The following is a 54190-nucleotide window of genomic DNA, read 5'->3' on the forward strand; positions in this document are numbered from 1 at the left end:
GCTGCTGCGGTATGTCCGGCACCTACGGCCATGAAACCCGTAATGTCGCAACCTCGAAAACCATTTATGCCCAATCCTGGCAGCCCCAGGTGGAAGCCGACGAAAACACGGGCAAGCTGCTCGCCACCGGCTACTCCTGCCGTAGCCAGGTGAAACGCTACTCAGCGCAAACTTTGCACCACCCGCTTCAGGCGCTACTTACGTGCCTCAAGCGGGCAAGTTAATCAACGTTTTAACACCCTCGATTAAAAGAACAGCTGCTTGAGGGCTTGGCCAGGGTCCTCTTCACGCATAAAGGCTTCACCAACCAAGAAACCGTTCACCTCATGGTCGCGCATTAGCTCCACGTCATCGCGGGTGTGGATTCCGGATTCAGTGATGACCGTGACGCCTTCAGGAATGCGCGGCAGCAGGTCTAATGTGGTGTTCAGGCTAGTCTCGAAGGTATGCAAATTACGGTTGTTGATGCCCACCAGTTTTAGATCCAGCGCTAGAGCACGCTCTAACTCAACAGCGTCATGCACTTCTACCAGTACATCCATGCCTAACGCATTGGCTTGTTGGTGCAGATCGCGCAGTTGGGTGTCGTCTAGGGCAGCGACAATCAGCAAGATGCAGTCTGCACCGATGGCACGCGCCTCGGTTACCTGATAGCTATGGGTAATAAAATCTTTACGAATAACGGGAAGGTCACTGGCATCGCGGGCAGCGATCAGAAAGTCTTCATGCCCCTGGAAGAAATCGGCATCCGTCAATACCGACAAACAGGCTGCGCCGCCCTCTGCATAACGTTTGGCAATGTCGTCAGGATGAAAATCCTCGCGCATCACGCCCTTGGAAGGCGAAGCTTTTTTCACCTCAGCGATAACCGCTGCGTCACCAGCGGCAATACGCGCATTCAGTGCAGCAATAAAGCCACGGGGGGCGCTTTGTTTGTCAGCCAACGCCAGCAGATCTGCTTCAGAAACCGCCTGTCGGCGCTCGGCTACCTCTTCGTCTTTACGAGCCAAAATACGCGTTAAAATTGTTGGCGTTGCCTGATCAGTCATTAGATTTTTTACCTTTTAAAGACGCTAGTGAAGTGTGAAAGCTCTCGAAGCTTCTCTAGCGGTAACTTTGAGGCCTGCGCATCCTGGGCCACCATCACCCCTTCTTTTAAGCTGTCGGCCACACCAGAGCAGTAAAGTGCGGCACCCGCATTAAGGGCCACTATATCTGCCGCCGCACCCTCGCCACTCAATGCGGCTTTTACCAGTCGTAAGCTGTCTTCAGCGCTGGCTGCTTTAAGCGTAGCTAAGCTTTGTCGCTCAATACCCAACTCTTCTGGAGTGATGGTGTACTCAGTAATTTCGCCATCTTTTAGTTCAGCTACGCGCGTGGGTGCTGCCAAGGAAATTTCATCCAAGCCATCTTCAGAGCACACCACTAACACGTGGCGACTGCCGAGCTTGCGCAGCACTTCAGCCATCAACGGCACTAGCTCCGGCGAGTAAACCCCCAGCACCTGGTTAAGTGCACTTGCGGGGTTAGTCAACGGGCCAAGGATGTTAAACAGCGTGCGCACGCCCATCTCCCGACGCGGCCCAATAGCGTAGCGCATAGCCGGGTGATGATTGGGGGCAAACATAAAGCCCACGCCAACCTGTTCGATACAGCGTGCTACCTGTTCAGGCTTAAGATCAAGGTAAATGCCAGCGATATCAAAAAGGTCTGCACTGCCCGACGAAGAAGAGACGCTGCGGTTACCATGCTTGGCGACATGAGCGCCCCCAGCAGCCGCAACAAAGCTAGCCGCCGTAGAAACATTAAACAGATTTGCACCATCACCACCGGTGCCGACAATATCCACTACGTTATCGGTGTGCAGTTCAACACGCTTCATGAGTTCGCGCATAACCTGTGCCGCCGCGCTAATTTCCTCGGCGCTCTCGCCTTTCATGGCAAGTCCCACTAGCAGGCCACCAATTTGCGCATCGGAGGCTTCGCCGGTCATGATCTGGCGCATTAGCGCGTGCATCGCATTGAAAGAGAGGTCTTCGCGGCGCATCACCGCGTTAATTGCATCTCGCATTTGCATGAACAGAAAAGCCCCTAAAGCGTATAAATTTGGCAATCAGCCGCGTTTTAAAAAGTTAGCCAATAGCGCATGGCCTTGGCGCGTGAGTATTGACTCAGGGTGAAACTGTACCCCTTCAACATCCAGGCTGCGATGACGAAAGCCCATTATCAGCCCTGGCGTAACGTCATCGTCTGCGGTCCAGGCAGTGATTTCAAAACACTCCGGTAAGCTTGTTTTGTCTACCACGAGTGAATGATAACGGGTCACTTCTAACGGGTTTTCAAGCCCGCTAAAAACACCCTGCCCACTATGTACAACGGCAGATGTTTTACCATGCATCACCTGGGGCGCTCGCACCACTTTACCACCGTAGACTTGTCCAATCGCCTGATGCCCAAGACAAACCCCCAAAATAGGCAGTTTACCCGCAAAGTGGTCAATCGCCGCCAACGATATGCCCGCCTCATTAGGGGTACACGGCCCCGGTGAAATGACTAGATGAGTAGGCGCTAAGGCGTCAATCTGTTCAAGGGTAAGCTCATCGTTGCGATAGGTCATGACCTCGGCACCCAGCTCACCCAGGTACTGGACGATATTGAATGTGAAGCTGTCGTAGTTATCGATCATCAATACACGTTGCACTACCTGCACTTGCGCCATCGCCGCAGCTACTCCATCACATTAATCAAACCCCTTGGTAGGGATGATACCCCAACCCAAGCACCACTTGCAGGGCCAAGGGTCGGCTAAGACATTCGCACTTCTAATACTCGGGTAATTTTCAGTGAGGAACAAACGCTGAGTTTATCAGTAAATTGTGAGGAGCTTTTCAAGGTAATCAAAAACCCTGAAAGCGACTGGCTAGCCCTTCCTGCTAGGTTTAAACAATTTGACAGCATAACGAAACTGGCAACAGGCCTTGACTGTCTTTATCATCTGCCGACTTTTTAATGCGTTAGGAGCGTGGCATGGACAATCGAGCACCCTGGATAATAACGCTCGTATTGATGACGACTGTCAGCAGCACTCACGCGCTGGGAGACACCTCGTTTAACGTCATCGCTTCGTTTTCAGTCATTAAAGATTTAGTGAAGCGTGTCGCGGGCGACAGCATCAGCATTACCACTATTGTGCCTACGGGTGAAGATGTGCACCGCTGGGAGCTTCAACCGCCAAATGCCCTGGCTGTCGAGGAAGCTGACATTGTTTTCTACAACGGGTATGGGTTAGAGCCATGGATACGGCATATTGAAGCCATGGCAGACGACACACTAACGCTGACAGCGCTTGCAGAAAGCGCCGACTATGTGCCGCTAGCGATTCCGGTTGGCCAATATAAAGACAGCGCTGATCCGCACATGTGGATGGACCCCAAAGGGGCAGCCGCTTATGTTGATGTGATAGAAAAAACGCTTATCGAACGCTATCCCGAGCAGGCTGATGCATTTGCCTCGCGTGCCGCTGAAACTCGTGAAGCACTGGCGCTGTTAGATCATCAACTCAGGGAGCGCTTGGAAGGCATTCCGCAAACGAATCGCATGCTCACTACCAGCGAAGCCTCCATGGCCTACTTTGCCCGTGCTTACGATTTTGAGTACGCAGCCATTTGGGGGATTGGCAGTGAGACAATTGGTAGCGCGCAGGCGATGGAAGCAATGAGCATGCACCTTTCACAAAAACGCCCGCCTGCACTGTTCTATGAAAGCACCTCACCCTATATCCACATGGATGCGCATGCCCGAGAAACGGAGCTTTCGCTGGCAGGGCCTTTATACGTAGATACCTTGAGCGATGCCGACGGCTCCGCCTATAACTACCCTGCTATGCTGCGCCATAACGCTGAATTAATGCATGAATACCTAGGCGGCGCACGGGCAGAGAAGTAGCCCTAGCACAACAACATCGGCTGTTTTACTCCGTCAACGCCAGCAATGAGCTAATGATCAAATCAGGCTGGCTATGCTCAATTGGCTCGCCGTGGTTATAGCCGTAAGGTAACGCCACGGTAGTAAAGCCAGCAGCTTTGCCTGCGGTGATATCGTGGCGTGAATCGCCTACCATGACACTTGCCGAAGGAGGGATATCCAGCTGCTGAGCCACATGAAGTAGCGGCAGCGGGCTGGGTTTTTTCTCGGCAAGCGTGTCGCCGCCAATGCAATGTGTAAAGAGCGTTAGCAGATCAAAGTGGCTCAGAATTGGCGCAATAAAGCGCTCAGGCTTGTTGGTAATCAGCACCAGCGGATAGCCCGCCTTATGCAAATCATGCAGCGCTGTTCGCACGCCTGGGTAGAGCCGGGTTAGCGCATTGGGGGCAGCACCGTAATGGCGCATAAAAGCTTCATAGGCGGTGGTTTGCAATACCTGCCCTGGCGCATCAGCGAGCGCCCAGGTTAGTGCTCTTTCAATAAGTACCTGTGCACCATTACCCACCCAGTCACGCACAAACTCTTCGCTGGGCGCAGGTAGCCCAACATCGCTGAGCGAGCGCTGAACCGCTATCGCTAGATCCGGGACCGAATCAATCAAAGTGCCATCTAAATCAAATGCAATTAACCGTTTACCCTGCAAAATGGCATGCACGCTTTTTCTCCCTACTCTACACAAAAATATTTTTCAAAAAATGGCCGTTAGTAAATGTAATCGCAGCTGATTCTTTTATCCTACCGACTTAGCACGTCGCCAACCACGCCCGAAAGCTCTATGCTGTGACCATATTAGCCGAGGAGAAAGTAATGACCATCCCCCGAATTGTGATTGTCGGCGGTGGCGCTGGCGGGCTTGCTCTAGCAACACGCTTAGGACGTACGCTAGGCAAAAAAAAGCGTGCCGAGATTGTCCTGCTAGATCGCAATGCCACCCATGTATGGAAACCGCTTTTACACGAACTCGCGACCGGAGTATTGAACTCCAGCATGGATGAAGTGGATTACCGCGGCCACTCTTCCGCGCACCATTACCGCTACCAACGCGGCTCTTTAAATGGCCTTGATCGCGAACAAAAAGTCATTCACCTAGCACCAATCAAAGATGAAGACGGCGTCGAAGTCCTTCCCTCTCGAAAACTAACTTACGATTATTTAGTAATAGCGCTCGGCAGTATTTCCAATGATTTTGGAACAGCGGGCGTTGCAGAACACTGCCACTTTATTGATTCGCCTCAGCAGGCCAAAGCGTTTCAGCGCGATATGATCAATACCTTTTTGCGTTATACCGATCCAACGCTGCGCCAAAACGCCGAACTGACCATTGGCATAGTGGGCGGCGGCGCAACGGGCGTAGAGCTTTCTGCAGAGCTTTTAGATGCTTCGCGCTTACTTAACGCCTACGGCGTAACCGCTGTTGACCACCAAACGATTAGCGTACACCTCATCGAAGCGGCCCCCCGACTGCTGCCCGGCTTGTCAGAGCGTATTAGCGAAACAGTGCAGCAAGAACTGGAAAGTATGGGTGTCACCGTTCACGTCGGTACCGCTATTCAAGAAGCTCAGCAGTATCAATTGGTAACCGGCGATGGCGAGGTTATCGAAACGGATCTGAACGTGTGGGCAGCGGGCATCAAAGCACCGCCATTTTTGGCTGAATTAGACCTAACCACTAATAAGAAAAATCAAATTAACGTCCACCAAACGCTGCAGAGCGTTGATGACCCTTATATTTTTGCCATCGGTGACTGTGCCGACTGCCCTCAGGGCGAAGGCAGCTCCGTGCCACCCCGGGCACAGGCTGCTCATCAACAGGCAACGTTACTCGCCAAAAACCTGATGCACTGCCTGGATAGCAAACCACTGCAAAGCTTTACTTATCGTGACCACGGTTCGCTGGTGTCGCTCGCCCGCTACGATGCTGTAGGAAACTTGATGCGCAGCTCCGCGTCTCGTGGGCTATTTCTAGAGGGTTGGTTAGCGCGCCAAGCCTACGCTTCACTTTATCGAATGCATCAGCTATCTATTCATGGCGCGCCCAAAACGGGACTCGCATGGCTGGTTGATAAGCTAAACCGCTACTTAAAGCCCCGCATGAAATTGCATTAAGCTATTCGCTTAGCCGTTATCCTTTGCCAACTCGGCGCGCATTTGCTGGATAACGCTATCGTAACCGTGCGGGTCGCTTGACTGGTGAGCGTTAAAAATAGCTGAACCAGCGACGAAGGTGTCGGCACCCGCAGCGGCGATATCGGCAATGTTATCTACCTTAACGCCACCGTCGATTTCTAAGCGGATCGGACGACCTGAAGCATCGATACGTGCCCGGGCCTCACGCAATTTATCCAGCGTGCCGGGAATGAATGACTGACCGCCAAAGCCCGGGTTAACGCTCATCAACAGCACCATATCAATTTTGTCCATGACATAATCGAGATACGAAAGCGGTGTTGCCGGATTAAATACCAGCCCTGCTTTACAGCCGCTATCGCGTATTAGCTGTAGCGAGCGATCAACATGCTCCGAAGCTTCCGGGTGAAACGTAATGTAACTCGCCCCAGCCTCACTAAAATCGCCGATCATACGATCCACGGGTTTAACCATTAGATGGACGTCTATAGGCGCCGTCACGCCGTGCTGGCGCAGAGCTTTGCAGACCATCGGCCCAATCGTCAGGTTCGGCACATAGTGATTATCCATGACATCGAAATGGACAATATCGGCTCCGGAGGCCAACACATTGTCGACCTCTTCACCAAGACGCGCGAAATTAGCGGAAAGAATCGAAGGGGCAATCAGGAAGTCCTGCTCAGCGCTCATAGTGCATTCCTAGGTTAACAGGGGAAAAGGAAGGCCCCTATCTTACCAGAGCCACCTAAGAAGCCCCATCTCCCTGCCGTTAAAGCTCAGCCAGCAATGAATGCATATCTTTAAATACATATTTCCAAATAGAATATAAAACATAATTGTAATTCCACAATCACAGGTTTAACCTTATCCTCATTGCGATTAAATCGCCCCCAGATGTAAGGAGCCTGTAATGACGCGATCTACTTTTTTCCGTACTGGCCTGCGCCGCAGCCTGATAGCTACCGCTGTTGGCGCTACTGTGGCTGCCACAGCTGTTTCAAACACGGCGATGGCGCAAGAGCGCGAGTTACTGAACTCCTCTTACGATATTGCCCGTGAACTGTTTTCGGCTATCAACCCGGAATTCCAAGCGTGGTGGCAAGAAGAGTACGGTGAAGAGATTGCCATTAGCCAATCCCACGGCGGCTCTTCAGCGCAAGCGCGCGCGATTATGCAAGGAATGCGTGCGGATGTCGTTACCTTTAACCAAGTAACGGATGTTCAAGTACTTGCGGATGCGGGCCTAGTGGCCGAAGACTGGCAAGACGCATTCGACAATAATGCATCCCCTTACTACTCCACTACGGCGTTTTTGGTGCGTAAAGGCAACCCGAAAGGTATTGAGAGCTGGGATGACTTGGTGAAAGAAGACGTACAAATGGTCTTCCCTAACCCTAAAACATCCGGCAACGGCCGTTATACCTATCTAGCGGCTTGGGGCTTTGCGGAAAATGAGTTCGACGGTGATGAAGAAAAGATTCAAGACTTCATGCGCACCTTCCTGCGCAATGTTGCGGTGTTTGATACCGGCGGCCGTGGTGCCACCACGAGCTTTATCGAACGCGGCATTGGCGACGTATTGATCAGCTTTGAATCAGAAGTAAACAACATCCGTGGCGAATACGGCAGCGACGACTACGAGGTCATCGTGCCGCCGGTCAGCATTCTGGCAGAGTTCCCCGTTGCGGTGGTGGGTGAAAATGCTGAGCGCAATGGCAACAGCGACCTTGCCCAGAGCTACCTTGAGTATCTCTACCGTGAAGACACCCAGCGCTTGCTGGCGGGCTTTAACTATCGCGTTCACGATGAAACGGTTGTGGCCGAATTTGCCGATCAATTCCCCGATACCGAACTTCTTGAAGTTGAAGATGTGTTTGGTAGCTGGGAAGAAGCAATGGAAAACCACTTTGAAGGCGGCGCCCTACTTGATCAACTGCAACGTCGTTAACGGAACCCCATGAGCCAGCTAGCATTATGGCGGTCCGGCAGCGCACGCGTGCTGCCGGGTTTTGGCCTATCTATGGGGATCAGCGTTCTCTTCATTTCGCTGGTCCTCCTTCTCCCGATCACCGGGCTGTTTGGCCAATTGGCAGGGCTTAGCCTTGCCGAATACTGGGCCATTATTACCGAAGGCCGTGTGGTGGCCAGTTACATGGTCACCATAGGAGCAGCGGCTGTCGCGGCGCTGGTTAATGCGGTATTTGGCTTACTACTTGCCTGGGTACTGGTTCGTTATGAGTTTCCCGGCAAGCGCCTTCTAGATGCCTTAATGGATCTTCCCTTTGCGCTCCCCACAGCGGTTGCAGGTATTACCCTCGCTACGCTGTATGCGGGTAACGGCTGGATGGGCAGCTTATTAGAGCCGCTAGGATTCCAGGTAGCCTACACCTGGGTAGGTATTGCACTGGCCATGGCGTTTACCAGCATCCCGTTTGTGGTACGCACCGTACAGCCGGTGCTGGAGGATTTACCCGCAGAAGTTGATGAAGCAGCGATGTCTCTTGGCGCAACCGATGGCGTGGCGTTTCGGCGCGTGATTATGCCGCACCTGTGGCCAGCTCTCGTTACTGGCACCGGGCTAGCCTTTGTGCGCTCGTTAGGTGAGTTCGGGGCGATTATTTTTATCGCGGGTAATATGCCCTACGAAACCGAAATCACTGCGCTGATGATTTTCGTCAAACTGCAGGAGTATGACTACGCTGGTGCCTCCGCAATTGCCTCCGTCGTGCTCTTTGTGTCACTGGCCCTACTGCTGGCGATCAATATTTGGCAAGGCCGCTTTGTGCGCCGCTTGCATGGAGGAACAGGCTAATGCGCCGGATTGGTGATGCACCCGCTGTGCGGCGTTTACTGATTGGCGCCGCTCTGTTGCTGTCAGCGCTATTTTTGCTGCTACCTTTGGTGGCAATTTTTGCCCAAGCCTTCTCCCAAGGCGTGATGGTCTTTTGGGCCAACGTTAGCAATACATTCACCCTGCACGCGATTGGCCTGACGCTCGTCATTGCGTTATTAACCATACCGATTTGCCTAGTATTTGGCGTCGCCTTGGCGTGGCTGGTTACCCGCTTCAGTTTCCCGGGCCGTCGTATTTTACAAACGCTGATCGATATTCCATTTGCCGTTTCCCCCGTAGTGGCCGGGCTTATCTATCTGTTGCTATATGGCCGTAATGGTTGGATTGGCAGTTGGCTAGATACCCACGATATTCAACTGATGTTCGCTTGGCCCGGCATTTTAATGGTAACTATTTTCGTGACCTGCCCGTTTGTGGCCCGCGAACTCATTCCGCTTATGCAGGCCCAAGGTTCCCGAGAAGAAGAAGCCGCCGTGACCCTCGGCGCTGGCGGCTGGACCACCTTCCGACGTGTCACGCTACCTAACATTCGCTGGGCACTGCTCTACGGGATCATCCTCACCAACGCGCGTGCCGTGGGTGAATTTGGTGCCGTTTCGGTGGTCGCTGGGGCTATTCGCGGAAAGACCAACACCTTACCGCTGCATCTAGAGCAGCTTTATCAGGATTACAACGCGGTGGGCGCGTTTGCCAGCGCCGCGCTGCTGGCCCTTATTGCCCTGTTAACCCTTGCGGCCAAGGCAGGCCTGGAATGGCGCGCAGCGCGCCAGGAGGCATTTTTATGAGTATTCGCCTACAGAACATCTCCAAGCACTTTGCCAATACCCAAGCGCTTGAGCCGATCAATCTGGACATTCATGAAGGCGAACTAGTCGGCCTGCTTGGCCCGTCTGGCTCAGGAAAAACCACACTTTTACGTATTATTGCCGGCTTGGAGAGCGCTGACCGCTCTCCTCAACCCGGTAAAATACTGTTCGGCGACCGCGATGTAACTAACGTTCACGTTCGCGATCGCCGCATTGGATTTGTTTTCCAACACTACGCTCTCTTCCGCCATATGAGCGTGTACGACAATGTAGCCTTTGGGTTAACCGTGATGCCCAAAAAGCGCCGCCCATCCAACGGCGAGATTCGCGCCCGTGTCTTTAGGCTGCTGGAAATGGTTCAACTGCAGCATTTAGCGAACCGTTTGCCTGCCCAGCTCTCTGGCGGCCAGCAGCAACGTGTTTCGCTTGCACGCGCCCTGGCCGTTGAGCCTGACGTGCTGTTATTGGATGAACCATTTGGTGCGCTGGATGCCAAGGTGCGCCAGGACCTACGACGCTGGTTACGCCGCCTGCATGAAGAACTTAACTTTACCAGCGTGTTTGTTACCCACGATCAAGAAGAAGCGCTGGAGCTGTCTGACCGTGTAGTGGTGATGAGTAACGGACGTATCGAGCAAATTGATACGCCTGAAACGCTCTATCGTTCGCCCAAAAATCGTTTTGTATTTGAATTCCTTGGCGACGTTAACCACTTAGAAGGCAAAGTACATCAAGGCGTGCTCACCTGCGGCGACGCTCATCTCACTGTTGACTTGCCTGACGGTGACGAAGAGCTATTGCTACGCCCTCATGAAGTGCGCCTTGCCCAGCAGCCTAGTGCAGAGAGTCATCTGCCGGTGACGGTTACGGCCATTTCACCGGTAGGTGCTGAAGTGCGTGTTGAGCTGGAAGCCGACTGGCTGGCTAAGCCGTGGCTTGCAACGGTGCGCCATGCTGATTTTGAACAGCTTGAGATGCGCCGCGGACAACGCCTCTTCGTCCATCCACGGCAATGGCACCGTTTCCCCGCAACAGAGTCAAAGGTGACGGAGCAAAGCCGCGCCGCTTAGGGCATGCCAACAACGGCACAAGCACAACTGTACAAGCAGAGGGCAGCTTTAGTTCGCGACCGATTTAGAGCTGCCACCTCCTACCTTTCTTTAACTCGCGACAGATAAGTTATCAGCCTGTATCAACAGCTGGTTAGCGCATTTGCCTAAACGTTAGGCTCACCCGCGGCCCACAATCTTTCTTGGTTTTAGGCAGGCTATGTAGCCAGTTTTGCTGCGTGGCACCTTTCATCACCAACAGACTACCGTGCTCTAGATTAAGCGATAGACTCTCTCCTGTTTTTTTATGTTTAAACGAAAATCTCCTTTCGCCACCTAGGCTCAACGCTCCAATCACACCATTCTCAACCAGGTCTTTTTCAGCATCACTGTGCCAACTCATACCTTCCGCGCCTGAACTATAGAAGTTACACAAGCACGAATTAAATACTTCACCGCAGCTACTCTCCACTACCTGCTTAATCTCTTGTAAAAAACCAGGCCACACTGACGCCATCTTCGTATATCCAGAGTAGGTATAAGAGATAGGCTCATCCGCATACCAGGCTATTTTCCTCTTAGTAATGATCTCTTTTCCGTAAATAAACGCTCGATCATGCTCCCAGCTTAGTTCGCCCCGACATTTAGCTAGATATATATCGGCAGTGGCCGTCTCTAGAATTTTACCGTGATAATAGACCGCCCCATCTTGTGGAAGCAGGTTAATCAACTTCATGTCGTCGTTTTCAAACAGATCTGTGAACGTCATCGCTATGCCTATTTTGTACTCACTATGAAGACAGCAAAAAACAGCCTAACGCATTTGTTCGATATCGCTGACGGCGCTTCTCCCGACATGGCGTTGAAAGCGATGGCACAACCCACGCCACCAGGACATACCGCCAGCACACTACCCGCGTTATACTGACGTTTTAGCCATAGCGGAGGAAGACCATGCGTCGGCGCCATTTTTTACACCTCTCTGGTGCGCTGCTTACCAGCGTTTTGCTAGCAGCCTGCGCTAGCCCTCAGTACCTACAGCTAAGCCCAGAGCGCAGCGCCAGCGTGCCGCAGACAGGCTCCGGCCAGCAAGTCACCGTGATAGCTGCTGATGCCAGGGAAAGTGAAGTGATTGGAACACGCTCAGGTGGCAGTATGTCTACCGCGCAGATTACCGTGAGCAGTCATGAGCTCATTCCGCAGTTGCAAGCCGAAGCAGAACGCGCTGTACGCGATATGGGGTTCACTCCTACTCGCGATGCTGCCCAAGGCCGCCCGAGCATTACTCTTGAACTTGCAAGCCTTAACTATGCCAGAGGTAACAGCGGACAGCCGCTAGTCGGCGAAGCGCGTATTGAAGGGGTTTTTCGGGCAATCGCCCAGAATAAAGGCACGACGTATACCGGCACTTACACCTCGCGACGCACCCAAGGCTATGCCATCAAGCCCGGCGAAGATGCCAATACACGCATGCTAAACGATTTGTTAAGTGATGGTTTAAATCGTGCGTTTAGTGACCCAGAGCTGGGCCGCTTACTCGCTCGCTAAACAGTTTTATCCTGATAGCTTATTCTGAGAACATCTGCCCGCTTTACGGGCAGATTTATAGGTGCGGGCCACGACGCTCCAGGACCCAAACGCTTTCGCTGCGTCCCCGCTCATCAGCCTCTCTATTCTCAACCAATTCAACACGGAAGTTGGGCATAAACAAATGCTCAATTTCACTGTTGGGCACACTGTAAGGCGGGCCGGCATTGTCTTCATCGTGAGTTAACCCCACTAATAACCCTTTAGCACCAGGCGGCACTAATTGGGCAAGGTGGAAGGCATAGCGCTCTCGAGTAGCCAGAGGCAGTGCAATTAATGAAGCTCGGTCATAAAATGCGCCCACTTCTGCTGCCTGCTTGATATGCAAGTGAAAAAAATCACCGCACCACAATTCAACGCTACCCTGGCGTGAGACATTAAAACCTGCCTGGGTATAGCGCGATACACTCGCACTGCGCTGGGCCAGAAACTGCTCTATTGCTTCAGGAGCCAACTCGATCCCCAACACGGGGTGCCCTTCATCTGCTAGCCAACGCATATCCAGGCTTTTTCCGCATAACGGCACAAGTACTTTGGCCCCAGGCGTCACATTAAGCGTAGGCCAGTACTGGACCAGCGCCGAGTGTGTATCGGACAAATGAAAGCCAATACGTCCCTCTTGCCAACGTTGGCGCCAGGGGTTTTCCATTGCGGCCACCTCGTACTCGAAATTTATACGTAACGCTTGTTTTTTAACGTCGCTTTAAAACCAGCGGTCTCTCTTTTTACGACGACGCGGCAAATGGGGAACAATCAGACCCACTAATAACCCAGCACCCGCAACCCCACCACCGTACATGAAATAGCGCATAAGCAGATCTTCTTCCTGCGTGTCTAGTCGCGCCTGTAAGGCACGCACCTGCTGGCGAGACTGCTCAGCTTCACTATCAAGCTCGTGGTTACGCGCTTCTAACTCGACGATCCGCTTTTCACGAATATCAAGTGTTTCCGCCATAGAAGAAACGCGCTGATCCCAAGTATCGTTAATACCATCTAGTTCTTGGGTAAGCTCATCGACTTGGGCTTGTAGTACGGGTAACTGTTCACGGGCGCTCGGGTCTTGCTGTAGCTCACTACTTAGCACCCACACCGTATCGCCGCTATTGCTACGTACGCGGGTATAATCGCCGCTTGTTTCAAGCACTTCGACCTGTTCACCTGCATTTAACGTTCCCACAATGCGATAACCATCGGTTGGGCCACTACGCACATACGTGCTTAACTCATCGCTTACCCAAGCTTGGTTATCAGACTGGGCAAATGCGGGGGTTCCTCCGATACTCAACAACACGCCAACGGCAGTGGCGTAACAACTACTACGAAGTTTATTTACTTGCATAACGTCATGTCCTGATTGTAAAAACGCGCGAGGCAGACGAAGCCGTCGCGCGTATCGCTCAAAGCGGTGCGCTTGTCTAGGCGCTTACCCTTCTCCACGAGGCGGCAATGGAAAGGGACGAGGAAACTCTGCGACGCGAGCATCGCTTTTAACTGCTTTCAAAGGGCCTTCACGTTCTACTTCATCAATACGCACAATGGCGTTAAGCGGCAGATAGCTGCGCTTAACACCTTCAAAGGTACGCTGTAGCTTTTCCGCCCCTGGATCAACAACAACCCGCGACGCATCGTCAAAGACAAACTCCTCGACTTCAATAAAGCCCCAGAGTTCGCTTTGAAAGATTTCTCTGACGTATAAATCCCATATTTCACCCTGCTGGTGAACCACCACACGGTAGATCGGCTTGGCCGCCATCTTGGCCTATTCCTCTTGCCACTTGAACATAATGTTAAGGAGCCTAGCCTAACATACTCAGGGGTTTGCTCTTTAATATGCCACCCTCAAAAGCGCTTATTTTTGGCTACTTTCACCTTCAGAGGCTGCTAATTAGCCGACGGAAGGCCCTATCGTGTATGGTGAAGTAAGTGGTATGGCAACTTTATTCACTCACCCACAGGAGTCACCGTCATGCAAAAGGATCCCAATAAGGGCTATATCGCCCTACTAGGTTGGAGCCTCAATGCGATCGAAGCGGCTGAGAATTTTGACCGCCGCTACATCGTGGTTGCACCCGATTGGGCCGAGGAGTACTGCCAGAAACATGACATCCCCTACGTTCCCTGGAATTTTGAGCGTCTCAATGATCGCTCCATCGAAATTGCTGAAACGCTGAAAGCAAAAGGCGTCGACGTCGCTATCCCGCTCTATGAGGAAACCGTTGAGTGGGCAGGCGCTATTAATTCAGTGCTACTCGACAATCCACGTATTTACGGGCAATCGCTGTTGCTTCGCGACAAAGCATTGATGAAGCGCCGCGCCCAGCTTGGTGGCATTCGCGTGGGTATTTTCGAAGAAGCCCACGATAAAGATGACGTAGTGCGCTTTCTTAAACGCGTTAATCAGACGCTACTCAAGTTGGATGGCGACCCCAACGACCCTATCCACCTGAAGGCGTTCGATAAGGCTGGCTGTCTTGGCCACCGCGTTATTCGCACACCGGATGAAGTCGATACTATTCCGGACGAAGAATTCCCTGTGCTGATGGAGTCTCACTTAGACGGCTGGGAATTCGCCGTAGAAGCGTGGATTCACGATGGCAAAATCGCTTTCCTGAATATTTCAGAGTACGTCACACTTGGCTACTCAGTATTTGTGCCCGCGTCTCCAGAGCTTGAAAAATACCGCGAACAGATTACGGCACAAATCGAAAAGCTGATCAAAGCGTTTGATATTGAATTCGGTCTCATTCATCCCGAGTACTTTGTCACCAGCGACGGTGAAATGTACTTTGGCGAAGTCGCTTACCGCCCACCCGGCTTTAAAGTCTTCGAACTTCTCGAGCGGGTTTACGGATTTAACGCCTATCAGGCGTCTATGCTGGTATTCGATCCTAAAAGCACAAAAGAAGAAGTCGCTGCTTTCTTTCCCAAAGAAGTGGTGGATGCAGATGGGTTTGCGGGCTGCTTTGGCGTTTATCCCCGCCGCCGGGTTGTTAGCCGCCTGGAGATTCCTGAAGAAACAGAGGATCACCCCTATTTTGAATCCCACGAGCTGACATCACCGGTTGAAGAAACCGTCACTAAACGTACGGCGTTTGGTACCCACTGGGGCTTGGTCTACTTTAAAGGCGAAGACGCACACACACTGCGTGATCTGCTTAAACGCCAAGAAGACCTCGACTTCTATGTATAATCCCTGCCTCGGCTGGGATAAGGAGTCAATGTGACGATCAATCAAGAGGCATCTTCAACTGAAGATGGCAAGCTCAATGGATTGCTGAGCAAATTTGATGATGCAGTGCGCCTGCTTTCGCAGGCGCCTGCTTTTTCTAAACCGGCGAAACTGCCCCGCGTAATGGATACTGCGCGCCGAATCTTGATGCAGGAGGGCGGCTGCGCTGCCCTCGAAGCACGCGCGGCGGATTTTGAATCCGCCGGTGTGTTTGCAGGCTCAGACTGGGAAACCCCACAGTTCCTAGTACCTACCCTCACAACGTTCTCTCTGAAAAGCCCTGACGCCAATGTGGTCGTTATTGAGGCGCTGAGTGAGCTGCGACTTTTAGCAGTCGCCAAAGGTGATTACTTACATGCTCTGGTATCCCAAGAGCATGCACACCACTATTTAACCCAAGTAATGGCCATCAATCTGTGGCTGTTATTTAACGCACCTAGCGAAGCCGAACGGGAAACCCAGGGTCGATTAGCGACTATTCCCAGGCAACTGTTTCAACACCTAGCCGACCGAATTGGCTACGAACACGTTATTGATCAACTGATTGATGAAATATGGCGCATTTTAAAACAGCGCCCTATTCAGGTTGACGCCATAAAACAGATGATCACCCAAATTGCGCTGTGCCAAGTTAATCCAGCAATTGATTTGGGGGCAAGTGGTCAAGGGGCTGACAGGCTGGTTAGCTCGCTTTTCGGACCAACCCAAGCTTGTCGTGAAGACCCCGGCGTTGAGCTGTACCGTGAACGACTGGAACGTATGGATAACGCGGCTTTGCAAGCGGAATCCACTGGCTTCGCTCGTGCGATGCATGACACAGGGCTGGTATCGCCCTATCACACGATACTGATGCGCTATCTACTCGAAGAGGGCGACCACCTTCTATCAGAGGCATTAGGTCTCTCTTCGACGGGGCGCGACTGTCTACTCTGCTATCGCGAGCTGGTGCATGCACTGATTCGCGGGGGTGTTTATCCCGCCACCGCCCAAGCAGTGTATGGCTTGGCACTGCTACTTGAACGGGGCATTCTCTATCAGCCCCCGGTTGCTCCAGCGATGTGGCGGCAGCTAAATCTAAAGCTTTCAGAGTGGTCAGAAGCACGCTTGAATCTTGCCTATGGTGAAGATGCATCACCCCGCGCACGTTTAATTGAAGGTGTGCTTTGCATGTTAGGACTGCCGCTGGGTGTAGGACAGGGCAACAACCCTACCTGCCAGTCAGCGAGAGCGCTTTCTATGTGGGCTTATAACGACCCTGACTATCTACTGCAAATGGTGGCTTGGGCTGCGCGTGATGATGAAATCATTATGCATTTCGAGGGTCAGCCAATCTCTTCAATGGAGAGCGCCTCAGGCGTTGCCTCCGAGCTTCCGATGGATCTTGACCCAGCCTCGTTGATCGTTGTCCCCCATCTTGACCGTATTTACGCGGAGATGGGCAGGCGCTGCATTGGCCGCGAAGGCGACCCCCATCGCTGGGTTAACCCAGAATTTCACGGGTGGTGGTCAGGTCGGGGCTTTAGCATCAACGTTGATGTTGCCTCCGGCCAACTTCGCGGTGTGGATAGCTTTATTCGTCACTTCTACGCCAGCTATCACCCTTACTACAATGGCAACCAACCGCTAATTCATCCTCAGCCTGCTGGCATTGCCGTCACTGACAGTGCTGCCCGGTTTATTGGTTGGCATGCAATTACCATTTTGCGCGCCTCGTTAGATCCCAACGATGTGATGAGGATCTATTTTTACAACCCCAATAACGACAGCGGCCAAGATTGGGGAGACGGCGTTAAAGTTAGCACCTCAGGTAACGGAGAACGCTTTGGCGAAGCCTCGCTCCCCTTCGCACAGTTCACGTCTCGATTATATATTTACCACTTTGATCCGTTGGAGCGTGGCGAGCTGGCCACAGTAACGGAAGAAGAACTTGAATCTGTAAAAGGCTATCTGCATCGCAGCTGGGGAGCTAGCCGCTTACCCCCTACCGAACTGCAGGCAGACAAAGGGCCACATACTCCGTAGCGAGACTCGCTAGCAGCGTTTAATAACCGCCATATTGACGACGATGACTCAACTAACACGATTAGACCAATTATTGGTCAGCCAAGGGCTGGCCAGTTCACGTACACGCTCGCAGCGATTAATTCGCAACGGTCGCGTGTTTCTTCAAGATGGCACGCCACTCGTAAAACCATCTGAAAAATGGCCGCTGGATACTCCGCTTCATATTGATGAAGACCCGGAGGAGCGTTACGTTTCCCGGGCAGGATTAAAATTAGAGGGCGTTCTTAACGCTCTAAACATGCGCCTGGAAGGGTGCAACGTGTTAGACGTTGGCCAATCAACGGGAGGCTTTACCGATTGCTCACTTCAATTTGGCGCCCGACATGTTATCGGTGTTGAAGTCGGGCATACCCAGCTAGCCGAGTGCTTACGTGATGACCCGAGAGTCACGTGTCTTGAAGGCTTAAATGCTCGTCACATGGCATCATCGACAGTCCTTCAACACGCCGTGGCTAAACACCCTATCGATATAGCCGTGATGGACGTTTCGTTCATCTCGCAAACCCTGATTTTGCCTGAGATCGCCTCCCTTCTCTCCTCTGGAGGGCAACTACTCTCATTGGTAAAGCCACAGTTTGAGTTAGCACCAGGCTCACTGGATAAGCGTGGCATCGTGCGTAACGCTAGCCACTATGCAGACGTAGAACAAAAGATACGTGATGCTTGTACAGAGTGCGGCTTAGTCATTAGTCACTGGCAGGAAAGCCCGATTACCGGTGGTGACGGTAATCGGGAGTTTTTACTGTTCGCCACCAAACATGGAGAACCAAGCGTTTAAAAACCAGTACTTAAACACAAGCCCCCCCCGATGCTAACCTAGTTATTAGCTTAGGTTAGCAGGAGGCAGTCGGTTAGCTGACTGCACTTTAACCGACTCGCCTCGGTCGCGGTGCAGCCACACGTCCATCTGCTCGAAGGCCACCTTAACGCCCGCTTCACGGAACAGCTCGTCGACCCGGCAGTTAACTTCGTCAGCCGCAAACAGGCGGTCAAGCAAATCGTTAACGAAAATGCGCAGCTCAAAATTCAGGCTGTGCGGCCCGTAGTTAAGGCAGAAAACCTGAGGTTCTGGGTCTTCTAACACTCGTTCATTTTCGTCGGCAGCCTGGCGCAGCAATTTATGCACTAAAGGCAGATCAGACCCATGAGCAACACCGTAGGTCAGCACCACGCGGGTCACGTTATCCGACAACGACCAGTTAATGAGCTGGTCCGTCACAAACGTTTTATTCGGTATGATAATTTCTTTTCGGTCAAAGTCGGTCACGGTAGTCGCTCGGATGCGAATCCTGCTTACCGTGCCATGAAGATTACCCAGCGTGATAGTGTCACCAATCCGAATTGGTCGCTCAAACAGAATGATCAAGCCAGAAATAAAGTTGGCGAATATTTCCTGAAGACCAAAACCTAACCCCACACTCAGCGCCGCCACCAACCACTGCAATTTATTCCAGGAAACACCCAGAGTGGCCAACGCCATCACTACGCCAGTACCAACAATGGTATAAGAAAGCAGAGAACTAATGGCATAAGCACTACCCTGCTTTAATGACAAGCGTGAAAGCACCATTACTTCCAACAAGCCAGGCAAGTTACGCGCCATAATAAACGTGATGGCAATCACAAGGAGCGAGGTAAACACATCGGAAATCGATAGTGCGTCTCCAACCAAGTTACCCTCTTGTGCATCCCATATTGAAACTTGGTCTAAATAACTCAGTACCGCCAGCAGGTCTGCCCACACCAGATACAGCAGGGCGCTGAAGCCAATCAACAAAATCAACTTTGATAAGCGTAGCGACTGAGAGTTAATTTTCTCCATATCCAAAGGTGGCTCTTCAACGACCTCCGCCCCACCTTCTGCGCCCTCTTGTACTTGAGCACGACGTCTAGCGAGCGCTCGTCGGTAAGCTAGCCGCCGTGCTGCAACGGCTAAACTACGCACGACAGTGGCCTCAACGACGACCCACAAGCCCAACAGGTAAAGGGTGATTGCAAAGCGAGCAACCAGCCGCAACGCCGTATACTCATATCCCCACACCACAAGCCCAAGGAGTACTAGCGGCACTGAAGCCATTGCTAGACCTAACACCAACCGAAAGAGTCGTACACCGAAAAATGGCACATGGGCCAGGATTAATAGTGCCAACCACCAGCTCATTGCCACCAAGCCCGCGGCAAAAAGCCCTATCGCTACTGGGCGCAACGCCAGCGGTGTTTCCATTTGTCCAGAGAGCGCGGCAATAACGACCACTGGCGCTAACGCTAGTCCGAAACCACCCAGCAGCTTACGCAACCGCGCTGTATAAGCAGGAGCCCAGGTGAAATGGCGCTCAGCAACCCCATCATGAACGAGGAGCCGACGGCCCCAGGCCACGACAACCCAACTAAGCGCCAGTTGCAGAAGCGCTGGCGAAACACTGCTTGCCAGTGCACCTTCAGCCTCACTTAGGCCTATGCCAATACCTGCCAATCCCAACGGCCCAGGCAACGCAAGAAGAGCATTTAGCAGCACCGCCTTGGTGGTATGCAACTGAGTATCACTTTTCAGTCGACCAATTTGTGAGTGAATGAGCGCAAGCTGTGCTTTAATTCGCCGGCGCAGCCCAACCAGAACCACGCCAAGCAAAATAAGCGGCGTGCCAATCAGCATTCTCCAAGAAAAACCTTTCCACTGAGAGGGCAAAACCGCCCGCCACTCGCCTTCTCGCCACTCCAGTTGAAGGCTGTGGGGAATTTGTCGTAACCAATTGAAATCTAGAGGACGACTATTAGCTACCCAGAATAGCTGTTCATCAATGGTCGCCCGTAAATCTCGCGTCGTCTCTAATAGCTGTTGTTGATTAAGTTTAAGCTCAATAGCGGCACTCAGCAGACTGCTGTAAGACTGTTCAAGCTGCTCTACCAATTCACGGCGTGACTGGTAAAGTCGCGTCAGTGAGTCCACCAATCCAGGCGTGACATCAACCCCAGCTTCCTGCAAACGCTGGGCTGCCAAGCGATCACTTTGACGCAATTGATCACGCTGCCGAATCAAATCAAACTGCTTGAGACGCAAATCGGCAATTTCATCTTGCAAATCACGCCTTGGAGCGACTAAAGGTAACGACTGGCGCTGTTCTCTAAGAATACGCGACAACAATTGGCTACCACGAATAGCATCAATTTGTTCGTTCAGGCTTCGCTGAAGTTGCCGCACATGATCCAACTGGCGCTGGGCCTCAATATTTTCACGTATAATGCCATTCGCTCTATCCGTCGTTCGCAACAGTTCAAGGCTCAGCGCTTGGTTCGTTTGCTGAGCATTGAGCACCACAGGGTGTCCTTCAGCGATCAGTGGATCATTCTTTGCTGCGTCGGCAATAGCCTGTTCGGATTGAAGCCGCCGCTGGCGATCAATGACGCCTTGCAATAAATTAAGCTGCTGCTCCTGCTGGTCTATTTGAAGCTCAATGAGTTCCCGGCGCTCCTGAGCCAACTCTCGCAGCCGACTGTTGGCGCTTAGTTCACGCTGATTCAGGTTTACTTCCTGTTCTGCAAGGGCTCGCTCAATGCGCCACTGAATTAATTGCGCATCGTGGCGTGCCGATAGCTGACGATCACCCAGCAAGGCTTCTCGCTCATCAGACTGGCGTCGTAAATTTTCAGCTCGCTGCAAAGCATCTGAAATTGCTTGCTGAGCACGCTCAGGCAGTGTTTGCGCGGCCAATAGCTGAGAGTTAGCTTCGGCTAATTGGCTTTGAAGCTGCTGGAGCTCTACCACCGCTTCTGCCTGCTGCATTTCCAGCTCATTCAGCGGCATATCACTAAGATTATCCACTGATAACTGTCGGCTTTGTTCTTCCGCCTCGTTTAGCTCACGCTCTAGGCGAAGCAATATGTCGGGCGCTTGGACAACCCGTTGCTCTAACGCCTCAATGCGCTCTTCAACCGCGCGAAGGCGTTCATAGCTTTGCAACGCAGCCGATAAAGCTTCCTTCACCTGACTTTGCTCGGTGGTTAGCTCGCTTTCCTGAGACTCAAGTTCCGCTAATCGCTCAGATAGCTGCTCCTCAGAAGGGACTTGATCAAGCAACGCAGCCTGAGCGTATACGGCACCAGGAATGGTTAACAATAGATAAATAAGGAAGAGCCATGGAAGTGCTTTCAGTGCATTTTTGACCACGTTAGATATGCCTCATCGACATGTATACTACTCCAATCAGGAAGATTGCCATTGTCAGGCGTTCTGGCTTCTTACGCAATCTAACGCGTTTGACGCACAGGGGGAGTTGACTTACGCGAGTGGCGTGTATAGAAGAGACTCTGATAACTGCCTTTTATTTATTTGCGAGCCATTTTGATGGTCATTCGAAAACTGCTGTTAACAAGTTTAATTGTTTTGCTAGGCACTGAAAGCGCCGTTGCAGAGACACGCGAGGAAATTGAAGCTCGTATCCGCGCGCTCAACACCGAACTTTATCAGTTGCGCCAACAGCTGCAACATGTTGAAGATCCGGCAGGAAACGAGCCCACAGTCCGTTCGCAGCTGCTTCCAGAAGAAATGGCGCTTGAGGATCTCAGTGAGCGACGCCAATTTGAGCATGAGTCAACTCGTAATCCGTTCGCCATTACGACTCACCGAACTAATTATCTTTTCCCGATTAGTTATAGCACCAACCAGAACGCTGAAAACTTTAGTAGCATTTCTGAAGACTCTTCACCTAACGACGTCGAAGTGAAATTTCAGTTTAGCGCCAAATTCAACCTTGCAGAGGATGTGTTTGGCGACATTGGCGATGTCTATTTCGCCTACACACAGCGAAGCTGGTGGCAAGCCTATAATACCGATGCTTCTTCCCCCTTCCGGGAAACTAACTACGAGCCTGAAATTTTTATTGATTTTGATAACGCCTGGAGCGCATTAGGCTGGGTAAATACGCGCAATCGTCTCTCCTTCATTCATCAGTCTAACGGCCGCTCGGATCCACTCTCACGCAGTTGGAACAGAGTTTATTTAGAAAGCACGTTCCAACGCGGTGACTGGGCACTTTCACTCGCTCCTCACTGGCGCGTACCTGAGTCCAAAGGCGACGATGACAACCCAGACATTGAACGCTTTGTCGGGTATGGCGATATCCGCCTGGCAAAACGACTCAATGGTAACCACGAGGTCGCGGGGCAACTGCGCGGCAACCCAAGTGCGGGTAACTATGGCACTCAAATAGACTACAGCTGGCCTGCTTTTAACAATGTGCGTGCCCATCTACAGTACTACTACGGCTACGGAGAGAGCATGATTGACTACAATAATCGTGTGCATCGTCTCAGCATAGGCTTTAGCTTAAATCCCCTATTCAGTGCTACTGGGCTGAACCGTTAGCGCTCGAGGTTGTCTTATAGTTGACGGCTGCTATGCTGGAGTTGTCACTTATTCATATTCACTCGTCAAAGGATGACATCATGGCTAAACGTAATACTGATACCTCTGCTCGTGCTGACCAGTTGAAGGAAGATCTCCGCCACCTGAGTGAAACCGTAGAAGAGTTAATGAATGCCACGTCAAAAGATGCAAGTGGCGAGATGCGTGACCTTCGTGAGCGCGCAGAAAAACGACTGAAAGACACCCGAGCGCGCTTAGAAGCTCGCGGCGAGCGACTTTACGAAGACACTCGTGAAACGCTGTCTCAGCAAGTTGATTGCTGCGATCGTTACGTGCACGAAAACCCCTGGGCTAGTATTGGTATTGGTGCCGCAGCTGGCCTAGTGGTGGGTATGCTTCTCGGTCGTCGCTAATGGCTTTAGGGCCAACACAACGCGTCTTCTCTGCCGCCAAACGTCTGCTGAAATCATTAATTGCTAATGGTGAAACTCGGCTTCGTTTGGCGGTTTTAGAACTAGAAGAGGAGCGCGCTCGTTTATTGACCCTGCTTTTGTTAGCAGGGGCTAGCCTTTTGTTGCTGTTGTTAGGCGTCGCGACACTTACCGCGCTGGTAGTCGTACTGTTTTGGGACACTTATCGGCTTACTGCGATTGGCGTGAGTGCAGGCGTTCTTATTGCCTTAAGTTTTTTACTAGCGGTTATTGCTATTCGTCAAGCCAAGCAACATACGCTGTTAAAAGAAACACTTAAGCAACTCTCCGCTGACCGAGCCTTGTTGGAGGTAAATGAGGATGACTCAACCCAACACCGTCAATAAGCCTCCCAGCCGAGCAGAACGCAAAGCCGCCTTGTTAGCGGAGCTAGAGCAACAGCGTATCGATATATTGATTGATAGCGATACACTGACAAAGGCAGCCTCACCGCTAGACAAGAACTGGCGCAGCCTTAAAATACCTTTGTATGTGATTGGTGGCGTCGCTGCTTTGCGTATTTTACGCCATCCAGGTGGCGCAATGGCGGTTGGCAGAAAAGCATTGGCTAGCTACATGTTGATACGAAAACTGAAGTTGCTAGCGAAAGTGGCTAGTTAACAAGCTACAAATGATATTTTTTTGAGAACGTCGCTGGGCCGTTTTTATAAACGCTAATCTTGAATGCTCTACGTGTTTACGGCCCAGCTCTTTACACTCATCAGCACGCCTGCCCGCAAGCGACACCACTTGCCCAAGCCCACTGAAAGTTGTACCCCCCCAATTCCCCCGTCACATCTAGCACTTCACCGATAAGCCTAAGCTGCGGTAGGTCTTTCACTGCAAATGTTTTTGATGAAATCGCTTCCGTACTTACCCCGCCCATTGTTACCTCCGCTGTTCGCCACCCTTCTGTACCTGACGGTTTTAACTGCCACTGGTTTAGCCGCTGAGCCCAATGATCAAGCGCATCATTACTGTACTCTGCCAGAGGGCTGGTAAGATTGGCGTCTGGGTACCACTCTAGCAACGCTTGGGCAAAGCGCTTTGGAAAACGCTCTCCCAGCCAAGTGGACAGCTGACGCTTAGGGGTCGCATGACGTGCATGACGTAAAACGTCAGCAGCATGTTCACTGGGTAGTAAATTAATAGTGATAGTGTCACCAGGTTGCCAAACGCTGGAAATTTGCAGCATCGATGGGCCTGACAGGCCACGATGAGTAAATAGCATTGGCTCTTTAAAGCGCCTCCCATTGCAGCTAACCTCGCATGGCACACTGACCCCAGAAAGTGCTGCTGCGCGCTCTTTCCAACTATCGCTCAAGGTAAACGGCACCAAACCTGGACGGGTAGGCAGAACATCTAAGCCAAACTGACGGGCAATATCATAACCAAATCCTGTCGCCCCCATCGTGGGTATCGAAAGCCCCCCCGTAGCAATCACTACCGTACCCGCGTCGATGCTTCCCAACGACGTGGCTAAGCGCATGCTATCCCCCATTCGCTCCAGCCTAGAAATTGACGTGCTGAGCGACACCTCGACGCCGGCCCATTCACACTCGGTGAGTAAGACGCTAACAATGTCTTTAGCGGAGCTCGCACAAAAGAGCTGGCCTGGGGCTTTCTCCACATACTCAACGCCATGCCGCTCTATCAACGACACAAAATGCTCAGGACGGTAACGCTTTAGCGCAGAAATGCAAAAATACGGATTTTCCGAGTAAAAGTTCTGAGGCGTAGTCGCAAGATTGGTAAAATTGCAGCGCCCTCCTCCAGACATCAATATTTTCTTGCCCGCTTTGTTGGCATGGTCCACCAACAGTACACGACGCCCCGCGTAACCCGCTTGAGCCGCACACATTAAACCAGCGGCTCCTGCACCAATGACGACGACGTCGTAGACCATAAAATTAGGCTCCCAGGATGAAAAAATGAGAGGCATTTTAACAGGTAAATAGCTCAAAATTACTGTACATTAAAAATATACCGTACAAATAACGTATATCTTTTTAACAGAATATCACTGTATACACTTCGCCCTCTAACACGGTGATCCCCTAAGTGGTATTACTAAGCATTTTGATAACACTGAGACGCTCATGCTTGTTTGTAAACGTATTTTGCTCTTCTGGTTGTTTACCCTGATATGGGCTAGTCCGTCGTTGGCACAGTCTCCCCCTCCGGTTATTGGGCACTACGCCGCTATAACAACTTGGTCTGATCCGCTTGAAGCGCTAGGGACACTGAGTGCAGATGAAAGCGTGACACTTTCCGCCACGGTGACCGATACGATTGCCGAGATTAACTTTGAAGATGGCGAACAGGTAGAGCGCGGAAGGCTATTAATTCGTTTAGAAGATGCTGAAGAACAGGCTCAGCTAAGGGCTGCGCAAGCCCTCAATGATGAACGTCGCAATGCGCTAGGTCGAGCCACCCAGTTGCAACAACGCAACCTCGCTCCGCGGGCTGATGTAGAAGATACCCAGGCGCGTTTACGCCAATCACAAGCTGACGCACAAGCGTTAGAGGCCAGGCTGTCAAATTATCGCTTACATGCCCCTTTTAGCGGGCGAGTTGGCTTTCGTAACGTCAGTATCGGTGCATTAGTAACGCCCGGCATGGAGCTTGTCACACTTGATAAGCTAGATGTCATGAAGCTCGACTTTACCGTACCTGAAGTATTTTTAGGGCGTTTGTCCAACGGTCTAAAGCTGAGTGCTACTACAGCGGCATTCCCAGACGAGCTCTTCAGCGGTGAGATCTCTAGCATTGGCACCCGCATAGACCCTATCACCCGCAGTGTTAACGTTCGCGCTGCCATGGTAAACCCTGGGCTGCGTCTGCGGCCTGGGATGTTAATGGAGGTCGTAGTTCAGCAACGAGTCCGCGATACGCTTGTGCTTCCTGAAGCAGCGATCGAACCCAGTGGCAACCGCCACTTTGTGATGCTGATCAACCAGCAGGACGACACCTCTCGATTAGAACGGCGAGAAGTCATTATTGGCGAACGACGAAGCGGTGAAGTAGAGGTGCTGGAGGGTATCAGTGCAGGTGACCTAATTGTGATTCACGGATTACAGCTCGCTCGAGATGGCCAGCAAGTCAGGTTGCTAGGTATCGCTGATGAAGAGACGGATATTCGCACGCTACTGGAGGCTGATCGCTAATGCGCTTATCCGACATTTCAGTTCAGCGGCCAGTGCTGGCGATGGTGATTGCCACACTGATTATCGCGTTTGGTTTACTGGCACTCAACCGGCTGCCCCTGCAAGAATACCCAACGGTTGATCCACCTATCGTTAGTATTGATACCCGCTACCCTGGCGCATCTGCAAGCGTTGTAGAGACACGCATTACCCAAGTGCTCGAAGACCGTATCGCCGGCGTGGAAGGCATTGAGTTAATTACCTCGCAAAGCGAGGATGGTCGTTCACGAATTGAAATCGAGTTCGCCATCAGCATGGATATCAATGCTGCCGCCAACGATATCCGCGATCGTATTTCAGGAGCACTGCGCAACCTTCCAGATGATGCAGATAATCCTGAGGTCACTAAAGCCGACAGTAGTGAGACTATTGTCGTGTGGCTCAGTCTCTCTGGTGCGGATTACTCCATTACCGAACTGACCGATTATGCCAATCGCTTTCTGGTGGACAGCCTTTCGGTACAACCCGGCGTGGCAAGGGTGCGCGTGGGTGGTGGACGTGATTACGCGATGCGAGTTTGGCTGGACCGCAATGCACTCGCAGCACGGGGGCTCACTGTCGGCGATGTTGAGGATGCTTTGCGTGCTGAAAATGTTGAGTTGCCAGCGGGCTCAATTGAATCCGAAGATCGCCAATTTATTGTTCGTTTGCCGCGCAGTTTCGCGACCGCTGATGATTTTAAACAGATTGCTTTAATCGAAGGCAGTAACGGTTATCTAGTACGCCTGGCCGATGTAGCGCGTGTCGAGATAGGCTCGGTAGAGGACCGATCTGTGTTTCGTGCCAATGGCGTCCCGATGGTGGGACTAGGCATGATCATGCAATCAACGGCCAACGTAGTGGAGCTATCGGAAGCCGTTCGACAAGAACTTGACCGGCTTCAAGGCACCTTGCCGGAGGGGATGTCACTCAGCCTTAACTATGATGCATCAGTATTTGTTTCAGGCGCTATCGAACAAGTAGTGATGACGCTGTTTATCGCCATGGGGCTAGTCGTCGTGGTGATGTTTATGTTCTTAGGTAATCTGCGCACTACACTAGTGCCTGCAGTGACGGTGCCGATTGCTGTCATTGGGGCATTTACCGCCCTAGCCGCCATGAACTTTTCGATTAATCTACTCACGCTATTGGCGCTGGTGCTGGCGATTGGGCTGATTGTTGATGACGCGATTGTAGTGCTTGAAAATATCAATCGACGTATGCACGACTACGGAGAAACACCACTGGTCGCAGCATTTCGAGGCACACGGCAAATCGCTTTTGCGGTGATTGCTACCACGCTGGTGCTAGTGGCAGTCTTCGTTCCCCTCAGCATGCTGCAGGGGGATATTGGTCGGCTATTTTCAGAGTTCGCACTTACCATGGCGGCGGCGGTTGTTGTCTCAACTCTACTAGCCCTTACCCTCACCCCGATGATGGCTTCTAAGATCCTCAAGCCAGGTATGCATGATAGCCGACTTAGCCAAGCCGTTCAGTGGCTGCTAACGGGCACCCAACGTCGTTACCAGCGTGCATTAGAAATCGTACTCACATTAAAGTGGCTGGTCGTTGCCCTGTTTTTCTTGTTGATAGCCGCTACCGCTTGGCTGGCAACCGAGCTGCCCAATGAATACACTCCGCAAGAAGATCGTGGCAATTTCATTATCCTTGTCAACGGCCCTGAAGGCGCAACGTTTGACTATATGATGGACTATATGGATGAGATAGAGGCCAGATTAACGCCTTTTGTAGAAAATGGTGAGCTTGAACGAATTGTGGTTCGCGCACCACGCGGCTTTGGTAATATCGAAAATTTCAACAGCGGTTTTATTATCGTCAACATGGCTGACTGGGGAAGCCGTCGTAGCGCTTGGGAAATCATGGCCGAGATTCGTCAGCAGCTACGAACACTGCCAGGTGTTCAGGCCTTTCCAGTGATGAGACAAGGTTTTGGACAGCGCACTCAAAAGCCTGTGCAGTTCGTACTTGGGGGCGGCACTTACGAGGATTTAGCGCGTTGGCGGGATAGGTTGATTACTCATGTTCGTGAAAATAATCCACGTATTACCGCTATTGAAAGTAATTATGATGAGACACAGCCCCAGTTACGCGTGGATATCAATTATGAACGCGCTGCAGCGTTGGGCGTCACGGTTTCAGAGATAGGCCGGACGCTGGAAGTGCTACTCGGTGGGCGCAACGTCACTCGTTATGTGGATGACGGGGAAGAGTACGATGTCATCCTTGAAGGTGACCGCAGCGGTCAAAACAGCCCTGCTGCGCTAAACAATATTCAAGTGCGCTCAGTACGCTCAGGAGAGCTGATTCCTCTAGCCAGCCTAGTAACGCTCTCTGACTTCGCGGGTGCTAGCACGTTGAACCGCTTTGATCGCGTTCGCGCCATTACGATTGAAGCCAATTTAGCCGATGGTTATCCCCTTGGTGAAGCATTGGAATATTTGCAACAAGCCTCTGACAATATATTGCCAGAAGAGGTACAAACGAACCTTGCTGGGCCTTCTCGCGATTTTCAACAGGCCAGTGGCGCTACCATGTTCTTATTAGTGCTCGGTGCCGTGGTGGTTTACTTAGTACTTGCGGCCCAGTTTGAAAGCTTAATTCACCCATTTGTTATCATGCTGACCGTCCCGCTAGCCATGATCGGCGCCCTGCTTGCCTTGCTGCTTAGCGGGCAGTCACTCAATATCTATAGCCAAGTAGGCTTAGTACTACTTATTGGCCTTGCCGCTAAAAACGGCATTCTGATTGTTGAGTTTGCCAACCAGCTACGCGATGAGGGCCAGGCGTTTCGCTCTGCCTTAATTGAAGCATCGGTGACACGCTTACGGCCAATTCTAATGACAGCAGTCACTACGATGGCAGGTGCGATACCGCTGATACTATCAAGCGGCCCGGGTGCGGAATCACGGCTGGTTATTGGCACTGTCATTATGGCGGGTGTTGGCTCTGCGACCGTATTTACGCTGTTTGTCGTCCCGGTAGCCTACGACCTGCTTGCGCGTTACTCAGGCTCGCCTGGGGCAGTTAAACGCCAATTAGAAGAAGAGATAGCCAGCGCTCCTATCGCTCATCATACGCCGCTTAATACCCCCGAGCGCTAACATAAGCCATTGCGAAAGGTCATATAGCGGCCTTCGCACTAAGCAAAAGGCGCCACACAGGCGCCTTTTGTTTTAGGTCATGAAGATGCTAACTGCCGTCTTATTCGCAGTTACCAATACGCTCGCCTTCAATCACTGTATTCATGGTCAGCTCACCCATCGGCGATTGGGTGAATATATCCACGTTACCTTCGATCTGCTCACCCATAAAACGCATTTCGCCGTCGATAGTCGCTTCACCGCCATCGGCACGGCAAACCATGCTGTAGGAAAGGCCATCGGCATTCATATCCTGGCTGAGCAGCTCGCAACCCTCTTCCTCTTCAATGAAGCCAAACTCAGCGCTATCCAGCTCTTCTTGAGTGATGCACTGACGTTCGGTTTCCGTTTGATCCGGAATTTGCATGTCACCACTCATGCTAGTCACGCTGACAAACTCCCACTCGCCAGGCTTGACGTTAGGGGTTTCTGCCTGGGCGACCATCGGGAAGGCCAAAAAGGCCGCTACTGCCATGTGTCGTATCATCATCGCACTCATCTCTAGGTGGCTTTAAGGAATACGTCATTATCCTACCTGATTCATTACTTACATGTCCTACCGGACAAGGTCACTGCTACACTATTATCTTCAGACTTACTCATTTTCAGGGCTTTTCGATAAAAGGGCGCTAGCGATTACATTAAGGGGAAATAGCCATGCAGGATGACGCGCTAGTAAATCATGATTTTTACTGCCCCTACTGCGATACACCACTCACGTTTCTTATCGACACCTCTCAAGGTAGCCACGATACCTGGGAGGATTGCCACCAGTGCTGTGCGCCGATTCAATTACACATCATTGTCTCGCTAATAACCGGTGAGCTAGAAGCAGTGCTCACCGGGCGAGACGACGATGTGCTTTAACACCCTAGTCGCTAAGCACTCTCGGCTTGTCGCAATAGTGCTTTTCGTTTTGCTTCACCCCGACGCATGAAGAACCACGCCAATAGCGTCGTGAGCGATACGGCCAGAATAATCAGCGTAGCCAGCGCATTGATCTTAGGCGACACCCCCATCCGCACTGACGAAAACACCACCATTGGCAGCGTGTTGGCACCAGGGCCAGAGACAAAGCTGGCAATAACCAAGTCATCTAGTGAAAGCGTGAATGCCAGCAACCACCCCGCTGCTAATGCAGGCGAAATAACAGGCAGCGTAATAAAGAAGAAAGTCTTCACCGGTGGCGAGCCTAAATCCATGGCAGCTTCTTCAATAGAGCGATCAATTTCACGTAAGCGGGCTGCCACGACCACCGCAACATACGCACTACAAAACGTTGTGTGAGCAATCCATATAGTCGCCATGCCACGATCAGCCGGCCAGCCAATCAGTTGAGCCATCTGCACAAATAGCAATAATAGCGACAGCCCCGTAATAACTTCCGGCATTACCAGCGGCGCGGTAACCATACTCGACAGTGCCGTCTTGCCGCGAAAATGGCCATAGCGCGTCATTACAAAAGCGGCCACTGTACCCAAGCATACCGCCATGCTGGCGGCAAAAAAGGCAATTTTCAGACTTGTCCAAACCGCAGACAGGATCTGTTGATCACGAAAAAGTTCGCCATACCATTGTGTGGAGAATCCTGCCCACACTGTCACCAGCCGTGAGGCATTGAAGGAGTAGACCACCAACACCACCATGGGCAAATAAAGAAACAACAGACCCAACACTAACATCACTGTGGTAAAGCCTGGGCGTCTACGCAGTCTCATCATGATTCAAGCTCCCGTGACTGGTAGCGATGGAACCACACAATGGGAATTAACAGCAGCAATAGCATTACCATGGCTAACGCCGAGGCCACAGGCCAGTCGCGGTTTAAGAAGAACTCTTCCCATAGCACTTTACCAATCATCAGCGTATCCGGGCCCCCGAGCAGCTCAGGGATCACAAACTCACCCACGGCGGGAATAAATACCAGCATAGAGCCCGCGATGATTCCGCCCATAGAGAGCGGCAGCGTGACTTTGATAAAGGTATTAAGCTTGCGCGAACCCAAATCAGACGCCGCTTCTAGCAGCGAGTTATCCAACCGCGTTAGATGGGCATAAAGTGGTAGTACCATAAACGGCAGATAGGCATAAACAATGCCGATAATGACAGCAAACTGGGTGTTCATCATGCGTAGTGGTGAGTCGATCAGCCCCATTCCCAACAATACGTTATTGATTAACCCGCTATTACTTAAAATACCCATCCATGCATAGACGCGAATCAAAAACGACGTCCACGACGGCAGCATTACCAACAGCAGCAAAATAAGTTGCCAGCGCCCCGGAGCACGGGCCATCGCATACGCCATCGGATAGCCAATCAACAGACATACTGCTGTCGCTACAAACGCGGTTTTTATCGAGCCCCAGTAGGCCGCCACATAGAGAGAATCTGACAACAAAAACAAATAGTTGCCTAGATTCAAAAAGATATTGAGCGTTTGATCAGCATACTCAACCAGCGGCCCATAGGGGGGAATAGCAATTGCTGCTTCCGAAAGGCTAATCTTTAGGACCAGCGCGAACGGCAACAAAAAGAATAGCGTAAGCCACAAAAGCGGAAGCGCGATAACTGCGCGACGACCTAACTGCAACCGCTTTACGAAGCCTGCAATGCGAGATGGCATCACGATAGACGATCTCCTGTCAGCCACTGAGGCATTAGCGGTTCAGCACGATAGCGCTATGGTCTTCCCAATAGACATAAACACTATCCTCCCAGGTTGGGCGATCACCACGCCGCTCAGTATTGGCCATACTCACTTTGATCATTTGCCCAGAGGCAGTACGCACGTAGTAAAGCGAGTAGCCCCCCAAGTAAGCGATATCATCAACCTTGCCTGCTTCCCAGTTGTACTCTGCGGATGGCTGCTCACGGGTTAGCCAGATTTTTTCAGGGCGCAGCGCAGCCCACACGCGGCGATCTACCGCCTGGGTCGTGATGCCATGATCAATATAAAGCGGTCGAGATAATGCGGGTGATGCAATGCGACAGTGGTCCGCAGCGTCTTCGACGATTTCACCTTCGAACAGATTCACTGTGCCGACAAATTCCGCCACCATTCGGCTGGCTGGACTTTCATAAATATCGACCGGTGAACCCACCTGCTCTATCCAGCCATCGGCCATAATCGCAACGCGGTCGGCCATGGTCATGGCTTCTTCTTGATCATGAGTCACCATGATGCAGGTCACTCCTACCTGCTCAATGATCTCGACAACCTCAAGCTGCATTTCAGTGCGCAGTTTTTTATCCAACGCCCCCATCGGCTCATCCAGCAACAGCAGCTTGGGACGCTTGGCCAGTGAACGGGCAAGCGCTACCCTCTGGCGCTGTCCGCCGGAAAGCTGATGCGGTTTACGCTTAGCAAAACGTTCCATATGCACTAGTTTGAGCATTTGTGCGACACGCGCATCGACATCTGCCTTAGCTAGCTTGTCCTGCTTGAGCCCAAAAGCGATGTTTTGCGCTACCGTCATGTGGGGAAATAACGCGTAGGATTGAAACATCATATTGATTTGACGCTTATGTGGCGGCATAGAGGTGATATCTTCGCCGCCAAGCAGAATCCGCCCTTCGCTGGGCGTCTCAAACCCTGCCAACATACGCAACAACGTCGACTTGCCTGATCCTGACCCACCTAGCAAGGCGAAAATTTCGCCGCGCTTTACCTGTAAATTAACATCATCGACCGCAAGCGCATCGTCGAAGCGCTTACTTAAGCGCTTTACCTCAAGCACAATATCTTCTGCAAACCTTGGCGTTTTTCCCTGAGCGCGCTGAGCGGCGGGAGGGGTTACCGCAGGAGAGGATGACGGCTCGTTCGACAGGGGCGTAGTGACCATTCGCCACTCCCATCAAAAGGCCCGGAAACCGGGCGTTAAAAAAGTAACAGCGAGCCCAGCATTCGCTTGGCTCGCTGTTAGGCGATGACTAAATTAACGACCTGATTTGACGCGATTCCAGATACGCGTACGTGCGCGCAGAACGTCTTGAGGTTTTTCAGCCTGCAAATAGAGGTTTTCCATCACTTCGGCTTCAGGGTAAATAGCCGGGTCATTGATAATTTCATCAGAGAGATATTCATTAGCCGCCGCATTAGGGTTGGCATAACGCACGTACTCGGTAATTTCAGCGGCGATTTCCGGATCAAGAATAAAGTTAATGAAGGCGTGGGCATTTTCAGAATTCGGCGCATCAGCAGGCACTGCCATCATATCAAACCACAGCGCGGCCCCCTCTTTAGGAATGCTGTAGCCAATAGTGAAGTCACGACCGGCTTCTTCGGCACGATCAGCCGCCTGGAAAACATCACCGGAATAGCCTGCGGCCACACAAACATCACCATTCGCCAAGTCGGAAACATAACGAGAAGAGTGGAAATAAGTCATGTCATCGCGAACACTGGCAATGAGTTCACCAGCAGCTTCCAGGTCTTCGATATTTTCGCTACGCGGATCAAACCCTAGATATGCCATGGCGGGAGACAGCATTTCATCAGCAGAATCCAGCATCGACAGCCCACAACCGGCCTCGCTCAACGCGGCGGTAATTTCAGGATCAAAGAGCAGCGCCCAGCTATTCATTGGCGCGTCATCGCCTAAAATGTCTGTCACACGATCAACATTATAACCAATGCCGTTGGTACCCCACATATAGGGCACCGAGTATTCGCTACCCGAATCGATCTCTTCCAGGCTGGCCATCAATTCAGGATTGAGGTTATCTAAATTAGGCAATAGCTCATGATTGAGGGGCTGGAAAACACCGGCCTTTACCTGGCGGGTAAAATAATAAGTAGAAGGAACCACGACATCGTAGCCAGAACGGCCAGACAAAAGCGCAGCGTCTAATATTTCATTGCTGTCATAAACATCATAGGTCACTTCAATACCGGTGCGCTCGGTAAACTTTTCTAGCGTTTCAGGGGCGATATAGTCGGACCAGTTGTAAACTCGCACTTCATTTGCTTGGGCATTAGCAGCCGCTACGGCAAAAGATAGGGCCGTAACGGCCACTGAAAGTTTGTGAATATTGCCCATCTCACTACTCCTTATTAAAACCAATATCGCTAAGAATATTTCGTTAACTACCGAGTCATTCAAACGTCAAGCTTACGCTAAAACATTAAAAACAGCTGTGGCTACTATGCCAGATAAGCGAATTTTGCGGTGCAGCGACATCTATCGCAAGCCCATGGGGAAAATTCTTGTATTCTGCTTCATGCGACCCCACTTGTAGGGTAGCCAACTCAGAAAAACACACATTGATAGTCTAAAACTATTGCTTAGATTCATTTTTACAATTTTAGCTATTGGTCGTAGTTGGTTACCATGAGTAATAACTTTTTTCACTGCCACTCACTTATTCTGGAGACGTTCTGAATGTCCTTGATCAATACTGAAGTAAAACCGTTTAAAGCGACTGCCTACCTGAACGGCGAATTTATCGACGTCACTGAAGCAGACTTGCAAGGTAAGTGGTCTATTTTCTTCTTTTACCCTGCTGATTTCACCTTTGTCTGCCCGACTGAGCTGGGTGACTTGGCTGACAACTACGCTGAATTTAAAAAGCTAGGTGTTGAAATCTACAGCGTGTCTACTGACACCCACTTTACTCACAAAGCTTGGCACGACAGCTCTGAAACCATCGGCAAGCTGCAGTACCCGATGATTGCTGATCCGACCCTACAGATCTCTCGCAACTTCGAGGTATTGATTGAAGAAGCAGGTCTTGCAGAGCGTGGCACCTTCGTTGTTGACCCCGACGGCAAAATTCAGATCGTCGAAATCAACGCTGGCAACATCGGCCGTAACGCTGAAGAGCTACTGCGCAAAGTGAAGGCTGCCCAGTACGTTCGCGAGAACCCAAATGAAGTATGCCCGGCTAAATGGAAAGAAGGCGAAGAGACACTTGCCCCGTCTCTGGACCTCGTAGGCAAAATCTAAACGGCCTACCGCTGCCGTTCAGGGTTGCCCCTTAAGGCAGCACGACACCCGGGCATACCCCGGGTGTCCTGTTTTTAAGTACCCGTTTTTGAGTACCCGTGTTAACGCAACCATCGTTTTCCCTATCGCTCTTACTCATGCTGCGGTCTTTCAACAGCAGCGAGCGTTTTAGGTTGAGAACTCATTACTGCTGACTGCGAGGAAGCCACTGTCATGCTGGACGCCAATTTAAAAAATCAGTTGAAAGCTTATTTAGAAAAAGTGACTCAACCGTTCGAGATCGTTGCGTCCCTCGATGACGGTGCCAAGTCACGTGAATTGCTAGGTTTGCTCGAAGACATCAGCGGCCTATGCGACAAGATTACACTACAAACTGACGGTCAAGATAATCGCACGCCGTCATTTGCCATTAACCTCCCCGGCGAAGAAACCGGCGTGGTATTTGCTGGCATCCCGATGGGGCACGAGTTCACCTCGCTGGTGCTGGCACTGCTACAAGTGGGTGGACACCCTCCAAAAACGTCCGAAGAACTGCTAAATCAAATCAAGGCGCTTGACGGCGAAATGCTGTTCGAGACGTATTACTCGCTCTCCTGCCAAAACTGCCCAGACGTTGTTCAAGCGCTCAATTTGATGGCGATTTTCAATCCAAATATTCGCCACGTAGCCATTGATGGCGCACTGTTCCAAGATGAAGTCGAAGCTCGGGAAATCATGTCGGTTCCCAGCATCTATTTAAACGGTAAACCGTTTGACCAGGGACGTATGACCTTAGAGCAGATTCTAGCCAAGGTTGATACAGGTGCTGCCGAACGAGAAGCGAAAAAACTTAGCGAAAAAGCCGCCTTTGATACGCTGGTAATTGGTGGTGGCCCTGCAGGTGCCTCAGCAGCAATCTACTCTGCCCGTAAAGGGATCAACACAGGCGTTGCTGCTGAGCGTTTCGGTGGACAGGTGGCAGACACCATGGGCATTGAAAACTTCATCTCCGTCAGCCATACCGAAGGCCCTAAACTGGTTAGCGCTCTGGAAGAGCATGTTAAAGAGTATGACGTTGACGTTATGAACCTTCAGCGCGCCACGTCGTTTAAAGCAGCTGAAAACGAAGGTGATTTGCACGAAATAACCTTCGAGTCGGGCGCTAAGCTGAAGAGTAAAACCCTCGTCCTGGCAACCGGTGCGCGTTGGCGCGAGATGAATGTGCCTGGTGAACAACAGTACCGCAACAAAGGCGTTGCTTACTGCCCCCACTGCGATGGCCCGCTATTTAAAGGCAAGCGCGTAGCAGTGATTGGCGGCGGCAACTCTGGCGTTGAGGCCGCTATCGATCTGGCCGGTATTGTAGGCCACGTCACCCTAGTCGAGTTTATGGGTGAGATGCGTGCAGACGCCATACTACAGAAAAAGCTTAAGAGCCTGCCTAACGTCGACATTATTTTAAACGCTGAAACCACGGAAGTGACAGGCGACGGAAGCCGGGTTAACGGCTTAGCCTATAAAGATCGCAATATCGATGAGCTGAAAACCATCGCACTAGAAGGCATCTTTGTTCAAATTGGCTTAGTGCCTAATACCGAATGGCTGAAAGGCTCACCGATTGAAATGACGCCACGCGGCGAAATCATTGTCGATGCCCATGGCATGACGTCGGTTCCAGGCGTATTTGCCGCAGGCGACGTGACTACCGTGCCATACAAGCAAATTATTATCGCCATGGGTGAAGGTTCAAAAGCATCACTTGGTGCGTTTGACTATTTGATTCGCCACTAATCTGATCGACATTAGCTAGCCTGAGGGGTGGACCCCCTGCCGCCCTTTAGGCTGTTTCCTTTGACGTAAAAGACCGTGACGTCACGCCCGCTGCCCTGCGGGCGTTTTTTTGCTCGTAGGGTTAATCAGTGTGCCCACACACTGAGCAAGCAGGATCACGCGGCACCTGAAAATGACGCCACTGCCCGCTCAAACCCTCAAAAGTGGCGAGTCCTTGATGCGGCTTTCCTGCACCGCTCAACAGCTTAAAAGCTTCTATCGCTTGAAAACAGCCAATCAACCCAACCAGTGGCGCCATGACACCGCTTTCTGCACAACTCAAGGCTTCATCTTCACTATCGCCAGGAGGATACAGGCACGCATAACAGGGGCATGCAGGGTTGCGAGGATCAAAGACGGCTAACTGCCCAGAAAAACGAATTGCCGCTCCTGAGACAAGTGGCACACCTGCCTGCTGAGCAGCAGCGTTAATCGCATAACGGCTTGAAAAACGATCGGTGCAATCTAGCACCACATCTGCCGACGCTACCAGTGCCTCAAGCGCCTTGCCATCTGCATATTGCTCCAAGGCGATTACATGGCACTCAGGGTTAAGTGCCTGCATGCTCGCTTTTGCTGAACGTGCCTTGTTGGTGCCGATATTCGCCTGCTGGTGAGCAATCTGGCGCTGCAGGTTTGACAACTCTACCGTGTCAGCGTCGGCAATAGTGATTTTGCCCACGCCAGCGGCCGCTAAGTAAAGCGCCACGGGAGACCCAAGCCCACCTGCACCGACAATCAGAGCATGAGCATTTCTCAAGCGCTCCTGCCCCTCAATATCAACCTCGGGTAGCATAATTTGGCGGCTATAGCGCAGCAGCGCCTGATCATCCATCATGGGATTACTTATCCTCAAATTCCTCGAAATCGGGTATGTGTAAGTTGAAGCTCTCTTTCACTTCTTCCATTACCACATAGCTTTTGGACTCTTTTACTCCAGGCAGTGTCAGTACGACATCGCCTAGCAGTTGCCGGTAAGCGGACATCTCAGGAATTCGGCATTTTAAAATATAATCAAACTGGCCAGACACCAAGTGACACTCCTGGATTTGCGGCAGTTTCTCGACCGCCCGACGAAACTCATCAAACACAGCAGGGGATTGAGTTTCCAGGCTAATCTCCACAAAGACCAACAAATTCGCTTTCAGTGCCTGCGGATCAAGAATAGCTTGATAGCCGCGAATGATACCCGCACGCTCAAGGCGCTTAACACGCTCTAAACACGGGGTTGTGGATAAGCCGACTTCAGCGGCAAGGTCGACATAGGAAATTCGCGCATTTTCCTGCAGACAGCGCAGAATTTTAAGATCGATCCGGTCCAGCGTTCTATTTTTTGGTTTCATGGCAGGATCCAATACTGATGAATCAGGCAGTTATTAAAGGTGCCCCAGGGTAACCCGTTCATGACCTCCAACGTCTTGCACACTTTCAACGTTTTGGAAGCCAGCACGCACTAACGCAGTGCGTACGTTGGTCGCTTGCGTATAACCATGCTCTAGGGCAAGCCAGCCGCCATCGGAAAGGTAGCCACAAGCAGTGCTAATCAAATGCAGCAAATCCGCCATCCCGTCAGCATCGGCCACTAGTGCCGATAATGGCTCAAAACGCACATCACCCAGCCGCAAATGTGGGTCGTCGGCAGCTATATAGGGCGGGTTACTAACAATAATATCGAATGCAACCGCTTGAGGGGGCTGAGCGAACGCGCTAAACCAATCGCTAATTACGAACCGAGCATTATCGATCTTCAGCGCTTGTGCATTTCGCGTTGCGAGCGCCACTGCTTCTGGGCGAATATCCGCCCCTATTACTTGCCAGTTAGGTTTCTCGCTGGCAAACGCAAGTGCAATAGCGCCAGTGCCAGAGCCAAGATCCAGCAACCTCCCCGCCCTCGCCTTGGCACGCATTAGGACAGCCTCAACCAGGGTTTCGGTATCAGGGCGTGGAATCAGCGTTTCTGTCGATGTTGCCAGCCGCAGCCCCCAAAATTCTCGTTCACCGGTCAGATAGGCAATTGGCATTCCCTGGGCACGTGCCGCCACCAACGCATCAAATCGTGCTTGCTCCCAAAGGGGGCACTCACAATCTCCCCAGGTATACAGCCAAGTACGGTCATGCCCTGTTGCGTGGCTGAGCAGTACCTCGGCATCAATTCTAGGGGAAGGCGAACCTACCGTTTGCAGCCGAGTCGCCGCTCGTCGTAAAAGAGCATCGAAAGTCACAACATCAAAGCTCATTAGGCGTCCTGAAGGGCCGAAAGCTGCTCTGCTTGATATTCGTGAATGAGCGGTTCAATGACATCATCAAGCTGCTCACCCGTAATGACTTCCGTTAGTTTATAGAGTGTCAGGTTAATACGGTGGTCGGTAATCCGACCCTGGGGAAAATTGTAAGTCCGGATTCGTTCACTACGATCCCCTGAACCGACCAATGAGCGGCGAGCGTCTGCTTGCTCTTGGCGCTGCGAGTCAACCGCATTGCGTTTGAGCTTGGCTGCCAGCAACGACATCGCCTTTGCACGGTTTTTATGCTGACTGCGCTCTTCCTGGCACTCCACCACGACGCCTGTAGGTAGGTGAGTAATACGAATAGCGGAATCTGTGGTGTTGACGTGCTGACCACCCGCGCCACTGGAGCGATAGGTATCAACGCGTAAATCAGAGGGATTAATATCGATATCGCCCACGTCGTCCACTTCAGGCATGACCGCCACCGTGCAGGCGGACGTATGTATCCGGCCTTGCGATTCCGTCGCGGGCACGCGCTGTACGCGGTGCGCGCCAGATTCAAATTTCAAGCGCGCATAGACACCATCGCCTTTCACGCGAGAAATAACTTCTTTGTAACCGCCCTGCTCGCCGTGACTTGCACTGACCACTTCAACGCGCCAGCCACGCTTTTCCGCATAACGTGAGTACATGCGAAACAGATCACCCGCAAAAATAGCGGCTTCATCGCCGCCCGTACCAGCACGCACTTCCAAGAAAACACCGCGACCATCATCGGGATCTTTAGGCACCAGCAGGCGTTTCAGCTCACTATCCAGGGCTTCAAGTTTCTCACGCCCCTCACTGATTTCCATTTCCGCCAGCTCGCGCATATCGGGGTCGCTGTCGCGACTTAACTGCACGGCTTCTTCGATGCTTTCTTCTACCTCGCCGTAGCGCTGCCAGGCGGCGACCAGCTCTTCTAATTCCGCGTACTCACGGGAGTAGTCGCGAAAACGCTGCTGATTATTAATCACTTCAGGGTCAGACAGCAGCATTGCCAGCTCTTCAAAACGGTCGGAAAAGCTATCTAGACGTTGGCGCAAAGTCTCTTTCATGCGGGTGTATCATCCTTCTGGCATTTTACCGCGGCCACTGGTTGCTCAAAGGCAGGCTTAGCAGGCAGTAGTATATTGGGCGCGGCATTCAGCAACTCGTTATTTTCTTGGGATGCAGCGTTGCGCAAGGCAAGCGTGGGCTGGTGCATTAACCGATTCGCCAATTGGTGAGCTAGACGTTCAATCACCTTGGCAGGATCTTCACCCTTGGCTAATCGCTCAAGAGCTTGCTCACGGGAATGATCTCGAATGGCCTCTCCGTGACGTCGATAGTCGCGAATAATTTCGCCGCCATTGCGGATTCGACGCTCATGCTGCCAACTACCCACCCCGTGCTCGATGAGTGATTCAGCCTGATCAGCGGCAACTTGACGGTGACGGCGATTCTCTTCAATGACCTCTTGCAAATCATCAACGGTATAAAGGAAGACATCTGCAAGCTCACCCACTTCTGGCTCGATATCACGGGGCACCGCGATATCCACCATAAACACCGGTCGATGGCGGCGCTTTTTCAGCGCACGCTCTACCATTCCCTTCCCTAGGATCGGCAGCGGAGAAGCCGTGGAGGATATGACGATATCAGCCTGCTCTAACGCCTCCGGTATTTCTGGCAGTGTAATAGCAGAACCACCCAGAGGAGCAGACACTTGCTCAGCGCGTTCCCGGGTACGATTGGCTACCGTGAGATGCCGCACACCGGCTTCATGAAGATGACGCGCTACCAGTTCAATGGTTTCTCCCGCCCCGATCAAAAGCGCTCTGGCACGGCTAAAATCATCAAAAATACGGCTAGCCATACTGACAGCAGCATACGCGACCGACACTGGATTTTTGCCAATGCCCGTTTCCGTGCGCACTTGTTTGGCTACCGCGAAGGTGTGTTGGAATAACCGCTCCAATTCCCCCCCCAACCCATTGGCTTGGCGGGCCTGCTGATAAGCATCTTTTAACTGACCGAGTATTTGTGGTTCGCCCAGCACCATAGAGTCCAGGCCAACGGCGACACGCATCAGATGACGCGCAGCATCGTTGTCAAGATAATGATAAGCACAGCGGGAAAGCTCTTCGACGCGCAAATTATGAAAGCGCCCAAGCCAATCCAGCACGGCATGCTCACCGGCGGCATCCGTAACGCAATAAAGCTCGGTACGGTTACACGTCGAAAGCACAGCCGCTTCGCTGATTTGTGGCAGGTTACGCAGTTCCGTCAACGCGCTTTCCAGCTGCGTTGGCGTAAATGCAACCTGCTCACGTACGGCCACGCTGGCGGTACGATGATTTATTCCCAGGGCAAGAAGCGTCATGCGTTATGCGTCTTCGCTAGTGGATCGGTCGTCACGTCACTTGTCGATCTGAATGTCTGGAGCTTGCTATAGCAAGTCTAAAGAGTGGGTAGATACGATGAACTATGAGTAGATACTATGAACTATAAGTAGATACTATGAGTAGACACCATGGATTGCACCACCTCACCCCGTTTTCAAGGTGTAATATTCTATCACAGCACAGCATGTTCTGGCGCACACCACTTTGCCGCAGGCAACCAAGCCGCTATGCTGAGCACTCGGCCACCTGATCGAGAGACGCATGCCCCTTCGCGCGACACTACTGGGTCACCCCCTATCGTTACTGGGTTTACCCTTACTGCCCTTGGCCGCAACGCTACTACTGGGCGGCTGCCAGCTTTCCCCGTCTTCCTTTGAGAACGGGGTTCAAAATGATGCTTATGATCCCATGCAATCAGCACCGCCCATTACTCGCGGGTTGGATGCTGAGGGTCTTCGCTCGTTGCTAGCAGCAGAAATTGCTGGCCAACGGGGCGATTATCGCTACGCCAGCCAAGGCTACCTGGAAGCGTCCCGGCGCTATCGCAACCCTGCGTTAGCCGAGCGCGCCACCTTTGCAGCACGCTTTGGCAATGATGTCGCATTAATGGAAGCCTCCGCGATACGTTGGCGTGAATTAGCCCCTCAAGCAGAGCTGCCGAACAGATTGCTGGCAACCCTCTCATTGCAACGCGGAGACTGGCTGGACAGCTTAGAGCAGCGTCTGGCGATCACCGAAGCAGGGGGCAATGGCGAAATAGCCGCTTTTTCTGAGGCGGCTGTGGCCGAAGAGGCGCCACTGAGCCTATTAATCCAACCATTGCGCGATTATCTTGCCCAGCCTGGCGCTCAGAAAAATGAATTCCATAGCGATGTTTTACTTGGCGCCGCACTGATCGAGTCAGCACTAGGGCAAACACGTCAAGCGCAACAGCATCTGGATCAAGTAACGCAGCTGTCACCTGAATCTGCCGCTTTGTGGCTTGCTAAGGCGCGCCTAGCATTAGAGACTGGAGATCATCGTGGTGCTCAGAACGCCGCTCAAAGGGGGCTAGATTTAGCGCCCGATGATGTCCGTTTTATATTAATGTTAGCCCAAGCTGAAATTCGCCTGAACAACATTACCGCTGCGGAAGCACACACCACTACGTTGTTAGAAACGCATGGTGGTAACGAAGAATTACGTATTGCTCTCGCCCAACTCTATTTGGAAGAAGGCCATAGCGAGCCAGCGTATCGATTACTGCAACCTCTGATTGGTCAGGAACGCGTACCTAACACTGCCTACTTCTTATTGGGGGCCATTGCCCAATCCCAAGGAGAAGTCGATAACGCGCTGCTTTATTATCGGCAAGTACAAGACGGCAACGAGTTTCTTCCGGCCCGAGCCGCCGCTGCACGTATGCTGATTGAAAATGATCGCCTGCTAGATGCTCGCGCTATGCTGCGTGTTGAGCGAATGCGCCATGACGACTACTTCGGCGAGCTGGTAATGCTAGAAATACAGCTACTGGATGAATTTAATCTGCAAGAAGATGCCATGGCACTACTTGATAGAGAGCTGGCTCGTACGCCAGATGACACCAGCCTGCTTTATTTAAGGGCAATGCGCGCGTGGGAAACGGGCGATATTGAAGCGATGGAGCGCGATCTGCGCCAAATACTGCATACCGAACCTGATAATGCAGATGCATTAAACGCATTAGGCTACACGCTTGCCGACCTGAACCTCCAGGGTCGTCTTGAAGAAGCACGTGATTTGATTGAGCGTGCCTATGAAGCAGATCCCAACAACCCTGCAATACTCGACAGCATGGGCTGGGTCTATTTCCGGCTCGGCCAGCCTGACAATGCACTTGCGTGGTTAGAGAGCGCCTACGCACAAGTGCCTGATCAAGAAATTGCCGCTCATTTAGCCGAAGTTCTTCATGCCCTAGGGCGCAGTGAAGAAGCACGCCAGCTTATTGAGCGCATTCTTCAACGGGCAAGCTATCACCCGCAAATTGATGACTTACTTGAGCGCCATCCTGAACTAACACCGTTAAGCACGCCCTAATACGGCATGCCCTTATAAAAGCATGCCCTTATGAAAGATAGTTTACGCAGTACTGACATGGAGCCAGTTTATGTTGACCAATTCCCTGCCCGCGAGCCGTTTATCAATCTGCAGGCGCTCAACTCGCTTGTTACTGGCCGGTATTGCCCTGTTAACGCTGGCCGGATGCGCCACCCAAGCGCCTGTAGACGATGGCGGACGTCAGGCTGGACAATGGGAGCGCCAGCAAGCCGACGTTGAAGCCTTCGATACCTGGACACTCGTGGGCAAAGCAGGGCTGCGCACCCCCCAGGAAAATACCAGCGCCAACCTAGACTGGAATCAACACCCCCACTACTTCCGCATGCTAATCAGTGGCCCCTTTGGCGGCGGACGCAGCGTGCTAGAAGGTCGCGAAGGGCGCTTTTCGCTAACCACTAGCGATGGTCGCTTTGAAGCCGAAACACCGGAAGCATTAATGGAAGAGCAACTTGGCTGGTCATTGCCGGTTCGCGCCATGCCTAACTGGGTACGAGGCCTACCGGGCGAGCACGCCAGCTACCAGTTGGAATCAGACGAACTCGGCTTCCCTAACCACTTACAGCAAGATGGTTGGGAGATCGACTACCGCGATTGGGAGCAAGTAGAGGGCATGTGGCTGCCTCGTCGACTAGTGATGAACTACGGCGACCTGCGCATCACCCTGGTCGTCAATCAGTGGCAATCCACTAACTCGGACTCCTAGATCAGTAGAGAGATCACATGCCTGCAACACCCTCGGCGTTGACACTGCCTGCTCCCGCTAAGCTAAACCGCATGTTGCATATCGTAGGCCGTCGTCAAGACGGCTATCACGAGCTGCAAACGCTTTTTCAGTTTATCGATTTGTGTGATTACCTTACCTTCACGCCACGCACTGACAGCGCCATTACGCTTTCCAACACTCTTAGTGGCGTTGCCCATAACGACAATTTAATTGTACGTGCAGCACAATTGTTGCAACAGGCAAGCGGCATTCAGCAAGGCGTCTCAGTCGCCATCGAAAAAAATCTGCCGATGGGAGGCGGTCTTGGCGGTGGAAGCTCTAATGCAGCGACCACCCTGGTCGGGTTGAATCACCTATGGCAACTAGGACTAAGTAGAGAAGCGCTTGCAAAACTAGGGTTGGCACTAGGTGCCGATGTCCCGGTATTCGTTCACGGTCACAGCGCTTGGGCGGAAGGCGTTGGCGAAAAGCTTACTTCTGTCACGCTAGATACGCCCTGGTTCGTGGTCATCCATCCAGGTGTTAGCGTCTCAACACCAGCAATCTTCCAAGACCCGGAATTGACACGCGACAGCCTCCCCATTACTATGGCGCGCGCACTGCAGGGGGGAGCGCCGGAGTGGCGTAACGACTGCGAAGCTATCGTCAAAAAACGCTATCCGCCAATTGCGGAAGCATTAGACTGGCTCACGCAGCATGCACCTAGTCGGTTGACCGGTACCGGCGCCTGCTTGTTTGCGGCTTTCGATTCACAGCAAGCCGCGCAAGCCGTCGCACATATGGCAGGTCAATATTGGCATTCATGGGTAGCGCGCGGACTCAACACCTCTCCCCTACAAGATGCTCTGGGCCGCTGAAAGCGCCCGGTCATCGCATTAGGTTTATTGCTGGGGTATCGCCAAGTGGTAAGGCACCGGTTTTTGGTATCGGCATTCCCAGGTTCGAATCCTGGTACCCCAGCCAACCTAATTATGATCTGCGTTTTCTCCCCTGATCCCCAACACTGCAAAGGTGGCTGCGCGTGTCAAAATTGATGGTTTTCACCGGGAATGCCAATCCCGAACTCGCTCAAAAGATTGCCGAGAGCTTAGACAGCCGTATGGGTAATGCTACGGTCGGTCAATTTAGCGACGGCGAAATCGCGGTCGAGATCAATGAGAACGTGCGTGGTAAGGATGTGTTCATCCTGCAATCCACCTGTGCCCCCACGAACGATAACCTGATGGAACTGATTTTGATGGTGGACGCCCTGCGTCGCGCCTCAGCTGCCCGTATTACGGCAGTCGTTCCCTATTTTGGCTATGCACGCCAGGATCGTCGCGTCCGTTCAGCTCGCGTTCCCATCTCAGCAAAAGTTGTTGCTGATATGATGGTAAAAGCTGGCGTTGATCGCGTTATGACGATGGATCTGCACGCTGACCAAATTCAAGGTTTCTTCGACGTACCGGTTGACAACGTTTACGGCTCGCCCATTTTGCTGGACGACATCGAGCGCCAGAACTATGACGACCTTGTTGTGGTTTCTCCCGATGTCGGTGGCGTTGTGCGCGCTCGCGCTATCGCCAAACAGCTTAACGCGGATCTTGCCATTATTGATAAGCGTCGCCCCCAGGCCAATCAGGCCCAGGTAATGCACATCATCGGTGAAATCGAAGGCCGCACCTGTGTGGTTGTCGATGACATGATTGATACCGCTGGCACGCTCTGCAAAGCTGGCGAAGCGCTAAAAGATCACGGCGCAGCACGCGTTGTCGCTTATGCAACACACCCGATATTGTCTGGCCCTGCCGTCGACAATATTACCAACTCGGTGCTGGACGAGGTTGTCGTGACCGACACCATTCCGCTTTCCGACACTGCCCGTCGCAGCGGAAAAATTCGCCAGCTGAGCGTTGCCGGACTCATCGCGGAAGCCATCCGTCGAGTCAGCAACGAAGAATCCGTTAGCGCGATGTTCCACTAATCGCCTGACGCAGTAGCCCCCTATTGGGGCCCTGGAAGCGTCGTCGTCTGGTCGCGGTCGGCGGCGTTTCCTTACTTAAACCAAGAGGCAAATTAAATGTCTGATTTTATCCTGAAAGCCAGCGTTCGTAACGACCTGGGGAAAGGTGCGAGCCGCCGCCTGCGTCGTGCGAACCAACAAGTACCGGCCGTTGTTTATGGCGGTGAAAAAGGCGCTCAGTCTATCTCTGTAGAAAAAACTGCTTTCTACAAAGCGATTGAAGACGAGTCCTTCTTCTCTTCGGTGATCAAACTGGTCATCGACGGTACTGAAGAGCAAGTGGTTGTTCGTGACCTACAGCGTCACCCATTCAAGCCGCTGTTAACCCACGCTGACTTCCTGCGTGTTGACGCTACTCACGAAATCACCATGAACGTGCCGCTGCACGTCGTTGGCGAAGAGAAGTGTGTCGGCATCAAAGATCAAGGCGGCGAACTGCACGTCCTGGCCAATGAAGTAGCCATTAGCTGCTTGCCGAAAGATCTTCCGGACTTCCTGGAAGTTGATATCAGCAACGTCGAGCTGGGCACCACCCTTCACCTGTCTGACCTGACCTTGCCTGCAGGCGTTACGTCTGTTGACCTGTCTCACGGTGAAGAGCATGACAACGCCGTTCTAAGCATCACCAAAGTAAAAGTACGTGGCGGTGATGATGAAGAGAGCGAAGGTGAAGGCGAAGAAGAGTCCAGCGCTGAGTAAAGCGCTAGCTCTCGGCGCTGCCAACTGATGCTTTTCAGTGCCACCTGGGTCATGCCTGCATGGCTCAGGAATGATAAAATCAAGCGCTTCGGCGCTTGATTTTTTTTTGCGGCCTGACATGACGTCGAAAATTTCGTCTAGAAATTTTTATGAGGTGGGACAATGAGCCAGGTAACGGCCATTATTGGCCTGGGAAACCCCGGTGCAGATTACGATGCAACTCGCCATAATGCGGGCTTTTGGCTGGTAGACGCCATTGCACGCAGTGCGCACACAGAGCTTCGCCCGGAAAAGAAATTTTTGGGCCTGTACGCCAAAGCACGTGTTGGCGACCATGAACTGCACCTTCTCAACCCCACTACTTTTATGAATCGTAGCGGTGCTGCCGTCGCAGCGCTTGCACAGTTTTTCAAACTAACGCCTGACAATTTACTGGTTGCTCATGATGAGCTAGACCTTCCGCCAGGACAGGCACGCTATAAGACCGGCGGTGGCCATGGCGGTCATAACGGCTTGCGAGACATTATTAGCGCCTTAGGCAACCAGAAGCAGTTTCATCGGGTAAGAATTGGCATTGGCCACCCAGGAGAAGCACGTCAGGTCGTTAACTATGTGCTAGGCCGACCCGGCAAAGCCGAACGGGAAGCCATTGAAAGCGCTTTGGATGAGTGCCTAGCTACGCTACCACTTGCACTCTCTGGCGACTGGGCTAAAGCCATGAACCGCCTTCATAGCGTAAAATAGCAGCACACTTAATAAGCACCTTTATAATCAGGCGTTCTAGCACGCCCTTTTTTCAATATTGGCAGACGCTTCCCTTGTTGCGCTGCCCTAGCGGCCAGGAAGTAATTTATGGGCTTTAACTGCGGTATCGTCGGCCTACCTAATGTAGGCAAATCCACGCTTTTTAATGCGCTGACCAAATCAGGTATTGATGCAGAAAACTTCCCATTCTGCACCATTGAGCCGAACGTAGGCATAGTACCAATGCCTGACCCGCGACTTGATAAGCTTGCGGAGATCGTCAAGCCACAAAAAGTGCTGCCGACAACAATGGAATTTGTCGATATCGCAGGCTTAGTCGCCGGGGCATCCAAAGGCGAAGGCTTGGGCAACAAGTTCTTGGCCAATATTCGCGAAACCCAGGCGATCGCCCATGTCGTACGCTGCTTTGATAATGACAACGTAATCCACGTTGCCAACCAAGTGGACCCACGGGCAGATATTGAAACCATCAACTTGGAACTGGCACTTGCCGACCTGGATACCGTCGAAAAAGCCAGCCAACGCCTCGTTCGTGCAGTGAAAGGCGGCGACAAAGATGCCACTGCCACCAAGGCCATTCTTGACCGCATTCAGCCACATCTCGCTGAAGGTATGCCGCTGCGTAGCTTTGGTCTTGATGAAGATGAGAAGCGCCAGATTAAGAGCTTCGGTTTCTTAACGCTCAAGCCCACCATGTACATTGCCAACGTTAACGAGGATGGCTTCGAGAACAATCCCTACCTGGATATCGTTAATGAGATTGCGGCAGAAGAAGGCGCTGCAGTGGTGCCGGTATGTAACCAGTTAGAAGCTGAGATTGCCGAGCTGGATGACGAAGAACGTAGCATGTTCCTATCAGAAATGGGCATGGAAGAGCCAGGGCTTGATCGCGTCATTCGCGCAGGCTATGCCCTGCTTGGCCTACAAACATATTTCACCGCTGGCGTTAAAGAAGTCCGCGCCTGGACAGTGAAAGAAGGCGCTAGCGCCCCAGAAGCCGCTGGCGTGATTCACACCGATTTCCAGAAAGGTTTTATCCGCGCGGAAGTGGTTGCTTACGAAGACTTTGTCGCTCTCAATGGCGAGCAAGGGGCTAAAGATGCTGGCAAATGGCGCTTAGAAGGTAAGGATTACATCGTTAAAGATGGCGATGTTATTCATTTCCGTTTTAACGTCTGATCAGCTGCCGCTTGATAAACAAAAAAAGAAACACTTGACGAACGACGGGCTACTGAGTAATATTCGCCCCCGTTGAATGGCTACGTAGCTCAGCTGGTTAGAGCACATCACTCATAATGATGGGGTCCCCTGTTCAAATCAGGGCGTAGCCACCACACGAATATTGAAAGCCCGCTGACTCAGTCAGCGGGCTTTTTTCGTTATTGATCAGCAATGTACTCAGCACAAATCAGAACGATTCAAAAACACCGTCAACGCCTGGGTCAAATAATCAACATCTCGGGTACCTGCTGTTTCGCGAACTGAATGCATTGCCCACTGAGGAAGCCCTACATCAATCGTCGGCACGCCCACCTCAGTAGCCGTAATCGGCCCGATAGTGCTACCACAACCCATATCTGAACGAGTAACAAACGACTGTACGGGCACATCTGCCTCACGACACACATCCCGAAACAGCGCCCCCGTTACACTGTTAGTGGCATAACGCTGATTAGCATTTACCTTAATAACTGGGCCACCATTAATTGCAGGGCCATGACGTTCATCGTGCTTGTCTTGGAAATTCGGGTGTAAAGCATGAGCGTTATCGCATGAAATCATAAGCGATGACTGAATCAGCTGAATCAGCGACTCTTCAGTCGCACCACCTACCTGGGCATTTAAACGCTTCAGCACATCACCTAAGAAAGGCCCCTGAGCACCGCATGCACTGGCACTACCCACCTCTTCATGGTCATTAGCAACCAATAAGGCCCCCTGGCTAGCATCACACGCCAGCATCGCCTCGAGCCCCACAAAACACGACAGTAAGTTATCTAGCCGCGCACTGGCGACCAACTCCTGACGCAACCCTACCAACGATGGCGGTTGTACGTCATAAAACCCTAACTCAAAGTCAACGACTTCCACAGCGCGCAGGCCATGCTGCTCTTCCAACCAATCAGCCAATAAGTCGCTAAGCTGCGCGCTATCACTCTGCATCACAACAGGCGACATTTGCGTTTGTGGGTTAATAACACGCCCAGCGTTTACATCGCGGTCTAAATGAATCGCCAAACTAGGCACCATGGCAATCGGCCGGTCCACATTTAGCAGCACACTTTCTAAATGACCATCGGCGTGACGTACATGCACACGCCCTGCCAACCCCAAGTCGCGATCAAACCACGGGGCTAACAACACACCACCATATACTTGCACCCCCAACTGCATCCATCCCGCGGCATAATGGGTGGCATTGGGTTTCAAACGCAGCCCCGGGCTGTCCGTGTGCGCACCCAACATGCGTAGGCTGGTTAACTTCTCAGCAGGCAGCTGAAATGCAATCACTGACGAATCATTGCGCGTCACGTAATAGCGCTTGCCCGGCTCAAGCTGCCAGTTAGCCGTCTCCTCAAGACGCACAAAGCCCGCCTGCTCCAAACGCTCCGCCATACAGCGAGTCGCATGCCAGGGCGTAGGCGATTGATGCAGAAAATCACATAGCCGCGTTACACGGTCCGCGTTGAAAGCTTCGGACATAGAAATCCTCATAACAGTAATGATTGAGTATCACAGGCTAAATGACCTGCTACAATGCTCCCTCGGCCTACGCAACTCATAGGCTATCTGCGGGTCTAGGGAAGAATAAGTGTACACAAATCCGGGAGAGCTTGACTGATGAGCTTGTTTGCAACGTTTTCGCGCTCGGTCGCCCTTGCTGTGATGCTGGTCATTGCCAGCCCAGCAGCGCTGGCGCAACTTGAGCCGACCGACGAACAACGCCAAGCGGCAGAGGAAATAGCGGATTCACTTCGCTATGGGCATTATGCCGATATTAACTTCGACGAGCAGTGGTCAGCGGAAGCTTTCCAACGCTATCTAGACATTCTGGACGGCCAGCGCTCCTACCTATTGAGCCGCGATATAGAGCCTTATCGCCACTTAGAGCGCGACATGGCAGAAGCACTTTTCGACGGTGACCTTGACGATGCATTTGCACTTTATAATCGCCTCAGCGAACGCCACACCGCTCGCCTAGAGTGGTTGCTAGAACGTCTTGATGAAGGGCTTTCATTCGAATTCGATAGCGACGAGCGCTTAGAGGTTGATCGCAAAGACGCCCCATGGGCAACCCGCGAAAGTGAATTAGACGAACTATGGCGCAAACGGCTCAAAAACGATGCACTGACGCTTGCTCTAACCGACCAAGATGACGAGCAGATAGAAAACAATCTGCGCCAGCGCTATGAAGGACAACTATCCCGCTTGCGTCAGTCAGAGTCTGAAGACGTCTTTGGGTTAATCATGGCGGCAGCCTCCAGCACTATCGACCCTCACACCAGTTACCTCTCCCCTCGTCAAAGCGAATCGTTTGATATTCAAATGAGCCTTTCACTTGAGGGTATCGGCGCACTACTTCAAGCTGATGGCGAATACGTTAAGGTCTCCAGCCTGGTTCCCGGTGGCCCTGCCGACCGAGCGGGCGTGCTTGAACCCGCCGACCGAATTATTGCCGTGGGCCAAGAAGAAGGCGACATGGTCAATGTGGTAGGCATGCGCCTGGACAACGTCGTCGACCTGATTCGCGGTCCTAAAGGCTCCGTTGTACGTCTGGACGTGGTGCCTGCCCAAGCAGTGGACATGACCCGCTCACAAATTGTTGAAATTACTCGCGACACCGTCAGCCTGGAAGATCAGGCAGCGCATAGCGAAGTGATAAACATTGAGCGAGACGGCAAACCTCATCGCATTGGCGTGATTAACATTCCGACGTTCTACGTCGACTTCGATGCCTGGCAAGCCGGTGAGGATGAGTATCGCAGCACCACCCGCGACGTCGCTCGAGAAATTGAAAGCCTCAAGAAAGAAGGCATTGAAGGTATTGTCCTAGATCTTCGCAATAATGGCGGTGGCGCACTTCAAGAAGCCAACTCCTTGATAGGCCTGTTTATTGACCGAGGCCCAACCGTACAGGTTCGTGATGCCCAAGGTCGCATTCAGCTCTACGGCGACACCGACGCAGGCACGACTTACGACGGGCCACTAACCGTACTGGTTAACCGTCTTTCCGCGTCAGCATCGGAGATTTTTGCTGGCGCTATTCAAGATTATGGCCGCGGCATTGTGGTAGGCGCCCCCACCTTTGGCAAAGGCACCGTACAAACGCTCAATGATCTTAGCCATGGTCAAATCAAGCTTACCCGTGCCAAGTTTTACCGTATTTCAGGTGATAGCACCCAAAACCGCGGTGTTGAACCCGACATTATATTCCCCAGCCTGATTGACCCAGAACGCATTGGTGAAAGCAGTCTAGATAATGCTCTTGCTTGGGATACCGTGCAGAACGTTCAATACCGCCGCTATGGCGACCCAGAAAACACCCTCGCCGCACTGACTTCTCAACACCAAGAACGTGCCAACGAGAATCCTAACTTCCGCTATCTAGAGCGCCAGTCCACATTGGCTCGCCAGCTACGCGAACAGCACACCAGCGTCAGCCTGAACCGCGAACAGCGCCAACGAGAGCTAGAAGCGCAAGAAGCTGAACAGCTTTCACTTGAAAACCAACGCCGTCGCGCTTTAAACCTGCCAGAGCTGGATGAGTGGATGGATGCGCGCAGCGATAATTCGCAGTCCGAAGGTAGCGAAGCAGACGCTGCTAACGAGGAGGATAAGGATAAAGACATGCCGGTTGATCGCGCCCATGTACTAGAAGCCGCCGAAATCTTACTCGACTACGCCCATCTTCAGGGCGCACAACGCATGGCTAAGCGTTAAACGAATTACTAAGCGCTAACTAACGAACGCCGACCTAAAGCAAAGGTCGGCGTTTTTTTATTGGCTAGTTATTAGCATAGTGCTGCCCGCCGTGCCGGTCGGTCGCCCATTTTCGCTAGCCGCAGGACTAGCGCCTGGAGACGTACTGCGCTACCTTCGGCGCCAGCGTCAATAGTAGCCCGCACCCAGTCTGGCAGATCAGGCGACAAGCGATAGTATACCCACTGCCCCTCCCTCTGATCGATTAGCAATCCACACTGACGCAACTGGGCTAAATGACGCGATACTTTAGGCTGCGACTCCTCTAGCGCATAGGTCATTTCGCACACACACAACGATTGCTCTTTGGCGATCAAGAGCACCAGCATTAACCGCGTTTCGTCACTTAGACACTTAAATACCTGTAGCGCATGCAAACCGACAGCTTTTCCCACGAGCACCTTCCCAAATAATGAGTATCCAAAACAGTCTATACGTCCGCCAACCGAGAGGCACAAAAAATCACCCAAATGCCAGAGGGCACTGAGTGTTATCATAAATAAAGCATTGAGATGTCAATCGCTCGATATAAGCTGGCGGCAACGCAGGTAATGCTTACGAGAAAAGCAAAGCTGGAAGATAAAAAACAGAGTGGCTCCCCGAGCAGGACTCGAACCTGCGACCCAATGATTAACAGTCATTTGCTCTACCAACT

Annotated in this window: 52 protein-coding genes and 2 tRNA genes; 31 read left to right on the forward strand and 23 right to left on the reverse strand. The window is 52.0% G+C overall.

Annotation, left to right across the window (positions count from 1 at the left end):
• Positions 1 to 224 (forward strand): hypothetical protein (locus tag JFC11_RS17560; protein WP_198350169.1); only part of this gene is annotated, 224 nt, incomplete at its 5' end.
• 21 nt (positions 225 to 245) lie between these two features.
• Here JFC11_RS17560 and trpC read toward each other — a convergent pair.
• From trpC to JFC11_RS17575, 3 genes are read right to left on the reverse strand one after another with little or no spacing between them, the layout of a single operon-like run.
• Entirely contained in the window at positions 246 to 1049 is an 804-nt protein-coding gene (trpC, locus tag JFC11_RS17565) for an indole-3-glycerol phosphate synthase TrpC (protein WP_198350170.1), read from the reverse strand.
• A gap of 8 nt (positions 1050 to 1057) precedes the next feature.
• Positions 1058 to 2077, reverse strand: coding sequence for an anthranilate phosphoribosyltransferase (gene trpD / locus JFC11_RS17570; RefSeq protein WP_038482819.1), 1020 nt, complete (start codon positions 2075 to 2077; stop codon positions 1058 to 1060).
• Positions 2078 to 2113: 36 nt separating this feature from the next.
• The gene (locus JFC11_RS17575) at positions 2114 to 2719 is read right to left on the reverse strand and encodes an anthranilate synthase component II (protein WP_038482817.1); all 606 of its coding nucleotides are present in this window, start codon (positions 2717 to 2719) and stop codon (positions 2114 to 2116) included.
• A 308-nt stretch (positions 2720 to 3027) separates the two neighbouring features.
• Between JFC11_RS17575 and JFC11_RS17580 the strand changes: the two genes are divergently transcribed.
• A complete protein-coding gene (locus JFC11_RS17580; protein WP_198350171.1) occupies positions 3028 to 3945 on the forward strand; it encodes a metal ABC transporter solute-binding protein, Zn/Mn family in 918 nt (305 codons plus the stop codon).
• 25 nt (positions 3946 to 3970) lie between these two features.
• Here the strand turns inward: JFC11_RS17580 and JFC11_RS17585 are convergent, their stop codons facing one another.
• The gene (locus tag JFC11_RS17585) at positions 3971 to 4639 is read right to left on the reverse strand and encodes a phosphoglycolate phosphatase (protein WP_198350172.1); all 669 of its coding nucleotides are present in this window, start codon (positions 4637 to 4639) and stop codon (positions 3971 to 3973) included.
• A gap of 152 nt (positions 4640 to 4791) precedes the next feature.
• Between JFC11_RS17585 and JFC11_RS17590 the strand changes: the two genes are divergently transcribed.
• Positions 4792 to 6090 (forward strand): NAD(P)/FAD-dependent oxidoreductase, encoded by a 1299-nt coding sequence (locus tag JFC11_RS17590; protein ID WP_198350173.1) that lies wholly within the window; start codon positions 4792 to 4794, stop codon positions 6088 to 6090.
• Positions 6091 to 6099: 9 nt separating this feature from the next.
• Here JFC11_RS17590 and rpe read toward each other — a convergent pair whose 3' ends face one another.
• A complete protein-coding gene (gene rpe / locus JFC11_RS17595; protein WP_198350174.1) occupies positions 6100 to 6801 on the reverse strand; it encodes a ribulose-phosphate 3-epimerase in 702 nt (233 codons plus the stop codon).
• Positions 6802 to 7021: 220 nt separating this feature from the next.
• On the opposite strand from rpe, the gene cysP reads away from it, so the two are divergent.
• The 4 genes from cysP to JFC11_RS17615 are packed head-to-tail and all read left to right on the forward strand — an operon-like array spanning position 7022 to position 10841.
• Complete coding sequence (gene cysP, locus JFC11_RS17600) at positions 7022 to 8059, forward strand: thiosulfate ABC transporter substrate-binding protein CysP (protein ID WP_198350175.1); 1038 nt, start codon at positions 7022 to 7024, stop codon at positions 8057 to 8059.
• A 9-nt stretch (positions 8060 to 8068) separates the two neighbouring features.
• On the forward strand, positions 8069 to 8923 hold the full coding sequence (cysT, locus tag JFC11_RS17605; protein WP_095602286.1) for a sulfate ABC transporter permease subunit CysT: 855 nt from the start codon (positions 8069 to 8071) through the stop codon (positions 8921 to 8923).
• On the forward strand, positions 8923 to 9750 hold the full coding sequence (cysW, locus tag JFC11_RS17610; RefSeq protein ID WP_038482796.1) for a sulfate ABC transporter permease subunit CysW: 828 nt from the start codon (positions 8923 to 8925) through the stop codon (positions 9748 to 9750). Before cysT ends, cysW begins: the two co-directional genes overlap by 1 nt.
• Positions 9747 to 10841, forward strand: coding sequence for a sulfate/molybdate ABC transporter ATP-binding protein (locus JFC11_RS17615; RefSeq protein ID WP_120385449.1), 1095 nt, complete (start codon positions 9747 to 9749; stop codon positions 10839 to 10841). The genes cysW and JFC11_RS17615 overlap by 4 nt, the downstream gene beginning before the upstream one ends.
• Before the next feature lie 133 nt (positions 10842 to 10974).
• Here JFC11_RS17615 and JFC11_RS17620 read toward each other — a convergent pair whose 3' ends face one another.
• Entirely contained in the window at positions 10975 to 11589 is a 615-nt protein-coding gene (locus JFC11_RS17620) for an alpha-ketoglutarate-dependent dioxygenase AlkB family protein (protein ID WP_038482790.1), read from the reverse strand.
• Between the two features lie 24 nt (positions 11590 to 11613).
• Here JFC11_RS17620 and JFC11_RS19130 point away from each other — a divergent pair, with 24 nt between their 5' ends.
• Both JFC11_RS19130 and JFC11_RS17625 read left to right on the forward strand, forming a co-directional pair.
• A complete protein-coding gene (locus tag JFC11_RS19130; RefSeq protein ID WP_267900573.1) occupies positions 11614 to 11748 on the forward strand; it encodes a hypothetical protein in 135 nt (44 codons plus the stop codon).
• Between the two features lie 26 nt (positions 11749 to 11774).
• Positions 11775 to 12368 (forward strand): YajG family lipoprotein, encoded by a 594-nt coding sequence (locus JFC11_RS17625; protein WP_095602290.1) that lies wholly within the window; start codon positions 11775 to 11777, stop codon positions 12366 to 12368.
• 55 nt (positions 12369 to 12423) lie between these two features.
• Here the strand turns inward: JFC11_RS17625 and JFC11_RS17630 are convergent, their stop codons facing one another.
• From JFC11_RS17630 to JFC11_RS17640, 3 genes are all read right to left on the reverse strand, one after another.
• Complete coding sequence (locus JFC11_RS17630; protein WP_038482783.1) at positions 12424 to 13056, reverse strand: thiopurine S-methyltransferase; 633 nt, start codon at positions 13054 to 13056, stop codon at positions 12424 to 12426.
• Positions 13057 to 13110: 54 nt separating this feature from the next.
• Complete coding sequence (locus JFC11_RS17635) at positions 13111 to 13746, reverse strand: TIGR04211 family SH3 domain-containing protein (RefSeq protein ID WP_038482780.1); 636 nt, start codon at positions 13744 to 13746, stop codon at positions 13111 to 13113.
• 84 nt (positions 13747 to 13830) lie between these two features.
• Positions 13831 to 14160, reverse strand: a complete 330-nt coding sequence (locus JFC11_RS17640) for a DUF1820 family protein (RefSeq protein WP_009100748.1) — start codon at positions 14158 to 14160, stop codon at positions 13831 to 13833.
• A 213-nt stretch (positions 14161 to 14373) separates the two neighbouring features.
• Between JFC11_RS17640 and JFC11_RS17645 the strand changes: the two genes are divergently transcribed.
• From JFC11_RS17645 to JFC11_RS17655, 3 genes are read left to right on the forward strand one after another with little or no spacing between them, the layout of a single operon-like run.
• On the forward strand, positions 14374 to 15597 hold the full coding sequence (locus tag JFC11_RS17645) for an ATP-grasp domain-containing protein (protein WP_198350176.1): 1224 nt from the start codon (positions 14374 to 14376) through the stop codon (positions 15595 to 15597).
• Positions 15598 to 15627: 30 nt separating this feature from the next.
• Positions 15628 to 17658 carry a hypothetical protein gene (locus tag JFC11_RS17650; RefSeq protein WP_120385451.1) on the forward strand — a complete coding sequence of 677 codons (2031 nt, stop codon included), beginning with the start codon at positions 15628 to 15630 and terminating at the stop codon, positions 17656 to 17658.
• A gap of 43 nt (positions 17659 to 17701) precedes the next feature.
• Positions 17702 to 18478: a TlyA family RNA methyltransferase gene (locus JFC11_RS17655; protein WP_198350177.1), complete on the forward strand. Its 777-nt coding sequence runs from the start codon at positions 17702 to 17704 to the stop codon at positions 18476 to 18478.
• A 45-nt stretch (positions 18479 to 18523) separates the two neighbouring features.
• Here JFC11_RS17655 and mscK read toward each other — a convergent pair whose 3' ends face one another.
• Positions 18524 to 21865, reverse strand: coding sequence for a mechanosensitive channel MscK (mscK, locus tag JFC11_RS17660; RefSeq protein ID WP_198350178.1), 3342 nt, complete (start codon positions 21863 to 21865; stop codon positions 18524 to 18526).
• Positions 21866 to 22042: 177 nt separating this feature from the next.
• On the opposite strand from mscK, the gene JFC11_RS17665 reads away from it, so the two are divergent.
• The 4 genes from JFC11_RS17665 (at position 22043) to JFC11_RS17680 (ending at position 24153) form a co-directional block, all read left to right on the forward strand.
• Positions 22043 to 23062: a phospholipase A gene (locus JFC11_RS17665; protein ID WP_038482765.1), complete on the forward strand. Its 1020-nt coding sequence runs from the start codon at positions 22043 to 22045 to the stop codon at positions 23060 to 23062.
• Positions 23063 to 23142: 80 nt separating this feature from the next.
• Positions 23143 to 23475, forward strand: a complete 333-nt coding sequence (locus JFC11_RS17670; protein ID WP_030070257.1) for an ElaB/YgaM/YqjD family protein — start codon at positions 23143 to 23145, stop codon at positions 23473 to 23475.
• Positions 23475 to 23879 carry a phage holin family protein gene (locus JFC11_RS17675; RefSeq protein ID WP_095602296.1) on the forward strand — a complete coding sequence of 135 codons (405 nt, stop codon included), beginning with the start codon at positions 23475 to 23477 and terminating at the stop codon, positions 23877 to 23879. The genes JFC11_RS17670 and JFC11_RS17675 overlap by 1 nt, the downstream gene beginning before the upstream one ends.
• Entirely contained in the window at positions 23854 to 24153 is a 300-nt protein-coding gene (locus tag JFC11_RS17680; protein WP_038482757.1) for a YqjK family protein, read from the forward strand. Before JFC11_RS17675 ends, JFC11_RS17680 begins: the two co-directional genes overlap by 26 nt.
• 100 nt (positions 24154 to 24253) lie before the next feature.
• Here the strand turns inward: JFC11_RS17680 and JFC11_RS17685 are convergent, their stop codons facing one another.
• A complete protein-coding gene (locus JFC11_RS17685) occupies positions 24254 to 25438 on the reverse strand; it encodes a BaiN/RdsA family NAD(P)/FAD-dependent oxidoreductase (protein WP_038482754.1) in 1185 nt (394 codons plus the stop codon).
• 193 nt (positions 25439 to 25631) lie between these two features.
• Here JFC11_RS17685 and JFC11_RS17690 point away from each other — a divergent pair, with 193 nt between their 5' ends.
• Both JFC11_RS17690 and JFC11_RS17695 read left to right on the forward strand, forming a co-directional pair.
• Entirely contained in the window at positions 25632 to 26699 is a 1068-nt protein-coding gene (locus JFC11_RS17690) for an efflux RND transporter periplasmic adaptor subunit (protein WP_038482751.1), read from the forward strand.
• Positions 26699 to 29839: an efflux RND transporter permease subunit gene (locus JFC11_RS17695; protein WP_198350179.1), complete on the forward strand. Its 3141-nt coding sequence runs from the start codon at positions 26699 to 26701 to the stop codon at positions 29837 to 29839. Before JFC11_RS17690 ends, JFC11_RS17695 begins: the two co-directional genes overlap by 1 nt.
• A gap of 100 nt (positions 29840 to 29939) precedes the next feature.
• Here the strand turns inward: JFC11_RS17695 and JFC11_RS17700 are convergent, their stop codons facing one another.
• Entirely contained in the window at positions 29940 to 30353 is a 414-nt protein-coding gene (locus JFC11_RS17700) for a DUF3617 domain-containing protein (protein WP_232482965.1), read from the reverse strand.
• Between the two features lie 182 nt (positions 30354 to 30535).
• Between JFC11_RS17700 and JFC11_RS17705 the strand changes: the two genes are divergently transcribed.
• Entirely contained in the window at positions 30536 to 30745 is a 210-nt protein-coding gene (locus JFC11_RS17705; protein WP_038482745.1) for a zinc ribbon domain-containing protein, read from the forward strand.
• A gap of 11 nt (positions 30746 to 30756) precedes the next feature.
• On the opposite strand, the gene JFC11_RS17710 is transcribed toward JFC11_RS17705, so the two are convergent.
• From JFC11_RS17710 to JFC11_RS17725, 4 genes are all read right to left on the reverse strand, one after another.
• Positions 30757 to 31599 carry an ABC transporter permease subunit gene (locus tag JFC11_RS17710; protein ID WP_198350181.1) on the reverse strand — a complete coding sequence of 281 codons (843 nt, stop codon included), beginning with the start codon at positions 31597 to 31599 and terminating at the stop codon, positions 30757 to 30759.
• Positions 31596 to 32504 carry an ABC transporter permease subunit gene (locus tag JFC11_RS17715; protein ID WP_232482968.1) on the reverse strand — a complete coding sequence of 303 codons (909 nt, stop codon included), beginning with the start codon at positions 32502 to 32504 and terminating at the stop codon, positions 31596 to 31598. The genes JFC11_RS17710 and JFC11_RS17715 overlap by 4 nt, the downstream gene beginning before the upstream one ends.
• 34 nt (positions 32505 to 32538) lie before the next feature.
• Positions 32539 to 33723 (reverse strand): ABC transporter ATP-binding protein, encoded by a 1185-nt coding sequence (locus JFC11_RS17720; protein ID WP_198350182.1) that lies wholly within the window; start codon positions 33721 to 33723, stop codon positions 32539 to 32541.
• 93 nt (positions 33724 to 33816) lie between these two features.
• Positions 33817 to 34920, reverse strand: coding sequence for a polyamine ABC transporter substrate-binding protein (locus JFC11_RS17725; RefSeq protein WP_038482736.1), 1104 nt, complete (start codon positions 34918 to 34920; stop codon positions 33817 to 33819).
• A 342-nt stretch (positions 34921 to 35262) separates the two neighbouring features.
• Between JFC11_RS17725 and ahpC the strand changes: the two genes are divergently transcribed.
• Together ahpC and ahpF are read left to right on the forward strand one after the other, a co-directional pair.
• Positions 35263 to 35826: an alkyl hydroperoxide reductase subunit C gene (ahpC, locus tag JFC11_RS17730; protein ID WP_038482734.1), complete on the forward strand. Its 564-nt coding sequence runs from the start codon at positions 35263 to 35265 to the stop codon at positions 35824 to 35826.
• A 213-nt stretch (positions 35827 to 36039) separates the two neighbouring features.
• Entirely contained in the window at positions 36040 to 37596 is a 1557-nt protein-coding gene (gene ahpF / locus JFC11_RS17735; protein WP_198350183.1) for an alkyl hydroperoxide reductase subunit F, read from the forward strand.
• A 121-nt stretch (positions 37597 to 37717) separates the two neighbouring features.
• On the opposite strand, the gene JFC11_RS17740 is transcribed toward ahpF, so the two are convergent.
• Genes JFC11_RS17740 through hemA form a run of 5 tightly spaced genes read right to left on the reverse strand, consistent with a single transcriptional unit; the run spans position 37718 to position 42267 of the window.
• Positions 37718 to 38473: a HesA/MoeB/ThiF family protein gene (locus tag JFC11_RS17740; RefSeq protein ID WP_198350184.1), complete on the reverse strand. Its 756-nt coding sequence runs from the start codon at positions 38471 to 38473 to the stop codon at positions 37718 to 37720.
• 4 nt (positions 38474 to 38477) lie between these two features.
• The gene (locus JFC11_RS17745) at positions 38478 to 38978 is read right to left on the reverse strand and encodes an Lrp/AsnC ligand binding domain-containing protein (protein WP_038482725.1); all 501 of its coding nucleotides are present in this window, start codon (positions 38976 to 38978) and stop codon (positions 38478 to 38480) included.
• A gap of 33 nt (positions 38979 to 39011) precedes the next feature.
• The gene (prmC, locus tag JFC11_RS17750) at positions 39012 to 39857 is read right to left on the reverse strand and encodes a peptide chain release factor N(5)-glutamine methyltransferase (protein ID WP_319618845.1); all 846 of its coding nucleotides are present in this window, start codon (positions 39855 to 39857) and stop codon (positions 39012 to 39014) included.
• A gap of 14 nt (positions 39858 to 39871) precedes the next feature.
• The gene (gene prfA, locus JFC11_RS17755) at positions 39872 to 40960 is read right to left on the reverse strand and encodes a peptide chain release factor 1 (RefSeq protein WP_095602303.1); all 1089 of its coding nucleotides are present in this window, start codon (positions 40958 to 40960) and stop codon (positions 39872 to 39874) included.
• Positions 40957 to 42267 carry a glutamyl-tRNA reductase gene (hemA, locus tag JFC11_RS17760; protein ID WP_038482719.1) on the reverse strand — a complete coding sequence of 437 codons (1311 nt, stop codon included), beginning with the start codon at positions 42265 to 42267 and terminating at the stop codon, positions 40957 to 40959. Before hemA ends, prfA begins: the two co-directional genes overlap by 4 nt.
• A gap of 283 nt (positions 42268 to 42550) precedes the next feature.
• Here hemA and JFC11_RS17765 point away from each other — a divergent pair, with 283 nt between their 5' ends.
• The 9 genes from JFC11_RS17765 to JFC11_RS17805 all read left to right on the forward strand — a co-directional run bounded on the left by JFC11_RS17765 (position 42551) and on the right by JFC11_RS17805 (position 49889).
• Complete coding sequence (locus JFC11_RS17765) at positions 42551 to 44344, forward strand: tetratricopeptide repeat protein (protein ID WP_038482716.1); 1794 nt, start codon at positions 42551 to 42553, stop codon at positions 44342 to 44344.
• Between the two features lie 70 nt (positions 44345 to 44414).
• Positions 44415 to 45068, forward strand: coding sequence for a lipoprotein insertase outer membrane protein LolB (gene lolB / locus JFC11_RS17770; RefSeq protein ID WP_038482713.1), 654 nt, complete (start codon positions 44415 to 44417; stop codon positions 45066 to 45068).
• A gap of 17 nt (positions 45069 to 45085) precedes the next feature.
• Positions 45086 to 45946 carry a 4-(cytidine 5'-diphospho)-2-C-methyl-D-erythritol kinase gene (gene ispE / locus JFC11_RS17775; RefSeq protein ID WP_038482710.1) on the forward strand — a complete coding sequence of 287 codons (861 nt, stop codon included), beginning with the start codon at positions 45086 to 45088 and terminating at the stop codon, positions 45944 to 45946.
• Positions 45947 to 45977: 31 nt separating this feature from the next.
• Positions 45978 to 46052, forward strand: a tRNA-Gln gene (locus JFC11_RS17780).
• 58 nt (positions 46053 to 46110) lie between these two features.
• Entirely contained in the window at positions 46111 to 47052 is a 942-nt protein-coding gene (locus tag JFC11_RS17785; protein ID WP_009722639.1) for a ribose-phosphate pyrophosphokinase, read from the forward strand.
• Positions 47053 to 47148: 96 nt separating this feature from the next.
• Positions 47149 to 47790 (forward strand): 50S ribosomal protein L25/general stress protein Ctc, encoded by a 642-nt coding sequence (locus JFC11_RS17790; RefSeq protein WP_095602305.1) that lies wholly within the window; start codon positions 47149 to 47151, stop codon positions 47788 to 47790.
• A gap of 162 nt (positions 47791 to 47952) precedes the next feature.
• The gene (gene pth / locus JFC11_RS17795) at positions 47953 to 48534 is read left to right on the forward strand and encodes an aminoacyl-tRNA hydrolase (protein WP_038482702.1); all 582 of its coding nucleotides are present in this window, start codon (positions 47953 to 47955) and stop codon (positions 48532 to 48534) included.
• Between the two features lie 108 nt (positions 48535 to 48642).
• Complete coding sequence (gene ychF, locus JFC11_RS17800; protein WP_038482699.1) at positions 48643 to 49734, forward strand: redox-regulated ATPase YchF; 1092 nt, start codon at positions 48643 to 48645, stop codon at positions 49732 to 49734.
• Between the two features lie 78 nt (positions 49735 to 49812).
• Positions 49813 to 49889, forward strand: a tRNA-Met gene (locus JFC11_RS17805).
• Positions 49890 to 49953: 64 nt separating this feature from the next.
• On the opposite strand, the gene JFC11_RS17810 is transcribed toward JFC11_RS17805, so the two are convergent.
• Entirely contained in the window at positions 49954 to 51258 is a 1305-nt protein-coding gene (locus JFC11_RS17810) for a M18 family aminopeptidase (protein WP_198350186.1), read from the reverse strand.
• 138 nt (positions 51259 to 51396) lie between these two features.
• Here JFC11_RS17810 and JFC11_RS17815 point away from each other — a divergent pair, with 138 nt between their 5' ends.
• Positions 51397 to 53496, forward strand: coding sequence for a carboxy terminal-processing peptidase (locus JFC11_RS17815; RefSeq protein ID WP_198350187.1), 2100 nt, complete (start codon positions 51397 to 51399; stop codon positions 53494 to 53496).
• Positions 53497 to 53567: 71 nt separating this feature from the next.
• Here the strand turns inward: JFC11_RS17815 and JFC11_RS17820 are convergent, their stop codons facing one another.
• On the reverse strand, positions 53568 to 53930 hold the full coding sequence (locus tag JFC11_RS17820) for a metalloregulator ArsR/SmtB family transcription factor (RefSeq protein ID WP_198350188.1): 363 nt from the start codon (positions 53928 to 53930) through the stop codon (positions 53568 to 53570).
• Positions 53931 to 54190: the final 260 nt, after the last annotated feature.

Source organism: Vreelandella alkaliphila, assembly GCF_016107625.1.
GTDB lineage: Bacteria > Pseudomonadota > Gammaproteobacteria > Pseudomonadales > Halomonadaceae > Vreelandella > Vreelandella alkaliphila.

Coding starts and splice junctions, on each gene's coding strand:
- trpC (WP_198350170.1), bottom strand. CDS start 1,049: ATGACTGATCAGGCAACGCCAACAATTTTAACGCGTATTTTGGCTCGT.
- trpD (WP_038482819.1), bottom strand. CDS start 2,077: ATGCAAATGCGAGATGCAATTAACGCGGTGATGCGCCGCGAAGACCTC.
- JFC11_RS17575 (WP_038482817.1), bottom strand. CDS start 2,719: ATGGCGCAAGTGCAGGTAGTGCAACGTGTATTGATGATCGATAACTAC.
- JFC11_RS17580 (WP_198350171.1), top strand. CDS start 3,028: ATGGACAATCGAGCACCCTGGATAATAACGCTCGTATTGATGACGACT.
- JFC11_RS17590 (WP_198350173.1), top strand. CDS start 4,792: ATGACCATCCCCCGAATTGTGATTGTCGGCGGTGGCGCTGGCGGGCTT.
- rpe (WP_198350174.1), bottom strand. CDS start 6,801: ATGAGCGCTGAGCAGGACTTCCTGATTGCCCCTTCGATTCTTTCCGCT.
- cysP (WP_198350175.1), top strand. CDS start 7,022: ATGACGCGATCTACTTTTTTCCGTACTGGCCTGCGCCGCAGCCTGATA.
- cysT (WP_095602286.1), top strand. CDS start 8,069: ATGAGCCAGCTAGCATTATGGCGGTCCGGCAGCGCACGCGTGCTGCCG.
- cysW (WP_038482796.1), top strand. CDS start 8,923: ATGCGCCGGATTGGTGATGCACCCGCTGTGCGGCGTTTACTGATTGGC.
- JFC11_RS17615 (WP_120385449.1), top strand. CDS start 9,747: ATGAGTATTCGCCTACAGAACATCTCCAAGCACTTTGCCAATACCCAA.
- JFC11_RS17620 (WP_038482790.1), bottom strand. CDS start 11,589: ATGACGTTCACAGATCTGTTTGAAAACGACGACATGAAGTTGATTAAC.
- JFC11_RS19130 (WP_267900573.1), top strand. CDS start 11,614: ATGAAGACAGCAAAAAACAGCCTAACGCATTTGTTCGATATCGCTGAC.
- JFC11_RS17625 (WP_095602290.1), top strand. CDS start 11,775: ATGCGTCGGCGCCATTTTTTACACCTCTCTGGTGCGCTGCTTACCAGC.
- JFC11_RS17630 (WP_038482783.1), bottom strand. CDS start 13,056: ATGGAAAACCCCTGGCGCCAACGTTGGCAAGAGGGACGTATTGGCTTT.
- JFC11_RS17635 (WP_038482780.1), bottom strand. CDS start 13,746: ATGCAAGTAAATAAACTTCGTAGTAGTTGTTACGCCACTGCCGTTGGC.
- JFC11_RS17640 (WP_009100748.1), bottom strand. CDS start 14,160: ATGGCGGCCAAGCCGATCTACCGTGTGGTGGTTCACCAGCAGGGTGAA.
- JFC11_RS17645 (WP_198350176.1), top strand. CDS start 14,374: ATGCAAAAGGATCCCAATAAGGGCTATATCGCCCTACTAGGTTGGAGC.
- JFC11_RS17655 (WP_198350177.1), top strand. CDS start 17,702: ATGACTCAACTAACACGATTAGACCAATTATTGGTCAGCCAAGGGCTG.
- JFC11_RS17665 (WP_038482765.1), top strand. CDS start 22,043: ATGGTCATTCGAAAACTGCTGTTAACAAGTTTAATTGTTTTGCTAGGC.
- JFC11_RS17670 (WP_030070257.1), top strand. CDS start 23,143: ATGGCTAAACGTAATACTGATACCTCTGCTCGTGCTGACCAGTTGAAG.
- JFC11_RS17675 (WP_095602296.1), top strand. CDS start 23,475: ATGGCTTTAGGGCCAACACAACGCGTCTTCTCTGCCGCCAAACGTCTG.
- JFC11_RS17680 (WP_038482757.1), top strand. CDS start 23,854: ATGACTCAACCCAACACCGTCAATAAGCCTCCCAGCCGAGCAGAACGC.
- JFC11_RS17685 (WP_038482754.1), bottom strand. CDS start 25,438: ATGGTCTACGACGTCGTCGTCATTGGTGCAGGAGCCGCTGGTTTAATG.
- JFC11_RS17690 (WP_038482751.1), top strand. CDS start 25,632: ATGCTTGTTTGTAAACGTATTTTGCTCTTCTGGTTGTTTACCCTGATA.
- JFC11_RS17695 (WP_198350179.1), top strand. CDS start 26,699: ATGCGCTTATCCGACATTTCAGTTCAGCGGCCAGTGCTGGCGATGGTG.
- JFC11_RS17700 (WP_232482965.1), bottom strand. CDS start 30,353: ATGGCAGTAGCGGCCTTTTTGGCCTTCCCGATGGTCGCCCAGGCAGAA.
- JFC11_RS17705 (WP_038482745.1), top strand. CDS start 30,536: ATGCAGGATGACGCGCTAGTAAATCATGATTTTTACTGCCCCTACTGC.
- JFC11_RS17710 (WP_198350181.1), bottom strand. CDS start 31,599: ATGATGAGACTGCGTAGACGCCCAGGCTTTACCACAGTGATGTTAGTG.
- JFC11_RS17715 (WP_232482968.1), bottom strand. CDS start 32,504: ATGCCATCTCGCATTGCAGGCTTCGTAAAGCGGTTGCAGTTAGGTCGT.
- JFC11_RS17720 (WP_198350182.1), bottom strand. CDS start 33,723: ATGGTCACTACGCCCCTGTCGAACGAGCCGTCATCCTCTCCTGCGGTA.
- JFC11_RS17725 (WP_038482736.1), bottom strand. CDS start 34,920: ATGGGCAATATTCACAAACTTTCAGTGGCCGTTACGGCCCTATCTTTT.
- ahpC (WP_038482734.1), top strand. CDS start 35,263: ATGTCCTTGATCAATACTGAAGTAAAACCGTTTAAAGCGACTGCCTAC.
- ahpF (WP_198350183.1), top strand. CDS start 36,040: ATGCTGGACGCCAATTTAAAAAATCAGTTGAAAGCTTATTTAGAAAAA.
- JFC11_RS17740 (WP_198350184.1), bottom strand. CDS start 38,473: ATGATGGATGATCAGGCGCTGCTGCGCTATAGCCGCCAAATTATGCTA.
- JFC11_RS17745 (WP_038482725.1), bottom strand. CDS start 38,978: ATGAAACCAAAAAATAGAACGCTGGACCGGATCGATCTTAAAATTCTG.
- prfA (WP_095602303.1), bottom strand. CDS start 40,960: ATGAAAGAGACTTTGCGCCAACGTCTAGATAGCTTTTCCGACCGTTTT.
- hemA (WP_038482719.1), bottom strand. CDS start 42,267: ATGACGCTTCTTGCCCTGGGAATAAATCATCGTACCGCCAGCGTGGCC.
- JFC11_RS17765 (WP_038482716.1), top strand. CDS start 42,551: ATGCCCCTTCGCGCGACACTACTGGGTCACCCCCTATCGTTACTGGGT.
- lolB (WP_038482713.1), top strand. CDS start 44,415: ATGTTGACCAATTCCCTGCCCGCGAGCCGTTTATCAATCTGCAGGCGC.
- ispE (WP_038482710.1), top strand. CDS start 45,086: ATGCCTGCAACACCCTCGGCGTTGACACTGCCTGCTCCCGCTAAGCTA.
- JFC11_RS17790 (WP_095602305.1), top strand. CDS start 47,149: ATGTCTGATTTTATCCTGAAAGCCAGCGTTCGTAACGACCTGGGGAAA.
- pth (WP_038482702.1), top strand. CDS start 47,953: ATGAGCCAGGTAACGGCCATTATTGGCCTGGGAAACCCCGGTGCAGAT.
- ychF (WP_038482699.1), top strand. CDS start 48,643: ATGGGCTTTAACTGCGGTATCGTCGGCCTACCTAATGTAGGCAAATCC.
- JFC11_RS17810 (WP_198350186.1), bottom strand. CDS start 51,258: ATGTCCGAAGCTTTCAACGCGGACCGTGTAACGCGGCTATGTGATTTT.
- JFC11_RS17815 (WP_198350187.1), top strand. CDS start 51,397: ATGAGCTTGTTTGCAACGTTTTCGCGCTCGGTCGCCCTTGCTGTGATG.